Here is a 53,223-nt window from a genome sequence, read left to right as displayed (position 1 = left end):
CGGTTGATGCCGTCGCCTCTGCGTCGGGATCCGCAGGGAGCTTGCCGCTGTTCGTTCCCGCTACTGGCTCAGCTGCAAAACCGCGTCCTCACCGCCGAATAACAGCGGATCCTGACCGCCGCCAACACCGCTAAAAGGAAACATTTTGTAAGCGCGCCGTTGCCGAGGATCTTGCACTGTTTCGCCAGACCAAATGATCGGTCATCTTTCCCCGGTCCGTTCTACAGCAAAGTCGATTCCCTCGAAACACCGAACGAAGCACCGTGGCGAGCGTTCGGTCCAAACCAGCGAACCGGCGAAGGTCGGAACGCGGCAGACATCGAACCAAGCACGCCTACAACCGTTCGGCCGGCAACGGAACGAACTGGACAACTGAGCGTCAATGGTCCTCAATGCATCCCGGGGGCATTTCATGCGCTACTGCCATCGCGACACAGAGCGCATGGCATTCCAGCGTGCCACAGGAGAAGGGGATGGACCCAGACGACATTGCCGCACTCAACGGCTCTCAACGTAGCGCGGCATTCCGCGAACAACACCGCAAGCTCGACCCCATCGACGCGCCCAGAGACCTGGGGCCCAAGCGACGTGCACTGCGCGACCAACGGCACCGAAATAATGTCGCCGACTGCCACGTCGGTCTGCTGAAGACCGGTGGTCAAGGAACTTGCGTTCTCATCTCATGCGGTGGCACTGTCGCGTTTGCCATCGCTCGGACGCCAAAAGGTTTGCTCATCGAGAAACGCGTCTGTCCATCGACCGGTCCGCGAACGTCGCACGCAATGCTCTTCGAAGACAGGACGACGTTCGACCGATGGTGCGACATCGAACCCACTCGCTCTGAGGATCCACTGCTGTGCGACCTTCTTCGTAGCCGCGGCCATGAATTCTTTGCCGGACAAGACTGATCTGCTCGACCAGAAGGCGCCGCCGGCCGTTCCGGACAACGTTCTGCAGGCACTCCGCCTGTTGCCGGAACTCTGCAACGCAGCCAGCGAGCAGGCCGCCCTTGAGTTGTTCTGGCGAGCCGTTCGGCAGGTAGGGGCCGATTCCGGAGTGTTCATCAGCGCGATCAAGGACGATGCCACTCGAACGTCCATACGGTCCCTGCTTGCGTGCGATTCGCGATGGGCCATCGAGTACTCCCGCGTCGACTGGCACGATCATGATCCGTGGCTCCGGCACGCGCTCGATAGCCAGGCACCGATCCGAGGTGAAGAGCTACCCTTGCGGCCAGAAGAGCAGGATTTCATCGGGAGGTCCAGGACCCTCGGCTTCACTTCGACCTTTATTGTCCCCGCCCCTACCTGCTTCGGCGGAGCGCGGTTTGGCGTGTTGGTACTCGGTTCGAGAAAACCGGAACGATTCGATGGCTCCGACTACGAGATGGTTCGCATCGTGGGCCGAGCGCTTGCGATGGAACTTCATGATTGGCTGCTTCGTGCCGTACACGACGACCTCGTAGAAAGGTCGCGCATCACGGCCGAGGAGCTCGAGCTGCTACGTCATGAAGCGGCGGGCCACACCAGCAAGGTCGTCGGAGCCACTTTGGGCATCAAGCCCAGGAGCGTGGACTACCGGTTCTCGCGAGTGAGCGCCAAGCTCGACGCCCCCGACCGCCGAACTGCGATGCGGATTGCACGCCTGTACGGACTCATATGAAACCTATTGAGTCCCATGTGATCATGTTCCCGTTCGCCACTGGGCTTTGTTCAAGGCCAGAGACGTGCTGCGAGAGTTGATCCGAACTCTCAAGGCCGAACAGTCGGTCGTCAAAGGCGCATGAGCCGAGTCCACGCCCGAGCGCGCACCAACCCGGACGCAGCAGGCGCAGCAAGCGGCTGTTGTGTCCTACTTCAACTCCCGCGTGTTCGTGTAGGCCTCGCGAGGCAACTCGTCCATCGTGATGTACTGGAACCCCTCGGCCGTTTCCTTGTCGAAATTCTTGCCAATCACGCTCACTTGCATCTGCGTGCCGGCCGGGACATCCACATCGCTGATGAACTGCGGCTTGTAGGGAAGTCCGAGGTAGACGCGGATCTTCTCGGCGTCGTTGCCCAAGTGGGCGATCTCCTTTTCACGAACCATGAAGCTGCCGCCAGGCCTGTTCTTGTCCGTGTGGACACGAACGAATCGCTCGGTCCTTTGAGAGACGTAGTTGCGGGGACCCGACTTGAGCGAACCCGGGCCTTTCCAGCCCTTCTCAAGCGCTGCCTTGTCCAGATAGGGGATGTTCACCACCGCGGCGTTCACGCGTTGGACATTGCCCATCTGCATTCCATTCGCCCGAGCAACCTTTGCCGATTCGATCCGCTTGCCCGCCGCGGCGTTGAATACCTTGGACAGCCCGGCCCCATTCCCTCCCGCGCCCTCCCCCCCTCGGCCTTTCCCGGAACCGCCTCCGCCGGCGGCGCTGGCCAGCTTTTGCACGTCCGCTCGCACGGCGCTTTGCTTCTGGGCGGACCACGTCGAGGGCGCCGATGTGGGGCCCGTGCCGCGGTCGCTGGTCGCGGGTTGCGACTTGAGACCGATGCGGGAGGCCGGCACCGCGAGGATGCGGTTGTTGACCTTCACCAGTGCCCGGCCATCGAGCGTTTGCTTGCCGGTGTAGCCCTTGGCCAATTGTGCGTTGGTCGGAGGCGCGACGGACTTGCTGACACCGTTGGAGAAGGTGCGCCGGTCGCTGAGGCCTGCGGCGTGAGTGCGCTGAGCCTGGGCGGCATTTTGCTGCGCCTGACGCTGCTGGTTCTGCTGCGCCTGGCGCTGAGCGTCCTGCGCCTGCTGTCTGCTTTGCGAGCTTTGCTGCTGCCGCTGCTGGCGTTGCATTTCCTGTTGCTGCTGGCGGGCCTGCTCGCGTTGCTGTTGCTGCATCTGTTCCCGTTGCTGCTGCTGCATCTGCTGTCGCTGCTGCTGCTGCATCTGCTGGCGCATCTGCTCTTGCTGTTGGCGGCGCATGTCCTCTTGCTGGCGACGCATCTGCTCCTGCTGCTGCTGGCGGGCCGCTTGCTGCTGTTGGGCGCGGGCATCGAACTGGGCGTGAGCGGCGCTGGCCAAGCTGCCCAGCAGCACGATCGCGATGGTGGCAAGGCGGCTCATGGAGATTCCTTCAGGCTCGTAGTTCGTGGCGTGGCACTCAACGCGCGCCGCAGCCGCTGTAGCGACCGGGCTTGGACCGGATCAGCCGCTGGGTGACGGGCCAGTAGTCCTCGTACAGGTCCTTGCGCACCTTCTGGGACTTGGGGTTGATGGTGTTGGCGTTGACCAGGCACTCGCACTGCTGCCGCCCCGCCTGCTCGTGGCCGGCCTTCTTCGCAGACTCCACGCACACCTTGTCGATGCTGGAGGTGAACTGGTATTCGGGGGCCCACTCGTTGGTCACGAAGGACCAGGCGTTCTTCTTGAAGGTATCCAGCGCCGGGCTGCCGCAACCGTGCTTGAGGATCAGGAAGAACCCGTCGTTCATGCCGTCGAGCGGAATATCGTCCGCGAGGATGGCCAGACGCACGTCCTCTTCGCGGTTGGCATCGTCGTCCCCTCGCGCAGCGATGAGCTTCTCCCGGATCGTGAGGTTCTCCTGCAGCACCCTGCTGGCCTGACCCAGACCTCCGCCGAAGGAGGGCATGCTGGGCATCAATCGCCCAGGTAAGCGCTGGATGCGGGCGAAGTCCTGTTTCATGTCCTTCACCTCCTGGGCGGTGAAGTGCGCGCTGCACTCCTCGTAGAGCGTGTCGGCGACCGCGGTCAGGTAGGCCTTGGCGTAGGATTCGTCTGCGGAGATCGCCTCGAACCTGCGCGCCATGATGTTGTCGATGAGCTCGGGCGCCTTCAGCTTGGGCTTGGGCAATTTCGCGGCTTGCGCGGCGCTCAATGCATCGGCCTTGTCTTGCTCCTGTTCTTCGCGCTCAGCCATGGCCACCTGTTCGGTGAAATCGGCGAACTCGGCAAGCACCTTGGCCGCGGGCTCGAACCCGGACTCCAGGGCCCGCTGGTACAGCGCATGCGCGGTGCGCGGGTCAGGCTCAATGCCTGGCGCGCCGTCCAAGTGAATGTCGGCGAGGTAGGCCAGTGACGCGCCGTGACCTTGCTTGGCGGCCGCGATCAGGCGCTCGATCGCGGCCTCCATCCTGTCGGAGGCCAGGTAGCCTCGCGCCAGCTGGAACGCCAGCCGAGGGCTGTTCTTGTCCTGCTTGACGGCCTCTTCGCAGGCGGACACCACGGCGGCAGCATCCAGGTCGGCGTCGGCCACACCCTTGGCGTGGGCCTCAGGGTCATCCGGATGCGCAGCGAGGTGATCACAGCGCGGGATCGGGGGCAGGGAAGCTAGCGAGACGACGGGTTTCTCAGGCTCGGGGGTGACGTCTGCCACCGCCACTGCAGGGCCCGCCTGCAGTGCTGCCTGCGCTTGCGCCGTGACGGGCTCAGCAGGTGGTGGGGGGACGGGCGCGGCAGGTGCTTCTGCCCGTCGCACGGCCGGTCGCTCCCGGGTCTGTATCTGCGCCCAGGCCGATGGCCCCAACGCTGCCGTCAGTGCATCTCCCCAGGTCAACGGGCAACGTTGCAGCGCGACGTCGGCCAACTGCAGTTCCTTCAGTGCATCCACGCTCACGGCGGGTGTGAAGCCCGGGCGCTGGCCGAACCAGAACTTCACTTGGCGTGAAATGACTCGAGGCTCCTCGCCGCTTCGATCCGCCAGCTCATAGCGGCAGTTCAGGTAAGGCGGCATGGCCTCCAGCCCGGGCAGCGGCATTGAGCGCCACTCCTTGCGCAGGCCCCCGACTTCTCGCATCACCGCTAGACGTTCCGGGCGGTCGCTGTTCATCGCGGACAGCCCCATCTCCCGGATCTCGCCGCCTTCGCGCCGGTCGATCAGCGGGGCCAGGTCCAGCTCGTACCGACGCGGTGCGTCGGCGGGCAGTGGTTCCGCCGCTTCGCGTGCGATGCGGCCTCTCGCAGTCACATCCGGAGTTGGCGTGGTGGGACGGGGGGGCGCTTCCGGGGGGCGCAGGAGTTGTCGCAATCGATTGGCGATGCCGCTGGAGCCTGCAAGCGACACCGCGGCCGGCATGGCCTGCGCCAACGGCGCGGCCAGTGGGCCTGGGCCAAGGAGGACCGCCATCCCGAGCGTTGCCGCCGCATGACCAAAGGAGCGAGCCGGTGGAAGGCGCATCGAGAGCGTGCCTGCAATTGCGGACTTTCGAGTCTATGGCCGACTTCGTAAGTACTTGTGACGGCCCCGCCCCCGACTTGCGGGGCCGCGAAGACCCGCAGTTATTCCGAGCGGTTCTGAAGTGAATTCGTATCGCTCAGACGGGGGCGCTGCGTCTTGTGCCGCATCACAACGAGGGCTTTGCGCCGGCCGTGGCAAGCCTGTACGGCTCGGTGGTCATACTGCGTATGGGTGGGCTGGAGCTGAGCGCCAGCCCCTCGGATGTCCCCTCCATCCGCAATGCAGTTGAAAAGATGGTTGGTTCGTTGGGACAACACGATGCAACGCGGCTCGTCGCAGTCCTTGTGGTGGCTGACGCCGCCGCGGCGCGAGATGCTCACGAAGCACTGCATATTGCCCTGTTAAGACGCCGGCCCGCGGCCGGCCTGATTTTCTACAGCGACCGTGGCAGCCAGCACGCAGTGCAGCGGGGACCTCCAGACTGCACTGGCCAAGTCCGGCATGCGCAGCTCAATGAGCCACAAGGGCAACTGCTGGGCAATGCGCCCACCGAAAGCCTATGGGGATCGTTGAAGGTCGGCAGGCTGCACGGGCAACGGCTCGCTACCCGGCATGAGGCAATGGATGAGATCGTCGACTGGCTGACATTCCATAACCACGGGCGGCTTCACTCGTCGCTCGACTGCGTCAGTCCGATGCAATTCGAAAGGGCGTGGCATGCCGCACAGCAAAGACAAGCCGCGTAACGCTCTCAGCTATGTGATCCGGGGAACGCGAGCAAGGTCACTGAGCGGTCCACCCAGGGATCTGTGGGGCAAGCCATGGATCCCTATATGAGCTTCAAGCGGCCCGCCTGCTCTTCGAGCTGGGGACGGAAATCTGGATGCGCGATGCCAATGAGGGCACGCGCCCGTTCACGCATCGACCTACCCCGAAGCTGGGCGACGCCGAACTCTGTCACCACGTGATTGACGTCGTTCTTGCTGGTGCTGACCCAGGTGCCCGGCTCCAACGTCGGCACGATGCGCGAGATGCAGCCGTCCTTCGCGGTGGAGGGCAGGACGATGAATGACTTGCCTCCCACCGAGCGATTGGCGGCACGCACGAAGTCGGACTGCCCACCCGTGCCCGAGTACGGCGTCGGCCCCAGGGATTCGGAGCCGCACTGGCCGAACAGATCGATCTGCAGCGTTGCGTTGATGGACACCAGCCGGTCGTTCTGCCCGGCGACAAGGGGGTCATTGGTGAAGTCGGCCGGGTGCAGCTCGAACGCCGGGTTGCGGTGGATGTAGCGATACAGCTTCGCCGAGCCCAGCGCGAAGGTCGCGATGGACTTGCCGCGCTGAAAGTTCTTGCATCGGTTGGTCACCGCGCCGCACTCGATCAGCGACAGCAGCCCGTCACCCATCATCTCCGAGTGGATGCCCAGGTCGCGCTTGTGCCGCAGCTGCAGGACCACCGCGTCCGGGATGCCGCCATAGCCTATTTGCAGCGTCGACCCGTCCTCGATCATGTCGGCGACGTAGCCGCCGATGGCCTCCTGCACAGGCCCGATCGAGGGCATGCCGACCTCGCGCAGCGGCGCATCGCTCTCGACGAGCGCGGTGACTTGCGAAATGTGCACATGGCAATTGCCGTGCGCGAAAGGCACCGTCGAGTTCACCTCCAGCACCACCGAGCGGGCACGCTCGACGGCAGCCATCGTGTAGTCAGCGCCCAGCGATAGGGCGAAGTAGCCATGCTCGTCCATCGGCGAGGCCAGGCTGAACACCACGTCAGCCGGCGCGAGGCCGCGCCGGATCATCTGCGGCAGCTCCGAGAAGTGGCAGGCCAGTGTGTCGACCCAGCCCTGCTGGGCGCCGGGCCGCGAGGCCGCGCCCAGGAAGTAGCCAAGCGGCCGGATGTGCTCGACGGTCTCGGGGTCGAAATAGCCGAAAGGCGTCAGCGGCAGGATCTGTCCGATGCGCACCCCACGCAGCTCGCGGCGGCGATCGGACAGCGCGCTCAGCAGCGCCGGCGGCTCGGCCGCGCCGGTCGGCACGACGACGGTATCACCGTCGCGCACCTCGCAGACGGCCTCTGCGACGGTGCGACGCTTCTGGTGGTACAGAGGTTGGAACGACATCGATGTCTCCTTGTTGCGGGGCTGGTGCTGCGTCGCAACCGCCCTCTTCTCTCTCTGGTCAGGCTGCAGCGCGGGCCACGCCGGCCGGCGAGGTCATGCCGCCCATGCAAACGTACTTGATCTCCAGGTACTCCTCGATGCCCACCGCCGCGCCCTCCCGGCCCAGGCCGGACTGCTTGATGCCGCCGAACGGCACGTGCTCAGTGGCGATGACACCCGCGTTGACGCCGACCATGCCGCACTGCAGCGCCTCAGCGACGCGGAAGGCACGGCCCAAGTCGCGGCTGTAGAAGTAGGCAGCCAAGCCGAACTCAGTGCGGTTGGCCAGCTCGATGGCCTGTTGCTCGGTCTCGAAGCGGAACACCGGAGCCAGTGGGCCGAATGTCTCCTCGCGGGCACACAGCATCTGGGCCGTCGCGTCGGCCAGCACGGTGGGCGCATAGAACTGGCCCGACAGCCGCCGCCCGCCGACCAGCAGGCGGGCGCCCAGCGCCAGCGCGTCGTCCACATGGGCGTCGACCTTATCCAGCGCGGCCGGCTCGATGAGCGGCCCCTGCACGGAATCGGGCTCAAAGCCGTTGCCCACCTTGAGCGCCGCGACGCGCGCCCCGAACTTGTCGAGGAAGGCCTCGTAGACGGCGGCCTGAACATAGATGCGGTTGGCGCAAACGCAGGTCTGGCCCGCGTTGCGGAACTTGCTTGCGATGGCGCCGTCCACGGCGGCATCGAGGTCGGCATCGTCGAACACGATGAAGGGCGCATTGCCGCCCAGTTCCAGCGCGAGCTTCTTGACGGTCGGCGCGCACTGCGCCATCAGCAGCCGGCCGACCTCGGTGCTGCCGGTGAAGCTCAGATGCCTCACCCGCTCGCTGGCACAGAACTGCTTGCCGATGTCCACACTGCCCGCGCCGTCCGCCGTCACGAGGTTCAGCACGCCTGCGGGCAGACCGGCGCGGCGGGCCAACTCGGCCACGGCCAGCGCGGTCAACGGCGTCTGCTCGGCTGGCTTCAGCACCACAGTGCAGCCCGCCGCCAGCGCCGGTGCCACCTTGCGGGTGATCATGGCCAGCGGGAAGTTCCAGGGCGTGATGGCGGCGCACACGCCGATGGGCTGGCGCAGCACCAGCAGCCGGCGGCTGTTGTCGAACTGCGGCAGCGTCTCGCCGTTGACCCGCTTGGCCTGCTCGGCGTACCACTCGACGAAGCTCGCGCCATAGGCCACCTCCCCGCGCGCCTCGGCCAGCGGCTTGCCCTGCTCGGCCGTCATCAGCCGGGCCAGGTCGTCCTGGTGGGCCATCAGCAGCTGGAACCAGCGCAGCAGCACTGCATGCCGCTGCTTGGCGGTGCTGTCGCGCCAGGCCGGCCAGGCGCGGTGGGCGGCGTCGATGGCCACCTCGGCATCGGCCGCGCCGAGGTTGGCCACCTGCGCCAGCACCTGGCCCGTGGCCGGGTCATGCACAGCGAAGCGGCGCCGCGCACCGACCCACTGCCCGTCGACGAAGGCGTCTGTCTTCAGCAGGTCAGCATCCGCCAGCAGCGCCAAGGGGGATGAGGGCAACGTCATCAAAAGGCACTCCGATAGATCGCCAGCGCATCGGTCTCGGTCAGCTCGCGGGGGTTGTTGACCAGCAGGCGCGTCTGCAGCATGGCGTCGGCGGCCAGCTGCGGCAGCGCGTCGGCGGGAATGCCGTGGTCGCGCAGCCGCAGCGGCAACCCGGTCGCGGCAATCAGGGCGATCAGGTGGCTGATGAAGGCGCCGGCCTTGTCGGCATCGCTGCCAGTGCATCCCGGCAGCAACGCCTCGGCCAGGCCGACATAGGCCTGCGGCGCCGCCTCGGCGTTGAAGCGCAGCACATGCGGCAGCACCAGCGCGTTGCTCAGCCCGTGCGGCAGGTGGAAGCGCCCGCCCAGCGGATAGGCCAGCGCATGCACCGCCGCCACCGGCGCATTGGCGAAGGCTTGGCCGGCCAGCAGCGCGCCCAGCAGCATGGCCTCGCGAGCATCCAGGTCGTCGCCCTGCGTGCAGGCCCGCAGCAGGTGCTGCGCCAGCAGCCGCAGCGCCTGCAGCGCCAGCGCGTCGGACAAGGGGTTCTTCAGCCGCCGGCTCGTGAAGGCCTCGATGGCGTGCACCATCGCATCGATGCCGGTGGCCGCGGTGATGGCCGAGGGCAGGCCGGTCGTGAGCGTTGCATCGAGCACCGCCAGGTCGGCATAAAGCTGGCGCGCGACGATGCCGCTCTTGTGCGTGGCGCCGGTCGTCACGATGGCGATGGGTGTGACCTCCGAGCCCGTGCCGGCTGTCGTCGGCATCTGCACCAGCGGCAGCCGCTCGCCCTGTACCTTGTCAACGCCGTACATACCGGCCAGCGGCTGGCTACCGGCTGCCAGCACCGCGACGAGCTTGGCAACGTCCATCGACGAGCCGCCGCCCAGCCCCAGCACCAATTCAGCGCCGAAGGCCTGCGCACGCGCGCCGGCGGCCTCCACAACGTGGTCGGCCGGGTCGGGCTGCACGTCGTCAATCACCAGCAGCCTGAAGCCGGCTGCGGCCAGCCCCTGCAGCGCCGGCGCCAGGAGGCCGCTGCGGTGCAGAAAGGCGTCGGTGACGACACAGAGCCGGCCCGGCCGCCAGCGCTGCGCCAGCAGCACACCCAGCCGCGCGCCGGCGCCACGTTCAAGCACCAGATGGGGCACGGTTTGGAAGGAGAAGGAGGACACGATGCGCAGGACCCGGCAGAAGAGGCGCCGGCAGTGTGCCCAGGCCCGCAAGGCGAGGGCCAGCAGCGCGCAGGCTTTGTCCACACCGCGAATGCAGCCAGGCCGCAGTGGAAATTCAACTACCTCGCCACCCGCGCCCGCAATGCGGGCAGGCGTTTTGACCCGATGTTTTCGGTTCAGTCGTGGCACTAGGCTTGCAACGTACTGAACACAGTCCCTCAGCCTGGCAGGACGGCGTCAAGGCCTCCAACCCTCACCCCAGCTTCACAGGTGCCCCATGGAAAAGAGCGTTCCCATCCGATCCGTCAGCCGCAGCATCGCCGTGCTGCAGGCCATCAACCGTGGCGAATGGCTGACGGTGATGGAGATCTCGAAGGCGGTCGACCTGCCCTACCCGACCACGTTCCGCATCATCCAGACCCTGATGCACGAGGGCCTGGTCACGTGCGAAGCCGGGTGCAAGCGCTACCGCGTGACGGCGCTGGTGCAGTCGCTGGCGCTGGGCTACGCGGACAACGGCAGCCTCATCGAGGTGGCCCGCCCGCACATGGTGGCGCTGACACAGCAGCACGCCTGGCCCGTCTCGCTGACCACGCATGTGGGCCGCAGCATGATCGTGCGCGACTCGACGCACACGCTCAGCTCGCTGACCTTCTGCAACTACGCGCCCGGCTACAGCCTGCCGCTGCTGGAGTGCGCCTCGGGCCATGCCTTCCTGGCACACATCGGCCATGAGGAAAGGCTGGGCCTGCTGGCAGGGCTGGAGGCCTACGAGCGCCGCACGCCGCTGCTGGACATGTTCAAGTCCGAGCGCCTGGTCCAGATGATCCGCGACAACGGCTACGCCACCTGGGAGCGCAACCCGCACACCCAGTTCCCGGGCAAGACCTCGTCGATCGCCGTGCCGGTGATGAATCAGGGCGAGGTCATCGCGACGCTGACGCTGGTGTTCTTCGCCTCGGCGCTTCCCATGGCCGAAGCCGTGCGGCGCTATGCGGACGACCTGAAGGCTGCAGCGCGCGAGATCTCGGCCGCACTGAATCAGCCGGGCTCGCGCCGGGCGACGATGGCTGTCGAGGCGGTGGCCACCGCCTGAGGCGGCTCAGGCTGCCGGCCTTAGCAGCGATATCAGGCTGCCCACGTCGGCGGCCCGCTCCAGCCCCCAGACCGCCTGCAGGATTTCCCCCGCGCGTCGCGGCCGCACCACGTCGCTCGCCGCGCCACGGAACAGCTCGCTGAGCTGCGAGTCGCTGAGTGGGCCGCGCGGCGACCCCAGGAAAGCTTCGACGCGGCATTCCTCCTGCCCGCCGTCCACGTAAGCGGCCCGCAGCACGCAGGCCTGCACGCCGTCAAGGCGCTCGTCCACCACCCACCGGATGCGCTCACGCAGGTCCACGGTCGCCGGATGCTGGCGGCAGGCCGGCGATGTCTCGGCCACCGTGAACTGGCCCATCAGCCAGGCCGCAGCCACACTGTCGGCCAGACCGTCATCCGCCCGCGACGCCGCCTGGGGCGAGAGCGCCAGTTGAAGGGTCTGCAAGGTCCGGCGGCCCGCCTGCGCGCGCAGCGCCAGCACGGCCTCCACCGGCGCCAGCGCCGCCACCGGTAACGGGCGGCAATGCAGGGCGATGCCCTTCAGGCTGTCGAAGTTGCCCAGCGCTGCCAGCGTCGCCGAACCGGGCATGGCCCGCCAGCCGCCGCTGGCCTCGCCCAGCGCCTGCATGGCCGCACCCCGGTCCAGCCCCTCGAGCGTGCATCGCGCGGCCACGGCACCCAGTTCGAGCGCCAGCGCCTCAAACCGGGGCGCGCCGGCCTGTTCCTCGGAAGCCACGGCGATGGCGACCTCCAGGCCCACCAGCAACGCCGTCAGCAGCCGACCGCCGTCGTGATGCCCGGCCTCGGCCCGCGCCAGCAGGCCGGGCAGCAGCCGCGCCGTGAAGTGTCCCTGCGTGGGCAGATGGGTGTCGCCGAAGTCGAGCAGGCCCAGCAGATGTTCATGGACGGCGATGGCATGCTGCGGCGTGGTCGCGGCGCCCGACCACCACAGCCGCGCCCGCGCGCCCTCGGGCGCTGCGCTGGTGGCCTGCGCCAGCAGGCGCTGCCCAGTCGGCTGCTGGCTGGCTTCGGCCGCGGCCTTCAGCTGGTTCAGCAGCAACCGCTTGGCCTCGTGCAGCAGCAGCTCGCCTGGCGTGGCCTCGCGCCAGGCGGCGACAACTTCGGCCAGCCGGCCGACGGTGGCTTCGGGCACCGAAGTCACGGCGGGTCGGCGCGGCAGCGCCGGCCGGGGGTGGGTGGATTCATCGGTGCGCTCCCTGCGTCTGGCTTTCTGTCGAACACAGACTAGACGGCAGCCACGCATTCCCGAAGCGCGCACTGCGGCACTGTTCACTCTCTGAATTGGTGCGCTGCGCCTTCGGCATGCGCCGGATGTCTTTCAGTGATCTGCCGGGCCAGCAGCTGCAGGCGCGGTGCGTAGACCTCGCGCAGCTTGTCCTTGTTGCGCAGCGTCGACTTGATGTAGCGCATCACAATCCCGCCCACCGGCCGGCCGGCCAGCAGCAGCGGCACGCCCAGGTTGCCTTCGCGGTAGTGGTCGAACTCCAGGTGGCAAAAGCCGTTGACGCGGGCCTCGTCGATCAGCTGCTGGATCTGCGGCCGGTCGAAATGGATAGGCGCGCGCCGCTCATCGCTTTGCAGCGTCGTATTCACGATGGACTCCCGCTCGGCCGGCGTGCAATGCGCCAGGTAGCAGTAGCCGCAGGTGGACAGCAAGATGGGCAGCGAGGCGCCCACGCCGTAGCGGATCAGCGCCAGCGGCGAATCGTGGTCGGTGTTCAGCCGCACCACCATCTCGGTGCCACGCGGCGTGCTCAGCGCGATGGCCCAGCCCAGCTCTTGTTGCGCCTCGGCCAGCAGCGGGCGGGCGATCTCGATCAGCAGGTCCTCGTCGCGAAAACCGACCGCCAGCTGCCGCACCAGGCTGGTCAGGCGGTAGATGTCGCTGTTGGGCAGCTTGTCGACATAGCCGGCGGCGGCCAGCGTCTGCAGCAGGCGGTGGGACGTGGCACGCGGCACGCCGATGCCATTCGCCACCTGGGTGGCGGTCACGTCGCCGTGCTGGTTCATGAAGGTGATGGCACGCAGGGCCTTCTTCAGCGACTTGATCTCGTCCCGCTCTGCCATGGCCCCCAGCTCCCGATCACCTGCTCATCCACTCTCGGCTGTCCCTCGCGGCAGTTTAGTGGCGGCGCGGCGGGCGCTCAGCGCGTTGACCAGGCCTTCGGGTAGCGGCCCAGGCCCAGCAACAGCAGCGGCCCCAGCACCAGCAGCACAGCGGCCACCAGCAGCGCGTCGTGGTAGCTGCCGGTGCGGTCGAAGATCATCGCGAAGGCAATGGGTCCCACGCCCGCAGCCACCGAGAAGTTGACCCACTGCCACGCGTAGATCTGGCCGAAGTTGCGCGTGCCGAAGTAGCGCAGGCACAGGTAGGCGATGAGGTCGAACTCGGCGCCGGCGGCCAGACCGATCATCATGACGGCGGCGCCAGGCCATTGCGGCACGGCCAGCAGCAGGCAGGCCAGCGTGGGCGGCATCAACAGCACCAGCGCCACGGCCGGCCCCCAGAAGCGGTCCAGCAGCCAACCCGCCAGCAGGCGGCCCAGCATCACGTTCAGGCCCAGCAGGCTGGCATAGCCTGCGGCCTCGGTCATGCTCAGCCCGGCGTCGGTCAACATGGGCACCAGGTTCGGGATCAGGCCCGCCACCGCCGCGCAAATGACCCAGAAGGCGGCGATCAGCAGCCAGAAATGGCGCGTGCGCAAGGCCTGCACCAGCGTCATGCCCTCGCCTGCGGGCTGGGCCTGCGCCGTGCCCGGCGCGGCGCGCGGCTTGTCGCGGAACAGCAGCCACACCGCCGGCATCGCCACCAGCACGATGGACAGCGCCACCGTTACGTAGCCGGCGCGCCAGCCATAGGCCGCCACGACCTGGTTGATGACCGGCGGCGCCACCAGCGCCGTCACGCCGGTGCCGCTGAGCGCGATGCCCAGCGCCAGCCCGCGTCGCTTGTCGAACCAGGAGGCGATGCCGCGCGACCAGGTCAGCGGCGTGGTGCCCACCCCCAGCACGGCAAACAGGAACCACGTGGCCTGCCAAACCATGGGCGAACCGTTCTGCAAGGCCAGCCCGACGAAGCCCAGCGCCAGCCCGGCCTGGCTGAACAGCGCGACAGGGCGCACGCCGAAGCGGTCGATGGCCCAGCCGGCCGCCCAGGCGCTGCAGATGACGCCCAGCATCGAGAACGTGAAGCCGCTCTGGATGACCGCGCGCGACCAGCCGAACTCCAGCGCCAGCGGTTTGGCGAAGATCCCGAGCGTGTAGAACGGCAGCGCCGTCAACCCCAGCGCCACGCCTATCCAGGCCGCCAACACGATGCGCCAGGCGTGGTCGCGCCGGAACTCGCCGGCCTCCGGCGCGGCGGCGGAGCCCAGGGCCGAGGGCGATGCGGTGGGAAGGCTCATGGTGAGGATGGGGAAGGCTGTCGAAGCGGCACAGGCTAGGGGACGGCGCCGCAGGGGTCAACGCGCAGCAGCGCCGTGATTCACCTCGCGAACAGGCGCACAGGCGCTACAGCCCCAGGCTGCCCGGGTTCATAAGCCCACGGGGGTCGAGCGCGGCCTTGAGCGCTTGCAGCAGCGCCAGCGCCGCAGGGTCCAGCCGGCCAGCATAGGGGTAGGCGCGTCCGATCTGGAAATGCGCGGCCCCGTGCGCGGCGAACAGCTCGATCAGCTCGCGCTTGACCTCGGCCGCCAATGCAGCAGCGTGCGCATTGGCGGCATGGGCTGGCACGCTGCGCAGGTGTTCATCGCCCAGCAAGTCCTGGTGGTAGGGCGTGGGTGCATCGGGCCAGTACAGCGCGATCTCGTACAGCAGGCCTGTGGAGGAGACAGTCGCGAACATCGTGCCCATCCAGACGCCCAGGCGCGCCATCTCGGCGCCGCGCCGCTTGCGCAGCGCCAGCAGCGCGGCATGGAAGCCAGCCACTGCCGCATGCGGCAGGACGCCGTGCAGCGGCACCCAGCGCTCGCCTGCGGGGCCGAGGATGTTGGTCAGCGGCGCGAAGGGCAGTGCCCGCACGAAGCCGGGCACGCTGTTGGCGATCTCACGGCCTCGCGGCAGCGCCAGCGCGCGCAGCCGCCCAGCCTTGGCCGCCGCGTCGGCCTGGCTGGCGCCCTCGACGATGAAGTGCGCCATGTAGGCGCCGCTGGCCAGCACCGCGTCGCCCGCCGCCGCCATGCGCAGCAACTGCCTCACGCCGGCCAGCACGCCGGGCGACGAGCGGAACACCTCGGCGGCAATGCGCAGCCGCGACGCCAGGCCCTCCTGCTTGCCGATCTGGCCCTGGGACAGCGAACGGTCCAGGCCGAACTGCTCGTCCTCCAGGCCCTCCAGCGCGGCCAGGCGCAACAGCTCGTGGAAGCTCGCAAAGTCGTCAAAGGCAAAGGACAGCGCCTCGAAGCTGGCGTTTGCCGCGATCAGCGGCATGCGGATGGCCACCTTGATCCCCAAGGCGCCGCAGTCGCCCGTGAACAGGCCCGTCAGGTCTGGCCCGAAATGGCGGGTGGCCGAGCTGATGGCCGTACTCAGCAGCTCGCCCGACGCCAGCACCACATCCAGGGACAGCACCGACTGGGCCGAAATCCCGTGCCTGGCGCTGCCGTGGCTCAACGTGTTCTGGCTGACGCTGCCGCCCACCGTGGCCACCAGACCCGAGAACGGCCCCCAGAACGGCGTGCGCAGACCGTGCGCCGCCAAGCGCTCGCGCAGTGCCGCCCAGGTTACGCCGGCGCCCACGGTCACGACCGCATTGACCGTGTCGATCTCGATGCCGTCCAGCGCGCCGGTGTCTAACAGCACATGGCCGCCGGCCGCAAGCAGATAGCCGTCGGTATAGGACGCACCGCCTCCACGCGGCACCATCGCCGTGCCAGCGGCCGCGCACAGTCGCACGGCGGTCTGCAGCGCGGCCACCGTACGAGGCAGCACCGCCGCGAGTGGCCGGCCGCCCTGCGCGTACACGTCGCGCGACAGCAGCCCCAGCCGGCCCTCCTCGGTACTGACGCTATCGGCGCCCAGAGCAGCGATCAGCTGCCGGACAAGGTCTTCGGGGGCGACGGTGGCGTTCATCGGTGGCATGCGGGGCAGATTAAGACGGTCACGCTAGCCGCAACAGGCCGGCCCAGGCTAGCGCGGCACCAGGCCTGTTCATGCAGCGAGGACGGGCGGAACACCTCGAAAAATCGCCTCTTGAACACAAGGCCTCGCCGATTCGCGCCCGACTTCGCTGCGTGCTGTACTGGTTCGAAACGCGGCCTGCGACCTGCTGCCGCCCAGGAGGACCGATGGTTGAACACAAGTTGAATCGACGCACCGTGCTGGCCGCAGGCGCCACGGCGCTGGCCGCCCGCACAGGCCTGGCAGGTGCCACGCAGGCACCGGCCGATGTGCTGATCCTGGGCGCGGGCATCGCAGGCCTGCATGCGGCGCGCATGCTGCAGGGAGTTGGGCTGAAGGTCACGGTGCTGGAAGCCAGCGGCCGTGTCGGCGGCCGCTGCTGGACCGAGACGGGTGTCCCCGGCCGGCCCGAGATGGGCGCAGCCGAGATCGGCTTCGGCTACGGCCGCGTGCGAGGCAACGCGGCCGAGCTGGGCGTCGCGCTGGTGGACCAGCAGCCCGGCGGCCCGTCGGCGCTGGGCGGCGGCTCGGTGGCCATGAGCGTGTACGGCCAGCCGGTCGTCAACCGGCCCTGGGTGGATTCGCCGTTGAACCGGCTGGCGCCCGCCGAGCGCGCCATGCTGCCGCAGCAGCTGTATGGCCACTACATCCGCGCCAACAAGCAGCCACTGGTGGAGCTGTCGGACTGGCTCAAGCCCGAGTTCGCGGCGCTGGATCGCATGTCGCTGCGCCAGTATTTCCTGGCGGTGGGCGCCTCCGAGGAAGCGCTGCGTCTGTTCAACGTCAATGTCGGCGCCCGCAACCTCGACGAGGCCAACGCGCTGGACGCGATCCGCAAGATCCACGGCTACTTGTGGGAAGCCAAGGCCGGCCGCCAGAGCAAGGTACGCGACGGCACCAGCGCGCTGACCGACGCGATGGCCGCCTCGCTGAGCCGGCCGGTGCTGCTGCGCCGCGCCGTTCACCGCATCGAGGCCGGCCCAACGGGTACCGTCGTGCACTGCCAGAACGGCAGCGTGCACCGCGCCCGCGCCTGCATCAGCACCATCCCACTGTCGGTGATGAAGGACATCCGGATCGATGGCGTGCGCGGCATCAGCATCCCGGCGCATCAGCGCGAGGCGTGGCGCCAGATCCGCTACGGCCAGTTGCTGCAGGTCTTCATGGAGATCAAGAAGCCCTTCTGGGAGCAGGACGGCATGTCGCCGGAACTTTGGTCCGACGGTCCCATCGAGCGCGTGCTGCGCCTGCCCTCGCGGGACGGCTCGCCGGGAAACTTGGTGGCCTTCATCAACGGCGAGGCGACCGATGCGCTGGACCGCCTGCCCGTCGACCAGGTCGGCGACGTGGTGACCCGCGAGTTGGCCCGACTACGCCCTTCCACCGCCGGCGCGGTGCGCGTGACGCACGTGCACAACTGGACGACCCAGCCCTTCAACCGCGGCCACGTGGCCAGCTTCGCGCCCGGCGGCATCGGCCGCTACGCCGCGCTGCTGGACCGCCCGGTGGGCTCGTTGTACTTCGCCGGTGAGCACTGCGGCAAGGTGCACGTGGGGCTGGAGTCGGCCTGCGAGGCCGCCGAGGCCGCGGTGATGCGCCTGCTGGAAGACGTGGACAAGGCCTGAACGCGGCCCGCGTGTTCGTCTGGCGGCCAGCAGGCCAGCCCGGCGCGCGCGCCGAGAAGCCCAGTCCTACAGTGATTTTCGAGATAAGGAGTCCACGTGCTCAACACCTTCCAGCAAGCCAGACACCCGATGCTGCCAAGCGCCACGCACGACGAAGCGTCGCGGCAGGAGTTTTCCAAAAGCCTCAAGCAGTTCGTGCAGCAAGGCCTGCTGCCAGGCCTGCAGCCGGTGTTCACCCACCGTGCGACCCAGGCCTTCGAGCGGGCGCACGGCCACGCGCCCAAGGACCGCCGCGACATCCGCAAGGCCATGGAGCCGGACCCGTACTTCCAGCACTACGCGGCGCTGAACCGCATCTCGCAGGAAATGATGTGGAACTCGGTGATCGACTCCGTCGAACGCCAGCTGCCCGATCTCATCGACAACGCCCGCAAGTTCTCGGCGCAGTCCAAAGCCGAACTGCGGCTGGACGCCGACTTCGTGCCGCCGCGCTACGTGACGGCGCTGGACATCCACTGCATGCCCGGCGGCTACGCCAGCGAGGTGACGGCCGATGACGTCAGCGTGGCCGCGCTGTACGACCGCGGCGCCTACCTGTACGGCATGGGCTTCGCCGGCCCGCTGAACGACGACATGGGCCGCTCGGTCTGCAACTACGTCAAGCGCAACCTGCCAGGCTTCAAGCCGCGCCGCATCCTGGACATGGGCTGCACCGTGGGCCACTCCACGCTGCCCTACAAGACGCTGTTCCCCGACGCCGAGGTCTGGGGCATCGATGTGGGCGGCCCGGTCATCCGCTACGCCCACGCGCGTGCGGCGGCGCTGGGCGTGGACGTCAACTTCGCGCAGATGAACGCCGAGAAGACCGACTTCGAGGACGGCCACTTCGACCTCATCGTCAGCCACATCCTGCTGCACGAGACCAGCGGCAAGGCCATGCCGCGCATCGTGCGCGAGTGCCACCGCCTGCTGTCGCCTGGCGGCTACGTGATCCACGCCGACCTGCCGCCCTTCGACCTGATGAGCCCGTTCACACAGTTCATCCTCGACAACGAGACTTGGTACAACAACGAACCGTTCTGGGGCGCGATGAGAGAGCTCGACCAGATCCAGCTGGCGGTGGACGCCGGCTTCCCGCGGGACAGCGTCAAGTTCGCGACCGCGCCGATGGCCATTCTGGAATCCGCGGCCGAAGGCGCGGCCGGCTACACCGGCGACTCCACCAGCGCGGTGGCCGAGCGCGAGTTCACGGCCGGCGAGTTCGCACCCGGCGGCGGCTGGGAAGTGCTGGTCGCACGCAAGGCGGTGCTGGCATGAGCGCCCCGATCAAGCCCCAGCGCCACGCGCGCGGCAAGCGCCCTCAGTTCTATGCCACGCCGGGCATGGACGATGCGATGTCCATGGTGCTCGTGCTGGCCCAGGAGCTGAGCGTGCTGCGCGACCGAGTCGACGCCATCGAGCGCGTCTCGGCCGCCCACGGCATCGACATGGCCAGCGAGATCGACGCGCTGGTGCTGGACCAGGCCGCGCTGGACGCCCGCGAGCTGCGCCGCCAGCAGCTGTTCGAGCGCCTGTACTACCTGGTGCAAAAGCAGGCGCATGAACTGCGGCAGGCCGAGAGCAAGCAGCAGTACGACCAGGTCATCAGCGAGACGGCGCAGGCATGAGCGGCGCCATGACCCACGACCAGCCGGTGCTCATCGCCGGCGGCGGCATCGCCGGGCTGTGCACCGCGCTGGGCCTGCTGCGCGCCGGCGTGCCGGTGCGCGTGCTGGAGCAGGCAGCCGTGCTGCGCGAGGTCGGCGCAGCCGTCTCGCTGGCGCCCAACGCCACCCGCGCGCTGGACAGCCTGGGGGTGGGCGCGGCGCTGCGGGCGGCGTCCAACTGGCCGCAGCGCGCGGCCATGAAGCACTACAAGACCGGCGCCGACATGGTGGCCTACGACATGGGCAAGCCGATGGAGGGACGCTGGGGCAGCCCTTACCTGCAGCTGCTGCGCGCCGACCTGCACAACGTGCTGACCGACGAGCTGCACCGGTGGGACCCGGCCGCGCTGAAGCTCGGCGCCCGCGTGGCGGGCATCTCGCAAGACAGCAACGGCGTCACGGTGGAGACCGCCGCCGGCACGTTCCGCGGCAGCTGCCTGGTGGGTGCCGACGGCGTGCGCTCGGCGGTGCGCGCCGCGCTGTACGGCGATGGCGCCCCCGATTTCACGGGCTACGTCGCCTGGCGCGGCGTGGTGCCGGTCGAGTCGCTGCGCAATCCGGACTTCACGCCCGACACGGCCGTCTTCCTAGGACCGCAGCGCACCCTGCTGCGCTACCGCGTACGCGACCAGTCGGCCGTCAACGTCGTGGCGTTCGCCCGCGTGGACAGCTGGACCGAGGAGGGGTGGTCGCTGCCCGCCGACCCGGCAGAACTGCGCGCCGCCTTCGCCGGCTGGCATGAAGAAGCCGAGGACATGATCGAGGGCCTGTGCAGCAGCGGCGCCTTCAAGTGGGGCCTGTTCGGCCGCGCCGCGCTGCCGCGCTGGCAGCAGGGCCGTGTCAGCCTGATCGGCGATGCCGCCCACCCGCAGTTGCCCTTCCTGGGCCAGGGCGCGGCCATGGCCATTGAGGACGGCGTGCTGATGGCGCGCGCGCTGGCGCGTGGCCCCGATGTCGAAGCGGCGCTCGCCTGCTACGAGCGCCTGCGCTACCCGCGCGCCACCCACGTCGTCCAGCGCGCCGATGCGCACGGCCTGCGCATCCACCAGCACCTGGTTACGGCTTCAGCCGATGACCCGGTGCCACGCGACGACTTCGCCGAGTTCGACTTCGACGCCGCCACCGTGTCCCTCGACGTTCAGGAACGCTCATGAAACTCGCTTCGCTCCTGCCGGTCGTCGCGCTGCTGCTGTCGCTGTCCGCCACGGCGCAGCCGGCCGAGCCGGCCAAGACCAGCCGCGTGCTGAGCCGCGAATCGGTCATCGCCCGCTTTGCCGATGCCCAGTCCAAGTTCGTCGATATCGACGGCGTCAACCTGCACTACAAGGACGAGGGCAGCGGACCGGCCATCCTGCTGATGCAGGGCACCAATGGCGACCTGGCCGACTGGGACGGCTGGGCGGCCGTGCTGGCCAAGCGCTACCGCGTGCTGCGTTTCGACATGCCGGCCTTCGGCTTGAGCGGCCGGCTGCGCAGCGGCAACTACTCGGTCGACCGAATGAACTCGCTCATCGACGCCTTCATGGACCAGATGGGCATCGAGCGCTTCTCGATCGCCGGCACGTCCTACGGCGGCCTGGTGGCGTTCCGCTACGCCGCCACGCGCACCGAGCGTGTCAGCGCGCTGATCCTGGCCAGCTCGGCCGGCGTCGAGTACGGCAAGCCGCCGGCCGCTGCACCGGCCGCATCCGCCGCTTCGGCGCCGCGCACCAGCCTCTTCTACGACGCGGTCATCACGGCGGCCGAGATCGAGAAGAACCTGCGCCATGTGCTGTTCAACCAGGCGCTCGTCACGCCGCTAATGGTGGAGCGCAAGCTCGCGTTTGCCAACATCGTCGGCCGCGGCGAGGAGTCCATCGCCGGCCGCACGTTGTACGAGCGCGGCGACCCACAGCGCGTGCTGGCCCATGTGCGCGCGCCAGCGCTGGTGCTATGGGGCGAGGCCAACAAAGCGCTCAGCCCGAAGACGGCCGATGCCTTCGTGCAGGCGCTGAAGAACGCCTGCGTGGCCGAGCGCGTGATGTACCCCGCGGCCGGCCACCTGCTCATCGTCGACAAGCCGGCGCAGAGCGCGGCCGACGCGATGGCCTTTCTTGACCGATACGTCGGCACGGCCAAGCCAGCCGCGTGCCGCAAGAACTGACTGCCCGGAGACCCGACATGCACTACGACTACGTGCCCCTGCCCGAACGCCTGCCGCTGCGCTGGCCCGGGGACAAGCGCGTTGCCCTGTTCCTGACCATCAACCTCGAAACCTGGGACCTGATCAAGGACACCGACAAGCCCTATTACGCCGGAGGGCCGGCCATCCTGCCCGACACGCTGCCCGGCAACGTGCCCGACTTCCCGAACTACAGCTGGCGCGAGTACGGCCAGCGCGTGGGCGTGTGGCGGCTGTACGAGCTGTTCGACGAGATGGGCATCAAGCCGGCCGTGACGATGAATGCGGTGACCGGCCTGCGCCGCACGGCTATGGTCACCGCGGCGCTCAAGCGTGGCTGCGAGGTCATCGCGCACAACTATGAGCAGGGCGAGCTGCTGACCAACTTCGCCGGCGACGTGGCGGCCGAGCGCGCCGTCATCGAGCGCACGCTGGCCGTCTACGAGCAGGTCTGCGGCCGCAAGGCGCAGGGCTGGCTGTCGTCGTCGCTGCGCGGCACGCTCAACACCGCCGACATCCTGGCCGAGAAGGGCCTGAAGTTCTACTGCGACCTGATGAACGACGACCAGCCCTACCTGGTCCAGACGCCGCACGGCCCCATCGTCTCCACGCCCTACTCCAACGAGATCAACGACTTCACGCTGCTGACCCGGCGCGGCCACACCACGGCCGAGTACCGCGACGTGCTGATCGAGGAGCTGGAGGTGCTGCACAAGGAAGGCGCCACGACCGGCCGCATCATGAATGTGGGCCTTCACCCGCATGTCAGCGGCCGCGCCTACCGCATCAGCGCGCTGCGGGAGTTCCTGGAGTACGCCAAGGCACTGCCGGGCGTGTGGTTCACCACCCGCGAGGAAGTTGCGCGCTGGTACCTCGAACACCACCACGAGCACATCCCTCCCAAGGCCTGAACCCGAAAGGCGCACGCATGACTCTCGACATTCCCGGCCGCCAGGCCAGCCACCAAGCCGCCATCGAGTTCCTTGCCCGAGGCGACCACCCGATGCTGCTGGGCGCCGACTGGGTTCCCGCCCGCTCGGGCAAGTGGATGGAGACCACCGAGCCCGCCACCGGCGCCGTGCTGGGCCGGTTCCCCGATGCCGATGCCTGCGACGCCGACCGCGCGGTGCAGGCAGCGCGCACCGCCTTCGAGCAGGGCAACTGGCCGGCGATGACGCCCAGCCAGCGCGCCAGGATTCTGTGGCGCGCCGCCGAGTTGATCGAGCAGCACCTCGACGAACTGGCCGAGCTGGAAACGCTGGACCAGGGCAAGCCGGTCTGGGTTGGCCGCTATGCCGAGATCCCCGGCGCGGCCGAGCAGTTCCGCTTCTTCGCCGGCCAGGCGCAGCGCATCGAGGGCAACACCGTGCCCACGTCCATCAACTACCAGCCGGCGGGCAAGCAGGTGTTCGCCTACACGCTCAAGCAGCCGGTGGGCGTGGTCGCGGCCATCGTGCCGTGGAACTCACCGCTGGTGCTGACGGCCATGAAGCTGGCGCCGGCGCTGGCCGCCGGCTGCTGCGTGGTGCTCAAGCCGGCCGAGGACACGTCGCTGACCGCGCTGCGCCTGGGCGAGCTGCTGCTGCAGGCAGGCCTGCCGGCGGGCGTGCTGAACATCGTCACCGGCCGCGGCGACGTGGTGGGCGCCGCGCTGGCCGCGCATCCGGGCGTGGACAAGATCTCCTTCACCGGCTCCACGCCCGTGGGCCGCGCCGTGCTGGCCGCTGCGGGCGGCAACCTCAAGCGCGTTACGCTGGAGCTGGGCGGCAAGTCGCCCGTCATCGTCATGCCCGATGCCGACCTGGACGCGGCCATCGCCGGCGCGGCCAACGCGATCTTCTTCAACACCGGCCAGGTCTGCGTGGCGGGCTCGCGGCTGTACGTGCACCGTGAGGTGTTCGACCGCGTCGTCAACGGCATCGCCGACATCGCCCGCGGCCTGAAGCTGGGCCACGGCCTGGACGCCACGACGCAGATCGGCCCGCTGGTCAGCCGCAGGCAGGCCGGGCGCGTGCACCGCTACGTGCAGGATGCCATCGCCGCCGGTGCGCGCGCGCTGGTGGGCGGCGGGCGCCTGGGGCCCAACGACAGCTTCATCGAGCCCACGGTGCTGGTGGACGTGCGGCCCGACATGGCCTGCGTGAAGGAAGAGATCTTCGGCCCCGTACTGGTGGCCACGCCGGTGGATTCGCTGGAGGAAGCGCTGGCGCTGGCCAACGACTCCGACTACGGCCTGGCGGCCAGCGTCTGGACGCGCGACCTCTCCACCGCGCAGCGAACGGCGGCACGGCTCAAGTCCGGCACCGTGTGGATCAACTGCCACCTGATGTTCGACGCCAGCCTGCCCATTGGCGGCGTGAAGCAATCGGGCTGGGGCCGCGAGAGCGGCCAGGCCGCCATCGACAACTACCTCGAACTCAAGACGGTCTGCGCCGTCGTCTGAACGCCCTCTTCCATTCCCGGAGATCGACATCCATGAATCCCGATGAACTGAACCGCCGTGGCGCGCTGCGCCTGGCTGCCGGCGCCGCCCTGGTGAGCGCCACCGCTGGCTGCGCCTCCACGCAGGCGACCGCAGCGGCAAAGCGCCCGCTGGCCTTCAAGGACCCCGTGTGGAACCGAGATATCTCTGCCCGCCTGGAAGCCAACGCCGACCCGAAGAAGTTTGTCTACGGCCTGGCGTCCGGCGTCGTCGCCGGCGTGCGAGACGGCGAAAAGCTGCGTCCGCTGATGCGCTTCGAGGTCTTCAGCACCATCCGCGTGGTACGCCAGGCCGACGACAGCTACCAGCGCCTGTGCCGTGAAGTGGTGTTCTATCGCAACCTCGAGACCGGCCTGCTGATGGACGAATGGGACAACCCCTACACCGGCGAGCGCGTCAAGGTGGTGGACGTCGCCAACGACCCCTACAACTACGTCATCTCCGACCACTTCCCTCAGCCACCCAGCTATGGCGGCCTGAACAAGGAAACGCGGCCCAAGCGACCCTTCATCCGCAACTGGAGCCTGCTGGACGCCGACACGGTGGGTCTGGAGTCTGACATCCATCTCTACTACCCCAGCGCGATGCAGCCCGAGCAGTGGCCGCGCGAATCGCCAGGCAAGATGACTCGCGTCTCGGAGATGTTCCGCTACATCATCCGCCGCAGCGACCTGGAAGACGCCAGCCTGGGCCACATCCCCTACCACGGCGTGTGGAACCGCGTGACGCCCTGGCTGCCCTGGATGCTGATGGACCAGGCGCCCGGCCACATCATCTACACCGGCACGATGGCCTCGCACGAGACGCTGGACTTCCACCCCAAGGACGTCATCGAGCGCGTCAAGGCGCGCTACCCCAAGTACCTGGTGGCGCCCGAGCAGGTCGAGGGGCCCAGCCTCTCCAGCCTGGAGCGTTATGCCCACGACCAGAAGCCGGCCGCGCCGCGCGTCAAGAAGCCCTGAAGATGAAGTCACGCAAGCCCTTGTTGTTGATCGCAGGGCTTGCCCTGCTGGCCGCCGCCGCCACGCAGGCGCAGACCGCGCCGCCACGTGATGCCCGCAACGCGAGCTTCTGGTGGCGGGTGGACAACCCGCCGCCCGACCCCCTGCAGCCGCCCAAGAGCTGGTACCGGCCGCTGGCCAAGCTGGTGGGCGCACCCGGCCCCTTCCTGCCCAGCGCCGCACCGGGCCGTGGCAGCCTGCCGCCGCACGCGCTGGAGGAGGCCGCGCAGTTCGTACAGGCCAGCAACGGCCAGTCGATCATTGTGGTGCACAAGGGCGTGGTGCAGTTGGAGCGCTACTTCGGCGAGGCGGGCGTGGACAAGCAGTTCAGCTCGCACAGCTTCGCCAAGACGCTGGCGGCACTGGCCGTGGGCGCTGCCGTGACCGACGGCAAGATCGCCTCGGTGGACCAGCCTGCCTCGACCTGGCTGACCGAATGGCGCGACCCGGCGCGCCGCGACATCACCGTGCGCCAGCTGCTGTCCATGAGCGGCGGCTTTCGCAACGCCTTCAGCGCGGATCCGGCCAGCCATTTCATGCAGCTGCATTACGGCGCCGACGTCGAGGCTGCCATTGCCGCTGCGCCACTGGCCTATGCGCCGGGCAAGGACTTCTCCTACGACAACGAGAACCTTCAGGCGCTGGGCCTGGTCATCGAGCGGGCCACCGGCCAGCCCTATGTCGACTACGTCGGCAAGCGCCTGTGGCAGCCGCTGGGCGCGGCCGATGGCGAGATGCTGATGGACCGCGAGGGCGGCCGGGCCATGCCGTATTGCTGCATCTGGTCGCTGCCGCGCGACTGGGTGCGACTGGGCCAGATGCTGCTGGACGACGGCGTCTGGCAGGGCCGGCGCCTGCTGGACGAGAGCTTTGTGCAGGCGCTGCACAGCCCGTCGGCGGCCAACCCCAATTTCGGCTTCCAGGTCGCGCTGGGCTCGGCCTGGTACGACGCCCGGCTGCACCGCAACCGCGGCGCGCCGGAAGGCAGCGTGGCCAAGGCCACGGCGCCCGACCTGTACTTCCTCAGCGGTGCCGGCGGCCTGCAGCTGGCCCTGATCCCCAGCGAGCAGTTGCTGATCCTGCGCGTCGGCAAGGGCTCGCCCGTATGGCGCGACCACGCGCTCCCCAACCTGCTCTACGCCGCCCTGCACCCTGAGCTGAAGGCCGACTGGGGCTGGCTCTACGACTGGCGCCTGGCCACCCGCCCCAAGGCCGGCAGCCCTTCACTGCTGGACCTGAACCAGCCCCAGCAATGGCCGGCCGAGCGCGTCGCCGGCGCTGCCAGCGTGCAGGCATTGCCGCGCCGCACGGTAGAGGCGGCCTGCCTGAACGAGCAGAACCTCGCGCCGGCGCTCACCGAGATCCAGCGCGTGAAAAGCTACAGCTTCCTGGTCTGGCGCCAGGGTGCGGTGGAGTTCGAGCACCACGCGCCCGGCTACGGGCCTGACACGCGCGCAGAGCCCGCGTCCATGCACAAGTCGGTGCTGGCGCTGCTGGTGGGCCAGGCGGTGGCGGACGGCGCCATTCCCAGCCTGCAGACGCCCGTGTCGCGCTGGCTCAAGGAATGGGCCGGCGATCCGCGCGGCACGATTACGGTGGAGCAGATGCTGCAGATGGCCAGCGGCCTGGCGCCGCTACCCTTCGACCTCAAGCCCGGCTCGGACTACAGCCGTGCGCTCTACGGGCCCGACAGCACCACCGTACCGCTGGCCGCCGCGCTGAGCGACGCACCGGGCAGCCGCTTTAACTACGCCAGCGGCATCTCGCAGCTGCTGGGGCTGGTCATCGAGCGCGCCACCGGCCAGCGCTATGCCGACTACCTATCGCGTCGGCTCTGGCAGCCGCTCGGCGCGGCCGATGCCTACGTGACGCTGGACCATCCCGGCGGCCTGGCGCGCACGTCCAGCGCGCTGTTCGCCCGCCCCGAGGACTGGCTGCGACTGGGCTTGCTGTTCGCACAGCAAGGCCGCGTCGACGGCCGCCAGGTGGTGGACGCCGCGTGGTTGAAGACCATGTCCACACCAAGCGCCGCCAACCCCAACTACGGCTACCAGCTCTGGCGCGCCAGCCCGCATGCGCCCCAGCGCGGCTACAACACGGCCACGCCGGCCACCGTACCGGCCAAGGCGCCGTTTCTCGCCGAGGACATGGTGTATTTCGACGGCGCCGGTGCGCAGCGCGTCTACGTCTCGCCGGCCGAGCAACTGGTCATCGTGCGGCTGGGCGCTGCGGCGTTCGACTGGGACGACTCGCTGGTGCCCAACCTCGTCACCGCCGCCGCCCGCCAATGCAACCCCGCCCGCTGATGAAGACCGTCCTGCTGCTCGCCACCAGCCTGGCCCTGGCGCCGCTCGCGGCGCTGGCCCAGCCCAAGACCGCGTTCGAGGGCGCGCGCTTCAGCACCGTCGTCGGCTTCGACGGCGTGCCGCTGAACCTCGTGCAAAAGGGCGAGGCCGGGCGGCCCGGCGTGCTGTTCCTGCATGGCTACAAACAGAGCTACCTGAGCTGGTCCGCCCAGTTCGGCGCGGACCTGGCACAACGCTGCCACCTGGTCGCGTACGACCTGCGCGGCCACGGCAACTCTGGCCAGCCCTGGCAGGCCAGCGCCTATGACAACAGCCGCCCCTGGGCCGACGACATGGCGGCCGTCATCCGGGCTAGCGGCCTGGTCAAGCCGTTGGTGGTGGCCTGGTCGTTCGGCGGCAACGTGGCGATGGACTTCCTGCGCCTGCACCCTGAAGTACCGATTGCCGGCATGGTGCTGGTGTCATCCCCGGCCGGCCTGCTGGCAGCGCCGGGCAGCGGGCCCGCCAACGCGCCGCGCCCGCCCAACCTGGACCTGGCGCAAAGCGTGGCCGCGGCGGAGCGCTCGGCACAGTTCGTCTTTGGCAACAGCGTCGAGCCCGGGCTGCGCGCCCAGCTCGCCGCCGCCTCGCTGCGCGTGGGCCCCTATCTCGACAGCGCCATGGCCGTGCGCGGCGCGGGCGCGAATGCTGACCTGCTGCCGGCGCTCCAACAACTGCCACTGACCCTCGCCCTCGGCAGCCGCGACGCCATCATGCTGCCCGCCGTGGCGCAGAAACTGCGCGCGGCCCTGCCGGGTGCGCGGGTGGCCGAGTTCCCTGAAGCCGGGCATGCGATGTTTGTGGAGAACGGCGCGGCGGAGCGGTTCAATGCGTTGCTGGACGAGCTGCAGTGCGCGAGGAAGCCGTGAGAGAGTGAGGCAGTGTTTGCTGGTCAGGAACAGCCTGGGCCAGCAGGGCACCGCTGACCGCTACAGGCTGATTGCTGTCCTTCGTTCCTAGCTGGGCGAATGTCGGCTCCTCACACGGAGCGGACATCAACTACAGCGTTCCGTTGTAGAAGGAGGTCAGCTTGCCCACCGCGACCTCCACGTACTTGGGAACCCAGTACGTTTCAATGTGCGTGGCACCGTCGATCAGGAACAGCTCCTTGGCCTTCGCGCCGGTGGCCTTGGCGAACGCCGCTTCGCTCATGTAGAGGCTGTCGGCCTTGCTGCCGGCCATCATCAAAAGCGGCTGCTCGATCAGCTCGATTTGGTCGGTCGCGTCCCAGCGCATCAGGTCCAGCAAGCTGCTCGTGGTGTACTTGAACGTCGAGCCCGGATGGGCGTGGGTGCGCCAGTAATACTCGTAGCCCTGGCGGTACAGGTCGTATGGCAGCGCGGCGATCTGGGCATCTGTCATGTCCGCATCACCCGAGTACAGGACCTTGCCGCCGGCCATCTGCTCAGCGCGTGCGTCCGAGGCATGCTTCATACGCTGTTGGATCGTGGCGAGCTGCGAGTCGGCGTAGCCGTTGCGGCGGACACGACCGGAATTGAACATGCTGAGCGTTGCGACGGACTTGAACCGCTTGTCCGTCTTCGCCGCGGCCAACGAGTAGCCGCCGCCTCCGCAGATGCCGAGCAGGCCCAGGCGGCTGGCGTCCACACCTGCGTAGGTGCTGATGAAGTCCGCCATGCCGTGGATGTCTTCGATGCGGTTCGAGGGTGTGTCCACCGAGCGCGGCACACCTCCGCTTCCACCCTGGTAGGCCGCATCGGCCGTGATCGCCACGTAGCCTTGCTCCGCCAGGCGCTGAGCGTACAAGCCGGCCGTCTGCTCCTTCACACCGCCGTTCGGATGCGCGACGACCACTGTGGGGTACTTCTTCGTGGGGTCGAAGTTGGCCGGCGTATAGATGTTCGCGACGATGGACAAGCCGTTGAGCTTGTAGGTCACGGGGTGGATGTTGACCTTTCCCGGGACGTTGACGGTGATGGCGTCCCCATACACCAGCGTGAACGGGTTCTTTTTGTAGTCGGCTGCGGTTGCAGCGGTGCTGATGGTCATGGCTGAAACACCCAGGGTTGATGCGGAAAGCGCAAAAGCGGATGTCCTGAGGAACTCGCGGCGCTGGTCGTTGATGGCTTCAATGGTCATGAGGGACTCCGGTCTACTACACGACTGAACCGCGATGGCGTGGCCCCGCCAACGCGTCAGTCGAGCTTCTTCTCGATGAGGAACGCGGACACTAGGTCGGCGATCTGCACGTTGTTCAGGTCGGACATGAGGAAGTGCGTGTTCCCTCGGACGCCAACCTCGGGGAGATGTACGAGGCGCGCGTCGCCCCCGTGCCGGTTGACGGCCGCGACCCACCGGCGCGCCATGGCCAGGCGCACCCGCCAGTTGTCCTGGCCTCGCTCGGACGTGGGCTCCACGGGGAAGTTGTCGCCGTAGTAGATGACGATGGGAACCCGGGTGAGCTTGAGGAAGTCCGCAAGCGATACCGCCTCGGGAGCCAGGGTCCCCGCAGCGCTGGGCATGACAGCCGGCAACTCACCCTGCGGGAAGATGAAGCCGCTGCCGGGCTCGAACGCCACGATGGCCTTGACGTTCGGGCTCTTCATCGCCGTCAGCCAACCCGGGCCGCCGGCCTGCGAGTGGGTGAACAAGATCGCAGGACCGACCTTGTCGAACAGCGCCGAGATCGCGTCTGCAATCACGCCGGCGTCGTAGGGCCCAGTGTTGGGTGTGACCGAGCGCAGGAACTGATTGAGCGTCTCAGGGCGCCGATCAAACTGCACGTTGTCAAAGTAGTTCGGCCACTTACCGATGCGGAACTGGTCGAAGAAGAGCTGGTCGTTGGGTGCTGGTTCAGTCGACGCGGCAACGGTGCTGTTGCCGGCGCGCCCTCGGCGCGGCTGATCGACGAGATAGACAGGGAAGCCGCGGCGCAGGAACAGGGTCTGGAAGCCCTCCCGGCCGTCCGAGGTGGTCTCCCAGCTGCGCGCGGACTGGAACGCGCCGTGCAGCATCACGATAGGCAGCGCCTTGGCGTGCTGAGGCACCTGGTAGGAGGCGTAGAGGTGATCTCCGTGGAAGCTCTGTCCCGCTGATGTCGGCTTGTTGTTGTCGTAAGTTCCAGGTGTGTGCTTGACGACACCGCCGACGGCGAAGCTGCCCTGCGACTCGATGACCAGAGGCCCCAGCGGCCGCGTGGCTTGTGTGGCACAGCCGGCGAGCAACGTGGCCATCGCGACGCCAACGCCATAGAGAATTCGGGTGATGTTCATGCTCAACCTTTCGATGCCGCCAGGGCCTGCGTCAGTGCTTGGTTTGCGCGGGCGGCGACCTCGGCGTTGACCGATTTACCCAGTGCCTGCACGAGTTGCCGCAACTGCGCGGCGGTTAGGCCCACGCGCAGGCTGGCGCGCATGTGCGAGCGCAACTGCGCCTCGGCCCCCGGCGTGGCCGCGAGCGCTCCGACGGTCGCAAGCTCGCGGCTCTGCCAGTCGAGGTTGTCGCGCTCGAAGATGTCGCCGAACAGGTGCGCCTGCAGGAAGCGGTTGATGACGGGTGCGAAGTCGAACACCGCGCCCTGCACCGGCCCGCCGGAAATCTCGGTCTGGTTCGCCGTACCGGCCGCGACGAGGTCGCCACCGGTAGCGACCATGCGACTGGGCTCGCTGCCCTGCTCGTCGTGCAGGCCTCGCTTCTGGCGTGCATCCGCGACCTTCATCAGCTCGCCAAGCGCGTTGAGGCTGCGCGGGAAGCCTGCATAGGCGTAGAGCTGCACCAGCACCTCCTTGGCCTCGCTGACGGTCAGGCCCGCATCCAGCCCCTGATTCAGTGCGGCATTCAGCCGAGGCATGTCGCTGCTCGCCATGAAGGCGGCCATCAGCGGGATGGCGATCTGCTTGGCGGACAGGGTTTCCGACGTCGGGTGGCTGCGGGTCAGGGCCTTGGGCTTGTCGCCGCCGCGCGCTTCGAGGCCGCTGCTGGAGAACGCGACCTGGTAGTCCTGATCGGTCACCTTGTCTTGCCAACTGACCGAGACGCCGTCCACCTTCTCGGCGATGGCAACGTGGGTCATCGGGCCACCCGGGCCGGCGCCGTGCCAGTGGCGCACGTTCGGCGGGATCGTGACGACATCGCCAGGCCGGATGGCACTGGCCGGCTGGCCCTGTTGTTGGACAAGCCCGAGACCCGCCGTCACGACCAGCGTCTGCCCGAGCGGGTGGGTGTGCCATGCGGTCCGGGCACGCGCCTCGAAGGTCACCGTCGCACCGCCCGCCTTGCCAGGAGGCAAGGCCTGGAAGGGCGAACTGATGCGCACGACGCCGGTGAAGTTGCCGGTCGAACCGGTGGCGGCGGGCTGGGCGGATGCCGCGCGAACTTCCACAACCGGTGCGACGGCGGCGGCCGACTCCGCACCAGCGGCGGAAGCAAGGCCGCTGAGGGCAAGGCAAAGCAGTGATTTCACGAGAGCACCTCCTGTTGTTGCGATTGACCACGACGGCGTGGCACGACGATGAGGAACCATGCCGCGAGCGTGGACAGCCCCAGCAGTAGCGCGGCGGTGTCCATCACTGCGGAGATGCGGTGGGCCAGGGCTTCCGTGCCTTGTGCATCGGCGGGCATGGCGCTGGCGAAGACCAGAACCAACAGCCCCAGACCGAGCGCACCGCCCAGTTGGTGCGCCACGTTGACGAGGCCCGACGCGGCGCCGGCGTCCTCGCGAGCAACCCCCGCCACGCCCGCGGCGGTGAGCGGCGCCAGCAGCAGGCCCTGGCCGAGTCCGATGAGCAGCATGGGCGGCGCGACGTTGACCCAGTAGCTGGCGTGTTCACCGGCCTGGCCGAGCCACAACAGGCCGACCACGCCCAACAGCAGACCGGCGATCAGGAGCTTCTCGCTGCCGAAGCGCCGAGTTAGCTTCGGCACTGCCATCGCCGAAGCGAAGTTGGGCAGCGTGACAGACAGGAAGGCGATACCCGCCTGCAAGGGACGCAGGTGCAGCACGCCTTGCAGGAATTGGGTGGAGAAGAACCAGAAGCCGACTGCACCGCCCAGGAAGAGCAGGCGGGCCAGATAGGCGCCTGCCCGCTCACGGCTGGCCAGCAGGCGCAGCGGCAGGATGGGGTGACGAACCTGCCGCTCGATCCACACGAACGCGCCGGTCAGCAACACGCCGACGACCAGGGCGCCCAACGCGAGTTCGTCATGCCAACCGCCCTCGGCCGCGCGAACCGGGCCGTAGACCAGCGCAGTCATGCCGAGCGTCGACGTCAACGCACCGCCAACGTCGAAGTGGCCGGCGTTGCGCGGCGTCTCGGCGATATGGCGCCGGGCAGCGACGATCAGCGCCAGCCCGATGGGCAGGTTGATGAAGAAGCCCGCTCGCCAGGACACGAGGTCGGCGAACAGGCCGCCCAACACCAGACCGAGCGTGGCACCGACGCCGGCCGCCGCCGCGTACAGGGACAGTGCACGGGTGCGCGCCGGGCCCTCGGCGAAATGGGTCGACAGCAAGGCAAGCGTGGAAGGCGCCAGCACTGCCGCGCCGACTCCTTGGATGGCCCGCGCTGCAAGCATCCAGCTCACGGACTGCGAGATGCCAATCGCCACCGACGCCGCAGTGAACAGCGACAGCCCAACGATGAACATGCGCCGCCGGCCGAGGATGTCGCCGGCACGCGCGCCCAGCAGCAGCAGCCCGCCGAACGCCAGCGTGTAGGCGTTGGTCACCCACGAGAGCTGGGCCGAGCTGAAACCCAGGCTGGCCTGGATGCGCGGCAGGCCGGTGATGACGATGGAAATGTCCACCACGATCATCAGGTAGCTGGCGACGATGATGGCCAGCACGGTGTTGGCGCTACGTGGCAGCGACTGGGATTGAGGCCCGGTCATGTGGGCCCTCAGAGGTCCAGCCTGCGTTCGGACATCCATTTGACGATGGCCGGATCGCGATGCGAGAAGAAGCTGCTGGTATTGGTGTCAAGGGCGGCGATGCGAGCCATCTCGGCGTCGTCGAGCTCGAAGTCGAAGACGGCGATGTTTTCGGCCATGCGCTCCTTGCGCACCGACTTCGCCAGCGCCACAACGCCACGCTGCACCAACCAACGCAGCACAACCTGTCCGATGGACTTGCCCGTGCGCGTGGCGATGTCGAGTAGCACCGGGTTCTGGAAGAGGCCGTTGCGCCCCTCGGCAAATGGGGCCCACGCTTCAGCCTGGACACCGAGGTCATGCATGAATGGCACGTTCTCGAGCTGCTGCTGGAAGGGGTTCACCTCGACCTGGTTGACGGCCGGCGCAATCTCGTTGAAAGCCTTGATGTCCATCAGCCGGTCCGGCTGGAAGTTGCTGACGCCGATGGCGCGCAGCTTGCCGTCCTTGTAGGCCTCTTCCATGGCACGCCACGAGCCGTGCACATCGCCGAAGGGCTGGTGGATGAGGTACAGGTCCAGGTAGTCCAGCTGCAGGCGGCGCAGCGACTTGTCGATGGCCTGCTTTGTGCGCTCGTAGCCTGCCTCCTGCACCCACAGCTTGCTCGTGACGAACAGCTGGTCCCGAGCGATGCCGCTGTCCTTGAGGCCCTGGCCGACCGCCTCCTCGTTCATGTAAGACGCGGCGGTGTCGATCAGCCGGTAGCCGACGTCGATGGCGTCCACCACGCTGCGGGCGCATTCCTTGGCGTCTGGGATTTGGAAGACACCGAAGCCCAGTTGGGGCATCTCGACGCCGTTGTTCAGGGTGACGTGTTGCATGGCGGGTCCTTCCGTTCGATAGATCGAACTCTAGGGACCGAACTCGCATCCGAATAGTGACATATAGGTTGTTTTATTGGCATCCAAATGGAGACAATACCGCGCAGGAGAAGCATGAAATGGCTATCAACGAACTGCGTTCCATCACGACGTTCATCAAGGCCGCGGAGCTGGGGAGCCTGCGCAAGGCGGCCCTCGCGCTCAGCATCAGTCCGCAGGCTGCCAGCAAGGCGCTGGCCCAGTTGGAAACCCACCTCAACGCGCGGCTGTTCCATCGCACGACGCGGGTGATGTCGTTGACGGACGCTGGCCAGCGGCTGCTGGAGGATGTGCAGCCGGCGCTGTTGGGCATGCAGCGCGCGCTGCAGAGCGCCCGAACTGCGAAGGACGAGTTCGCGGGGCCGCTGCGCATCACGGGGCCGCGCACGACCTTCCAGCCCGTGCTCTGGCGACTGGTGGACGAGTTCTGCGACCTGTATCCGGACATCCAACCTGACGTGTTGCTGGACGACGGGATCGGCAACTGGGTGGAAGACCGCGTGGACGTCGGGTTCCGGCTTGGACCATCACCCCATGAAGGCGTCATCGCACGACGGCTGTTTCCTGTTCAGTTGCCGATCTGCGGCTCACCCTCGTACTTCGAGCGGTTTGGCATTCCGGCATCCCTGGCCGACCTAGCCGACCATCGTTGCAGTGCCTACCGGCACCCAAGCACAGGGAAGGTCCTGCCGTGGCGGGTGAAGCTCGGCGACCAGCCGGGCGACCAGCCTGTTGTGCCGACGATTTGCAGCAACGACGAGCTGTTCGAACTGCAGGCCGTCCTGGCCGGCAAGGTTTTGGGTCAACTCGCGGGCGTGACGGCGGCGCCCTACATCCGCGCGGGGGAACTGGTGCCAGTGCTCGTGGAACACATGCCCGACTACGCCAGCTACTTCGTCTACTTCGGCAGCAGGACGTCGCAGCCCGCGCGCGCTCGCGCCTTCATTGACCTAGCGGTGCGACGCCTGACGGACAACTCCGACTACGTGCTCAACGACAAGGAGCTGAATCCGCGCGGCCGCAAGCGGGCCTCTGGCTCAAAGCGGGGCTCTCGTCAGGGCTGAGCGCGCACCTCTCCTGCGCTCTTTACACCGAAGTCAGCCAGATTCAGCCTGCCGAGCGACTGAAAGCTGGCCGGAACGGGTAGCTCAGGATTCGACGGCGAGAGACGGCTATCGCTGCAGTACGGCCATTCGCCGGCCCGATACGAATTGCCGCGAGCGATCGGCGCAAGCCCCTCGCTCCTCCCCCCCCCGCGCTGCCTCAGCGCCCCAACGCCTCGTGCAGCGCGCCCGCCAGCCCGGCCATCGCCGCAGCATTCGGGTGATACGGCGCCCCACCGGCAGGCGCCGGGTAGCCCCACATCCACGGCTCGCTTGCGCAGGCGTGGTGCTCGGCGGACAGACGGGAGGCCGGCAGCAACAAGGCGCCGGCCTCGCGGGCCGCCGCTGAGGTCACGGCGAGCAGACGGGCGGCCGTGCGGCGGGCCAGGTCGGCGGCGGGCTCGGGCAAAGGCGCCGCCTCGCACAGGCCGGCGGGCGGCAACACGGTCAGGTAGTCGACAAACACCAGCGTGGCCTTGGGCGCCCGTACGCGCACGGCGGCGGCCAGCTCGCGCAGCGAGCGCGCCAAAGCGGCAAAGTCGGCCTCGGTGGGCTCGGCCGCCGCGCGGCAGCGGCTGGCGGAAACGCGGCCTTGGGCGGCCAGTTTCCCGCAGGAGGCGGCAAGCAGGCCGCCGATGTAGCCTACGTCATTGCCGCCCACGGTGACCGTGACCAGCCGTGTGTCCGTCCCCAACGCGTCGATCTGCGCGGGCATTTCGTTCCAGGGCTCGAGCAGCGCGCGGGTGGTGGCGGCGCTGCAGCTCACGTCGTTCACGCGCAGCCCCCGCAGCGTCGCGAGTTGCTGGGCGTAGTTGGCCAGCGAGCGGGCGCAGCCCGGCGGCGCGTCTGGCGCATAGGGCAGCAGGCCAGGGCCGGCAGCGAAGGAACTGCCCATGGCGACATAGGCCGCCGACGGCTCTGCGGCTTGCGCGAGCACGGCGCTTGACAGCGCCAGCAACGCGGCGAGCACGCGATCAGGCAGATTCATCACGCGTCCTCGGTGCGATGCAGATGCGCGTACTTCAGGCCGAAGTAGACGATGAACAGATAGCAAGCCGCCGGCACCAGAAAGGACGTCTGCACGCCTGCCAGGTCGGCCAGCAGGCCCTGCCCGAACGGCACGATGGCGCCGCCGGCGATGGCCATGCACAGCAGGCCCGAACCAGCGCCGGTGGCCGGCCCCAGCCGGTGCAGGGCCATGCTGAAGATCGTCGGGAACATGATGGAGTTGCACAGGCCCACGGCCAGCAGCGCCCACATGGCCAGCGCGCCCTGAGCCTGCGTGGCGGTCAGGATCAGCAGCACAGAGGCCGCTGCGTTGAAGCCCAGCACACGGCCCGGGCTGATGTGGCGCATGACGGCCGCGCCGATGAAGCGGCCCGCCATCGCGCCGCCCCAGTAGTAGCCGACGTAGGGCGCCGCAGCGGCATGGCTGAGGCCGGCGATGCGGGCCTCGCCCATGAAGTTGATCAGGAAGCTGCCGATGCTGACCTCGGCGCCGACGTAGACGAAGATGCACACCACGCCCAGCAGCAGGTGGCGGTGGCGCAGCGCCTGACCCAGGCCGGCAGGCGCCGCGTCGGCGGCGTGGTCGGCGATGCGTGGCAGCCGCACCCAGGCGAACAGCAGGGCCAGGGCCAGCAGTGCCGCGGCCAGCGCCAGGTAGGGGCCTTGCACCAGCGCGGCCTCCTGGGCGCGGTAGGCCAGTTGCTGCGCCTCGGGCAGGCGGCCCAGTTCGTCAGCCGACAGCACCTTGCCAGGCAGGATGAGCAGGCCGCCGAGCACGGGGGCCACGGTGGTGCCCAGCGCGTTGAAGGCCTGCGTCAGCGTCAGCCGCGACGACGCCGTCTGCGGCGCACCGAGCGCCGTCACATAGGGGTTGGCCGCCACCTGCAGCAGCGTGATGCCGGCGGCCAGCACGAACAGCGCCATCAGGAACAGCGCATAGCCGCTGGCAGCGGCCGGGTAGAAAAGTGCACAGCCGCCCGCCGCCACCACCAGCCCGGCCACCGCCGCGCGCTGATAGCCCAGCCGCCTGACCACCGCGCCCGCCGGCAGCGACACGAGGAAGTAGGCGCCGAAGAAGCAGAACTGCACCAGCATGGCCTGCACGTAGCTGAGCGAGTAGACCGACTTGAGGTGCGGGATCAGCACGTCGTTGAGCGAGGTCAGCAGGCCCCACATGAAGAACAGCAGCGTCACGACGACAAGCGCGTGGCGATGGCGCCCGCCCTGCACGGCGGCGGCGCTGCCGGCCGGTGAAGTGGCGAAGCTCATGCGGCCACCGATGCGAGCAGAGCCAGAGCACGGGCCTCGTCGACCACCTCGGCGTACTTGGCCTGCAGGTCGAACAGGTTGGCCTCCTGCGGCCGCGGATCGCGCTCGCCGCAGGCCTCGCGCACGACGAAGGGCGCGAAGCCGTTCTGCAGCGCGTCCAGCGTCGTCGCGCGTACGCAGCCCGACGTCGAGTAGCCGGTGACCAGAACGGTGTCCACGCCCATCGCCACCAGCGTGGCCGCCAGCGACGTGCCGCAGAAGGCCGACGCGTACTGCTTGCTGACGACCACCTCGTCCGCGCGTGGCTCGATGCCGGCCGGGAAGGCGCCCAGCGGCGATCCCTTCAGAAAGCTGCGCAGCGCCGGCACCTTGCGATAGAACAGCCCGCCGTCGCGGCCCTCGGCGCCATAGACCACATTGGTGAACACCACCGGCACGCCGGCGGCACGCGCCGCTTCGATCAACCGCACATTGGGCGCCAGCGCGTCGACGAAGCCCTGCGCATACAGCGGACTGCCGGGCTGCACATAGGCCTGCACCACGTCGATCACCAGCAGAGCCGGGCGTTGCCCGAAAGGCAGCGTGCCGCCAAAGCCGGCGCGCTGGTAGTCGTCTTGGAGCGAGGCTGTCATAGCCGGCAATTTAGGGCGCGCCGCCTGCCGGGTGGCAGTGGGCTGCGGGCGTGTTCGGCAGGCGAACAGATCCGAACATGCAGGGGATTACCCAGCTGTAGTGCGAAAAACGCTGATCCACATTACGTTTTCGTGACTTGCTGCCGCGCGCCCTGCGCAGCCCCGAAGCGTCACCCAACGCAAACCGAGGACATCATGGAAAGAGGCGTTCCCATCCGCGCGGTCAGCCGCAGCATCGCGGTGCTCCAGTGCATCAACCGGCATGGCTCGCTGTCGCTGATGGAGATCGCGCGCTGGGTGGCGCTGCCCTACCCCACGACCTTTCGCATCATCCAGACGCTGCTGCACGAAGGCCTCGTCGAGTGCGAGCCGACGCGCAAGCACTACCGCGCCACGCAGCTGGTGCAGACGCTGTCGGTGGGCTACCGCGAGAGCGGCAACCTGCTGCTGCGCGCACGCCCGCACATGGTGGCGCTGACGCGCAAGGTGCAGTGGCCGGTGTCGCTGGTGACGCACGTGGGCCAGAGCATGATGGTGCGCGACTCCACGCACAGCGAGACGTCGCTGAGCTTCTGCAACTACGAGCCGGGCTACACGCTGCCGCTGCTGGAATGCGCGTCCGGCCACGCCTTCCTGGCCCATGTGCCGGACAGCGACCGCCTCAGCATGCTGGCCGGCCTGGAGACGCTGGAGCAGCGCAGCCACATGCTGGAGATGTTCAAGGGCGACAAGCTGGTGCAGCGCATCCGCGCGGACGGCTACGCCACCTGCGACCGCAACCCCCATTCCGCCGTGCCGCGCAAGACCTCGTCCATCGGCGTGCCGGTCTTCGAGGGCGATCGCGTGGTGGGTGCGCTGGCGCTGGTGTTCTTCGCCTCGGCCATGCCCACTGCCGAGGCGGTGCGCCGCTACGCGGACGACCTGAAGGCCGCCGCTGCCGCCATCTCCGAGGAACTGACGCACGACCTGATGATGACCGCCGTGCCCGCCGACACGCCGGCGCTGCCACAGCGGCTCGCCCGCGCGCCGCATGCGGCGGCGGCACTGAACTGAGAGTCCACAGGGCGAACAGCCGCGCAGCCCGGCAAGGCGCGCACGCGGGTGACTTGCAAACTGCGTACATGCCCAGCAGCTGCCCGCCCCCATGACACAGACCCTCTACGACAAGCTCTGGACCTCGCATGTCATCAGCGAAGAACGCGACGAACACGGCGATACGACGGCGCTGATCTACATCGACCGCCAGATGCTGCACGAGGTCAGCAGCCCGCAGAGCTTCGAGGGCCTGCGCGCCCGCGGCCTGGCGGTGCGCCGCCGCCAGACGCAGCTGGCCGTGGCCGACCATGCCGTGCCCACCCGCCACCGCGACCAGCCCATCGCCGACCCGCTGGCCCGCGAGCAGGTGGCGCTGCTGGAGCGCAACACCACCGCCGCCGGCGTGCGCTACATCCCGCTGACCGACGGCCGCCACGGCATCGTGCACGTCATCGGCCCCGAGCAGGGCTTCACGCTGCCCGGCATCACGCTGGTCTGCGGCGACTCGCACACCTCCACGCACGGCGCCTTCGGGGCGCTGGCATTCGGCATCGGCGCCAGCGAGGTGGAATGCGTGCTGGCCACGCAGACGCTGCGCCAGCGCCGCGCCCGCAACCTGCGCGTGCGCGTGAGCGGCGCGCTGCCGGCGAGCGTTGCTGCCAAGGACGTGGTGCTGGCCATCATCGGCCGCCTGGGCGCCTCGGGCGCGGTGGGCCACACCATCGAGTTCTGCGGCAGCACCATCGAGGCCATGTCCATGGCCGAGCGCATGACGGTGTGCAACATGAGCATCGAGGCGGGCGCCCGCAGCGGCCTGATCGCGCCGGACGACCGCACCTATGCCTGGCTGGAAGGCCGACCCATGGCCCCACGCGGCGCGCAATGGGAGCAGGCGCTGGACCACTGGCGCACGCTGCACAGCGACGACGGCGCCCACTTCGATCGCAGCGTCGACATCGACGCCGCCACACTGGCCCCACAGGTGACCTGGGGCACCAGCCCCGACCAGGTGCTGCCCATCGACGGCCGCGTGCCCGACCCGGCGCAGGCCGGCAGCGAGGCCTCTGCACGCAAGATCGCCCGCGCGCTGGACTACATGGGCCTGCGCCCCGGCACCGCGCTGCAGGACGTGGCGCTGGACCATGTCTTCATCGGCTCCTGCACCAACAGCCGCATCGAGGACTTGCGTGCCGCCGCCGCGCAGCTGCGCGGCCGCCGCAAGGCCGCGCATGTGAAAGCCATCGTCGTGCCGGGCTCGGCCGCCGTGGCCCGCCAGGCAGAAGGAGAAGGGCTGGACAAGCTGTTCACCGCCGCCGGCTTCGAGTGGCGTGCGCCGGCCTGCTCGCTGTGCGTGGCGATGAACGACGACCGGCTGCTGCCCGGCGAGCGCTGCGCCAGCACCAGCAACCGCAACTTCGAGGGCCGCCAGGGCGTGGGTGCGCGCACCCACCTCGTCAGCCCCGCCACCGCCGCAGCGAGCGCCATCGCCGGCCACCTGGCCGACCCGCGCCGCCTGGACCCCGCCTGATGCAAGCCTTCACCACCCTGCGCTCCGTCGCGGCGCCCATGCCCGACGCCGACATCGACACCGACATCATCTTCCCTGGCCGCTTCCTCGTGCTGACGCAGAAGGCCGGCCTTGGCCCCTACGCCTTCTACGAAAAGCGCTTCGACGAGACCGGCCGCGAGCGGCCCGACTTCGTGCTGAACCGCCCGCGCTGGCGCGGCGCGCAGATCCTCGTGGCCGGCCCCAACTTCGGCTGCGGCTCCAGCCGCGAGCAGGCGCCGTGGGCGCTGGCGGACCTGGGCCTGCGCTGCATCATCGCGCCGGGCTTCGGCGAGATCTTCCAGGCCAACTGCCTGAACAACGGCATGCTGCCCATTCGGCTGGGCGCGGACGACCATGCCCGCGCGATGGCCGCAGCCGAGGCCGGCCAGCCGCTGACGGTGGACCTGGCCGCCAGCACCATCACGCTGGCCAGCGGCGAGTCCATCCGCTTCGAGATCGCCGAACGCGCACGCCAGGCGCTGCTGGAAGGCCGCGACGAGATCGAGCGCATCCGCCAGGACGCCGGCACGCTGATCACCGCCTTCGAGGCGCAGCAGCGGCTGCGCCAGCCCTGGCTCTACGCCGGCAACGACTGACCCCTCTTTCTCAGGAACCCACCGACATGGCCAATCCCGTTTTCCGCCAGATGCTCGATGCCGGCGACTTCTTCGTCGTTCCCGGCATGCAGGACATGATCGCCACCGCCGTGGCCAACAAGGTGGGCTTCCCCATCGTCTACGGCAGCGGCTACTGGCTGACGGCCTCCAGCCTGGGCCTGCCCGACGCCGGCATCGCCAGCTACACGCAGATGCTGGACCGCATGGCCACGCTGGTGCAGACCAGCAACGCTGCCGTCATCGCCGACGGCGACACGGGCTACGGCGGCCTGCTGAACGTCGCGCACACGGTGCGCGGCTACGAGAAGGCCGGCGTCACCGCCATCCAGATCGAGGACCAGGAGTTCCCGAAGAAGTGCGGCCACACGCCGTTCAAGCGCTGCGTGCCGCTGGAGGACATGGTCGAGAAGATCAAGGTCGCCGCCGCGACGCGCGAGGACAAGAAGAACTTCCTCATCATCGCCCGCACCGACGCTCGTGCCGGCTTCGGCGTCGACGACGCGATGCGCCGGCTGGAGGCCTATGCCAGGGCCGGCGCCGACGTGCTGTTCTTCGAGGCGCCGCAGTCCGAGGACGAGATGCGCCTCGCCTGCGAGGCCTTCGACCTGCCGATGATGGCCAACATGGCCGATGGCGGCAAGACGCCCATCTTGCCCGCAGCCACGCTGAAGCAGATCGGCTACGCGTTCGCGATCTACCCGTCGATGACCAGCCTGGTGGCCGCCGCCGCGATGGAGACGGCGCTGCGCCAACTCAAGGACCACGGCCTGAGCCAGTCGCCCGATCTGCCCATGTTCGACTTCACGGAGTTCTGCAAGCTGATCGGCTTCCAGGAGGTGTGGGACTTCGAGAAGAAGTGGGCCCGCTGAAGGGAGAGCCGTTCATGAAGACCCGCAACTTCTCTCTGCTGCTGGGCGCCTGCGGCCTGGCGAGTTCCGCCGTGGCGGCCGGCCCAACTTGCGATGCCAGCTCGGCCCAGCGGTGGGTGATGTTCTACGACTCGGTCACGGTGCAGGCCGACCGGCGCGTGAGCTTCCGGCTGTGCGCACCCACGGCAGCGGCCGTGAAGCTCAGCAGCACCGAGATCAACGGTGTGCCCACCGGCTTCGACGGCAAGCCGCCCGGCCTGCCGATGGCCAGGGACGAGCAAGGCTTCTGGGCCGCGACGACGCCACAACCGCTGCCGGGCGGCGCCTACCGCTATGCCTTCAACGTCGACGGCGTCGACATGCCCGACCCGCAGGGCACGGCCTTCTCGCTGACCTACCGCGGCGCCCGCTCGGTGCTGGCGGTGCCCGGCCCGGAGTCGGCCTTCCACAGCCTGCAGCCCGGCGTGCCGCAGGGGCTGGTGTCGGTGCTGAGCTACGACTCGTCCACGCTGGGCACGCGACGCCGCGCCCATGTCTACACGCCGCCGGGCTACGAGGGCAACGCGAATCGGCGCTACCCGGTGCTCTACCTCGTGCATGGCGCGGGCGACAGCGACGACAGCTGGACCTCCATCGGCCAGGCCCATCACATCCTGGACAACCTCATCGCCGCCGGCAAGGCGAAACCGATGATCGTAGTCATGCCCTTCGGCCACACGCCGGACCGGCCGGGCGTGGACCGCTTCAACAACACTGACTTCGGCGACGACCTTGTCAAGGACCTGATGCCCGAGGTGGAGCGGCGCTTCCGCACCGAACCGACAACGGCACGACGTGCGATGGCGGGGCTGTCCATGGGCGGTGCGCACACGCTGAACTTCGGCCTGCCGCGCCCGGACCTGTTCGGCGCCGTGGGCGTCTTCAGCATCGGCCTGCAGGCGGGCGACAACGCCAGCGCCTATACCGCCCGCCATGCCGACGCGCTCAAGCGCCGCGCCGCCGCCAAGAGTGTCGTGTTCTACGCCTTCGGCAAGGAGGACTTCCTCTTCGCGATGGCCGAGCCGACGCGCCGCATGTTGGATGAGCACGGCATCGCCTACACCTACCGCGAAACCGGCGGCGGCCACACCTGGGTGAACTGGCGTGTCTACCTGAACGAGTTCCTGCCGCTGCTGTTTCGCTAACCCCTGCCGAAGAGGTTCTCAATGCCCTTGAACAATCCACCGATGGACCGCCGCCGCTGGCTGCAATGCGCCGCTGCGGTGGCCGCCGGCAGCACGCCGCTGCTGGCCGGCGCCGCTACGGCGGCAGCGCCCACCGGCCGCCTGCGCGACTACCTGCTGATGCGCGGCGCGCTCGACGACCGCCTCGTCGTGGCCGCGCTGACGGGCCAGTACTACGGCGTCATCGACAGCGAGCTGATCCCGATGTTCGGCGTGCTGGCGGTCACGTTCACGCGCTGGCGCCCGCTGGGCGACGGCCGCTGGCTGAGCACCAGCTTCGAGAACGCCTACTACACCGACGCGGACAGCGGCGAGGTGATGACGCAGTGGCGCAACCCCATCACGGGCCAGAGCGTGCCCGTGCTGGTGCACACCTCACGCCCCACCAGCCTGGTGCTGCATGAAGACCTCAGCCGCCACCACGTCAAGCCACTGCCGCCCGGGGCCGTGGCGGAGGACCGCGTCAGCAGCATGGAGGAGCTGGGCGGCGAGCTGGTGGCGAACCAGCGCGTGCGCACCGCGCTGGTTCGCCCGGCGCCGGCCGCGCCCTACCGCTACAGCGAGCTGGTGACCGTGCGCGCACCGCTGGCCGCGCTGCGCGACCCGGCAGCGCGGCAGGTGCCGGCCAACATGTCCTTCACCAACGTCAGCGGCTGGCGCCCCTGGCAGCAGATGCCGGCCGGGCAGCCGGGGCACATGATGGCCCATGGCGCCGGCCGCTACGGCCTGACGCTGGACGCGCTGCCCGCCCGCTGGCTGGCCGAGACACGCCGCAGCAAGCCGGGCTGGTGGGCCGACCCCGCCTCCCATCTGGAGGCGGTGTTCCGCGCCTGAGCTGCACCGCTGCAGGCACCATGACAAAGGCGCTCCTCGGAGCGCCTTTGTCGTTGCCGGGGCCCGCAGGCCCCCGTGGCTTCAAAAGCCGTAGCGCAGACGCACGCCCACGTTGCGCGCCTCCTGCACGGTGGCGATGAGCGCCTGCTGCGAGAAGTTCACCAGAGGCGTGATGCCCAGGTCCACCGTGCGGCCCACGCTGACCCAGCCGCGGTCGTCGGTGAGGTTGCGCACGAAGACTTCCACCGAGGTGTTGCCCTTCTCGAAGCCCCAGCGCGCGTCCAGCCGCGAGTAGGCCTTGGACTGGGCGAAGTTGAAGTCCGTCTCCCACTGCTTGCCGACATGGGTCAGGTCGCCGCGCAGGAAGCTGCTCCAGCCGCCGCTCAACCCGAAGCGGTAGGTGGTGTTGGCCGACAGCGTGAGCTTGGGCACGCGGCCGAGCGTGTTGCCGTCGAAGGAGACGGCCGTGCCGGTCAGCGCCAGCGCGCGGTTGGCGCCGTAGACGGATTGGCCGGCGGAGTTGTACTTGTCCCAGGTGGCGCGCTTCAGGTCCAGGTAGGCACCGGCTGTCCACTGGCTGGCGAGCTGGGCGTCCACCTGCAGCTCCAGGCCGCGGATGCTGGCGTCGTTGCTGAAGGTCACGCCGGCACCCGTCGCGGTGAAGGGGCATTCGGCCGTCCCGGTGGTCGCGCCGCAGGACGCCGGGTTGAAGATCGCGCTGGACGTCAGGCGGTTCTTCCACTTCTGCTCGTAGACGGCTGCCGAGTACTGCAGCCACTCCGTCACGCGCTGCTTGGCGCCCAGCTCCAGCGACTTGAGCTTGGGCTGCGGCGTGAAGTCGCCCAGCGTCGGGTAGATGCTGCGCATGTAGGCCTGACCGGCGGGCGAGGCGTTCACGTAGCCGGTGTTCACCGTCAGCGGCTGCACGCCGCGCGCCACGTTGACGTAGAAGGACAAGTCCTCGCTGGGCTTGAAACGCAAGGTCGTGCGCGGCAGCCAGTTGTCGACGGCGTTCGAGTAGACCGCGCCGCCGAAGGTCGTCGCCGCGATCTTGTCGCGCTGGCGGCGCGTCTCGAACGAGGCGGTGATGCGCCGGGTGATGTCGTACTCCACCGAGCCGTAGACGGCCGGCACCTTGGAGTCGAGGTTCAGGTAGTTGCCCGAGTCCCGCACGGCCGCTGTCGCACCTAAGGCCGAGTTCAGGTTGAGCTGGGACAGCTGGTAGGTGGACTTGAAGTAGCTGACGCCCACCACGCCGCGCAGCGCCGCCTTGGGGTTGGTGGACAGCCGCGCGTCGGCGGTGAGGTCGCGCGTGACGTTGGTCTGCAGCGCGTAGAAAGCCTGGGTCCGGGTGCGGTCCAGGTCGAAGATACTGGCCGAGTTGGCCTGGTTGTAGCCGACGTTGAAGGCGGCCTCCATGCCCAGGGGCAGCGAATAGCCGGCCTGCAGCGAGGCGCGCTTGATTTCGCGCGCCATGCCGGCGTGGTCCAGCAGCGGCGTCTTGGCCAGGAAGGGATCGGCCAGGCTGTTGTTGACGAAGGCGTCGTAGGCGCCGGCCGGGATGGCCGTGTTGGCATTGATGACGCCGCTGCCCACGTCCTCGAACGTTGGCAGGCTGCCGCAGAAGTAGGCGGTGCCCGGCGTGTACTGCACCGGGCTGCCATCGCGCCCGATGCCGGTGTAGGTGGCGCCAGTGCAGCTGGTGTTGCCGGCGGCGCGGATGAAGGCCGAGGCGGGCGTGGAGTCCTCGTCCTTCTGGTAGTGGCCGCGCAGCCGCAGCCACAGGTCGTCGGTGGGCGAGAAGTGCAGCGTGCCGGCGATGAACTTGGTGTTCTCGGCGCCCAGGTCGCCGCCGTCGGTGGCGCGGTATAGCGCGGCCTTGTGGCGGGAGCCGAAGGACAGGCGGCCGTTCAGCACATCGGTGAGCAGCGGCCCCTCGATGGTCACATCCACATCGTTGGAGCCACGCTGGCTCAACGACGCGTTGATCGTGCCGCGCAGCTCACCGGCCGGCTGCTTGGTGATGAAGTTCACCGCGCCGCCGAAGGTGCTGCGGCCGAAGAAGGCGTTCTGCGGGCCCTTGAGCACTTCCACGCGCGCCACGTCGTTCATGCCGATGCTGGAGACGCCGCCGGAGATGAAGATGCCGTCGATGAAGACGCCACCGGAGTTCTCCCAGGGGAAGTTCAACTCGCCCTGCAGCCCGCGGAAGGTCGTCACGCCAAAGGCGCGGCCCTGTGCGCCGGAGCCCTGGGCCGAGGTGAAGTTGAAGCCGGACTGGGTGGTGAGGTCCTTGATGTCGGTAGTGCCGCTGGCGCGCAGGTCCTTGTCGGAGAACGACTGGATGGACATCGGCACTTCCAGCATCTTCTCGCTGCGCTTGCGCGCCGTCACGGTGACGGTGGGCAGCGCGTTCGTCGACGCCTCTGCGCCAGCCGCGGGCTCAGTGGGTGCGGTCTGCGCGAGGGCAGTGCCGCCCGTCAACAGAGCGCAGGCCAGCGCCACGCCAGTGGGCACGAGCCTGACATGCTGGCGCGATGCGCCACGGGGCCATGGGTTCGGGTGCATTCGAATTTCTCCGTGATGGAAGTTGGGCAGCTTGTCTAGACAGCCTGAGGACTGCGGGCGTATCCAGGCCCGGTCGGTGACTCGTGGTCTGGGTTGAGGCTCAATGTATGCAGCGCGGCGCGGTCATGCCGGCCGGCTTTCGGCATCACTCGTCAGGTGGATAACCGCCGGTAATCCTGCGCTGTCGTGGTGTCGCGTTCACCCGTGCAGGGTGCCGGATGCCCCATACCGGCCGCCGCGCTGTCTGCCAGGTGGACAGCAGCCATCGGGCGCTTGGCGACGTCCGCACCCGGCGCCTAGCGTGGCCCGATGCTCAACCTGCCCGACCGGGCCCTTCCGCCATGCCGTTCAAGTACCAACTCCATGCCCTGATGAGCGCCGCACTGCTGGCGCTCACCTGCGCCCCGGCGCTGTCGCAGCCCGCGCCGCCCGACGCCACCCCGGCCTGCGGGCCGGCGGTGTGCGTGCTGCCGGCGCGGCCGGTCTGGGCGGCCGGGCCGCCGGCGCTGGCCCAGTGGTTCGGCGCAGCGCCTCAGACCGGACCCGACGAGGTGGTCGACGGCGGCGCCAAGGTCCGCAACGTCAGCCAGCCCAGCTACCAGCCCTTTCTGCCGGCGGCCGGGCGGGCAACCGGCGCTGCCGTGGTGGTAGCGCCGGGCGGCGGCTTCCGCGAGCTGTCCATCCGCAGCGAGGGCACGGACGTGGCCCGCTGGCTGGCCGAGCGCGGCATCGCCGCCTTCGTGCTGCGCTATCGCACCATCTACCAGTCGCCTGCCGAGAGCGCAGAGAGCTACCGCCAACGCGTCTTCACGGCGATGACCAGCGGCCCGACGGGGCAGATCGGCGAGGCCGCTGCGGTGGATGGCCTGCAGGCGCTGCGCGAGATCCGGGCGCATGCCAAGGACTTCGGCATCGACCCGCGGCGTGTGGGCGCGGTGGGCTTCTCGGCAGGCGGCCATGTCGTGGGCATGATGGCGCTGACCCCCGAGCCGGCCGACCGGCCGAACTTCGCCGGGCTGATCTACGGCCCGCCCATGGTGGTGCCGCCGACGCTGCCGCCGGCCCACCTGCCCTACCCGCCGGGCACGCCCAAGGAGCCCTGGCTGCGCCCCGCGCCCACACCGGCACCGGGCGCGCTGCCGCCGTTCTTCATCGCGATGGCGCAGGACGATGTGTTCGTCGGCAGCGGCGTGCGCGACTTCTATGACCGGCTCTTCGCGGCGGACTACCGCCCCGAGCTGCACCTGTACAGCCACGGCGGCCATGGCTTCGGCATGACACCGCGAGGCGCCACCGCCGACCGCTGGGCCGAGGCCTTCCACGCCTGGATCGAGGCGCTGGGCTTCAAGAAGGCCGCGCCGTAAGGCCCGGCGCACAAAAGACACAAGGCGCTCCACGGAGCGCCTTGTGTCTTTGCGGGCCGGCGCAAGCCGGCCGGGACCCATGCCTGGTCGTCAGAAGCTGTAGCGCAGTCGCGCGCCGATGCTGCGCGGATCCTGCAATGTCACCTGTACGGCCTGGTTGTTGAAGTTGGTCAGCGGCTGGGCCGTCAGGTCGAAGTAGCGCGACACCGTCCCCCAGTTCTGGGCATTGAACACATTGCGGACAAACAGCTCGACCAGCAAGTCCTTCTTCTCGAAGCCCAGGCGCCAGTCGAAGCGCTTGTAGCCATTGTCCCGCGTGAAGTTGAAGTCGGTCTCCCAGCGCTTGCCGACCCACGTGAAGTCGCCCCGCGTGTAGCCGCTCCAGCCGTCGCTCAGGCCGAACCGGTAGGTGGTGTTGGCTGACACGGTGAACTTGGGCAGGCGGGCCAGGTGGTTGCCATGGAAGGCCACGGCCGGCGCGGTCAGCACGGCGGCATTGGCGGCGTCGAACTTGGTCCAGGTGGCGTCCTTGTAGTCCAGGTAGCCGCCGGCGGACCAGGACGGCGTGATCTGCCCGTCCACCGTCAGCTCCAGGCCGCGGATGCGGGCCTCATTGGAGATCGTCACACCCGTGCCCGATGTGGCGAACGGGCATTCCGGCGTGTTGACCGTCGTGCCGCAGCTGGCGGGGTTGAAGACGGTCGTGCCGGACAGCCGGTTCTTCCACTTCTGGTCGTAAACGGCCAGGGCGTACTGGAAGCTGCGGCTCACCTGCTGCTTGACACCCAGCTCGGCCGATTCCAGCTTGGGCTGCGGCGTGAAGGCCGTGATGCCGGGGAACAGGTTCTCCAGGTAGGCCTTGCCGGCCGCGTTCGCATTGGCATAGCCGCCGTTGACGGTCAGCGGCTGCACGCCGCGCGCCAAGTTCACATAGGCGGACAGCGTCGCCATGGGCTTGTAGCGCAGCGTCACGCGCGGCAGCCAGCTTTTGATGGTGTTGCTGGTCTCGGTGCCGTCCAGCGACACGTAGGCGCTCTTGTCCTTCTGGTAGCGCGTCTCGGCGGAGACGGTCCACTGGTCATTGATGTCGTACTCGACCGCGCCGTACACGGCCGGCACATGGGCACGCAGGTCCAGGTAGGCGCCGGTGCTGCGGGTGGGGCTGACCTGCCCGAACGCCGAGCTGAGGTCGATCTGCGACAGCTGGAAGGTGGACACGAAGTAACTCGCGCCCACCAGGCCACGCAACGGGTTGGACGGGCTGGTGGACAGCCGCGCATCCATCGTCAGGTCGCGCGTCGGGTTGGTCTGCAGCGCCAGGAAGGCGTTGACCTTGCTGCGGTCCAGGTCGTGGATGCTGGTGGAGTTGGACTCGTTGTAGCCGACGTTCACCGCCAGGTCCATGTCGTGGGGCAGCAGCACCGCCCCTTGCGCCGACAGGCGCAGCGTCTCGCGCTTCATGCCCATGTGCGTCAGCCGCGGCGACTTGGCCAGGAAGGGGTCGCCAAGGCTGTTGTCGACGAAGGCGGCGTACACGCTGGCCGGCAGGGCCGTGTTCGCGTCGAAGACCTTGGAGCCGACTTCCTTGTACGACGGGATGCCGTCGCAGAAGTAGGCGACGCTGGGCGTGTAGGTCACCGGGGCACCGTTGGCGTCCTTGCCGGTGTAGGTCTTGCCGGTGCAGCTGGTGTTGCCGGTCGCCGAGACCATGCCGGTGGCGGGCGCGGAGTCCTCGTCCTGCTGGTACAGCCCGCGCAGGCGCACCCACACCGAGTCGCTGGGCTTGAAGTACAGCGTGCCACTGACGTACCGGGAGCCTTCGGCGCCGAGGTCGCCGCCGTCCGTGGCGTGGAACAGCGCTGCCTTGGTCTTACTGCCGAACGAGATGCGACCGCTCAAGGTGTCGCCCAGCAATGGTCCGGAGATGCTCGCGTCCACATCGTTGCTGCCGTCGTTGCTGACGGTGGCGTTGACCGTGCCGGCGAGCGTGGTGCCCGGATTCTTGGTGACGAAGTTCACCGCGCCACCAAAGGTGCTGCGGCCGAAGAAGGCGTTCTGCGGGCCCTTCAGCACTTCCACGCGGGCCACATCGCCCAGGCCCAGGCCCGAGACACCGCCGGAGATGAAGATGCCGTCGACGAAGATGCCGCCCGAGTTCTCCCAGGGAAAGTTCAGCTCGCCCTGCAGGCCACGGAAGGTCACGGTGCCGAAGGAGCGGCCCTGGGCGCCGGTGCCCTGCGCCGACGAGAAGCTGAAGCCAGTCTGCTCACCCAGGTCCTTGACATCGCTGATACCCGAGGCACGGAGCTCCCGCTCGGACAGTGCCTGGATGGAGATGGGCACGTCCAGCATCACCTCGGCGCGCTTGCGTGCGGTCACGGTGACCGTAGGCAGCGCATTGGTCTCCTGCTTGGCCTGCGCGCCGGCCTCGGACGCCGGCTCAGTCTGCGCCTGCGCTGCGCCGCCGATCAACAGCGCGCAGGCGAGTGCCACGCCGGTCGGCGCCAGCCATGGCTGCAGCGATCGGCACGGGGATGAGCAGGGCTTGAGCTTGGATTTCAATTGGGATTCTCCTGATCGTTGACTGAAGGAAAGCATTGATGTTGTCTAGACAGGCCTGAACATGAACTTCCAGCAGGCCCGGCCGGCGATCCATTGACGTCGGTCGAGGCGAATGTAGGCAGCCTCATGTCAAACGTCGCCTCCGTCTGGACGTCACTCGCCAGGCGGATACTCGACCGGCCAGCGCGGGTCGATCTGCCGTTTCGCGGTGCCCGATTCACAGCTCCAGTGCGGCTCGCCCCGCGTTGGAACAGGCCGATCAGGCGATGGCGGCCGCCTGTTCGAGGCTGGTGAACATCGATTGCTTGAGCAGGTAGGTGCGCCGCGCCGCAGCGTCGTTCATCAGCTTGTTCATCGCCTCGCTTCGCTGCGCGCGCGCATTGGCCCAGCCGTCGCGCATCAGCCTCGTGTTCTCGATGGTCTGGGCCTGAACGAATTCATGCGTGACCGTCTTGCGCTGGCGCTCGTACAGCGCAATCTGCTGCGCGGCGTCGGCGCCGTGGCGCAGCACGCGCACCAGCTTCTCGCTGGCGTTCATCGCGTCGTGGATGCCGCTGTTCATGCCGAAGCCGCCCATGGGGCTGTTCAGGTGGGCCGAGTCGCCGACGAGCAGGATGTTGCCCACCGCGAAGCGCTCGCAGACGCGCTGGTGGGCGCGGTAGATGGTGCGGTGGCGCGTGACGATGTCGCGGTCGTGGCCCAGCATGCGGCGGAACACGCCGTTCTTGTAGTCGTCCGACACCAGCTGCTCATCGGTCAGGTCGGTCGGCGCCGGCACGAGGATGCGCCACAACCCCGGCACGCGCAACACCACCATCCACTCCTGCGGATCGGAGATGTAGTTGACGTAGCTGAGGTCGTCGAAGGCCTGCTCGATGGGGTACTCGGTGGAGAAGCAGACGAACTTCTCGTCGTAGGTGAAGCCCGGGAACTGCAGGCCCAGCACCTTGCGCACGACGCTGCTGGCACCATCCGCCGCCACCAGATGCTTGGCGCGCCAGCGCTCCACCGCGTTGGCGCTCTCCACATAGGCGGTCACGCCGTCGGCGTCCTGCTCGACGAACAGCACGCGCTGGCCCTGCAGCACGGTGGCGCTGGGCTGCAGCTTGAGCTGCGCGACGATGTTGGCCGTCACGCGGTGCTGCTCGCACTGGATGCGGAACGGGAAGCGCGTGCGGTCGGCGATCTCGGCCATGTCGAACGAGAACACCTCGCCAGTCTGGCGGTCGCGGTACTGGTAGATGGGCGCCTTCAGGCCCTGGCTGAACAAGGTCTCGGCCGCGCCCAGGTCGTCGAGGATTTCCAGCGTCGGGGCGTGATACGTGGAGGCGCGCAGGTCGGTGGCGGAGCTGGACAGTGGCTCGATGGCAGCGACGGCGATGCCCTGGCGGGCCAGCGAAAGTGCAGCGGTGGCGCCGACTGGCCCGAGACCGGCAACCAGCACCTCGGTGTCGTGAGTGATCATGGGGAGAGATGCCTTCCAGGCTGGAGCAGAGATGCCCCATCGTGGCGTGCCATGGCGGCCGGGTCTCGCCTGGACGCGCGACCGTCCATCAGGCGGATAGGCCGGGCCGCCGCAGCTCTGGCATTGCCGCAGCGTGAACAACGCGACAGGCCATGCCCGGCCCTCGCGCAACGCACGCCTAGCATCGGCAACGATTTGCGTTCCCGGACTCCTCCAAAGGTATGGACATGCTGCTGAAGACCTTGTGCCCCGCCCCGTTGGGCGCCATCTTGTTGTTCGCGCTGCTTGGCACGGGCGCCGCCGTCGCACAGCCGGCTGCCGATGCCGCCAGCATCACCAAAGGCAAGCGCCTGTACATGCGCTGCGCCGCCTGCCATGACACAGGCGACACCGGCCCCGCCCGCATCGGCCCGCACCTGAAGGGTCTGGTCGGCCGGCCGATGGGCAGCGTACCGGGCTACAACTACTCCGCCGCGATGAAGGCCAAGTCGCTGGTGTGGAACGAGGCCCAGCTGAACGCCTGGCTGGTCAAGCCGACAGCCGTGGTGCCCGGAACCACGATGGCCTTCGCCGGCATGCCCGATGCGGCCGAGCGCAAGGCATTGATCGACTACCTGCGCAGTCTCAAGTGATGGCAGCGGCGGCCAGCGCAGACGGCGACTTCCGCATCGACGGCTTCAAGGAGGCCGTGCTGATCGTCCGCGACGAGCGGCTTCACCTGGACTGCTGGGTCGGCAACGGCGGCTGGATCGTGCGCCACCAGGGCGATGTGGACCCGCGCCTGCTGGCCGCCTGGGGTTGCGCCGGCGCCT

Annotated in this window: 43 protein-coding genes and 1 pseudogene (1 of these 44 only partly in view); 24 read left to right on the top strand and 20 right to left on the bottom strand. The window is 68.6% G+C overall.

Annotated elements, in window-relative coordinates; translation table 11 throughout:
• Positions 1-473 precede the first annotated feature (473 nt).
• A complete protein-coding gene (locus ACG02S_RS14340; protein ID WP_394471136.1) occupies positions 474-908 on the top strand; it encodes a hypothetical protein in 435 nt (144 codons plus the stop codon).
• Entirely contained in the window at positions 883-1,662 is a 780-nt protein-coding gene (locus ACG02S_RS14335) for a helix-turn-helix transcriptional regulator (RefSeq protein WP_394471135.1), read from the top strand. Before ACG02S_RS14340 ends, ACG02S_RS14335 begins: the two co-directional genes overlap by 26 nt.
• A 189-nt stretch (positions 1,663-1,851) precedes the next feature.
• Here ACG02S_RS14335 and ACG02S_RS14330 read toward each other — a convergent pair whose 3' ends face one another.
• The gene (locus tag ACG02S_RS14330) at positions 1,852-3,096 is read right to left on the bottom strand and encodes a hypothetical protein (protein ID WP_394471134.1); all 1,245 of its coding nucleotides are present in this window, start codon (positions 3,094-3,096) and stop codon (positions 1,852-1,854) included.
• Between the two features lie 37 nt (positions 3,097-3,133).
• Positions 3,134-5,116 (bottom strand): SEL1-like repeat protein, encoded by a 1,983-nt coding sequence (locus ACG02S_RS14325; protein WP_394471133.1) that lies wholly within the window; start codon positions 5,114-5,116, stop codon positions 3,134-3,136.
• Between the two features lie 431 nt (positions 5,117-5,547).
• Between ACG02S_RS14325 and ACG02S_RS14320 the strand changes: the two are divergent.
• Positions 5,548-5,913: pseudogene (locus ACG02S_RS14320) on the top strand (transposase); the annotation flags it as partial.
• 83 nt (positions 5,914-5,996) lie between these two features.
• Here the strand turns inward: ACG02S_RS14320 and ACG02S_RS14315 are convergent.
• The 3 genes from ACG02S_RS14315 to ACG02S_RS14305 are packed head-to-tail and all read right to left on the bottom strand — an operon-like array spanning position 5,997 to position 10,010.
• Positions 5,997-7,292, bottom strand: coding sequence for an acetyl-CoA hydrolase/transferase family protein (locus ACG02S_RS14315; protein WP_394471132.1), 1,296 nt, complete (start codon positions 7,290-7,292; stop codon positions 5,997-5,999).
• A gap of 58 nt (positions 7,293-7,350) precedes the next feature.
• Positions 7,351-8,856, bottom strand: a complete 1,506-nt coding sequence (locus tag ACG02S_RS14310; protein WP_394471131.1) for an NAD-dependent succinate-semialdehyde dehydrogenase — start codon at positions 8,854-8,856, stop codon at positions 7,351-7,353.
• A complete protein-coding gene (locus tag ACG02S_RS14305; protein WP_394471130.1) occupies positions 8,856-10,010 on the bottom strand; it encodes an iron-containing alcohol dehydrogenase in 1,155 nt (384 codons plus the stop codon). The genes ACG02S_RS14310 and ACG02S_RS14305 overlap by 1 nt, the downstream gene beginning before the upstream one ends.
• Before the next feature lie 277 nt (positions 10,011-10,287).
• Between ACG02S_RS14305 and ACG02S_RS14300 the strand changes: the two genes are divergently transcribed.
• Positions 10,288-11,106 (top strand): IclR family transcriptional regulator domain-containing protein, encoded by an 819-nt coding sequence (locus tag ACG02S_RS14300; protein ID WP_394471129.1) that lies wholly within the window; start codon positions 10,288-10,290, stop codon positions 11,104-11,106.
• Between the two features lie 6 nt (positions 11,107-11,112).
• On the opposite strand, the gene ACG02S_RS14295 is transcribed toward ACG02S_RS14300, so the two are convergent.
• From ACG02S_RS14295 to ACG02S_RS14280, 4 genes are all read right to left on the bottom strand, one after another.
• Positions 11,113-12,267 (bottom strand): MmgE/PrpD family protein, encoded by a 1,155-nt coding sequence (locus tag ACG02S_RS14295; RefSeq protein WP_394471128.1) that lies wholly within the window; start codon positions 12,265-12,267, stop codon positions 11,113-11,115.
• Between the two features lie 128 nt (positions 12,268-12,395).
• Positions 12,396-13,193 carry a helix-turn-helix domain-containing protein gene (locus ACG02S_RS14290; protein WP_394471127.1) on the bottom strand — a complete coding sequence of 266 codons (798 nt, stop codon included), beginning with the start codon at positions 13,191-13,193 and terminating at the stop codon, positions 12,396-12,398.
• A gap of 77 nt (positions 13,194-13,270) precedes the next feature.
• Positions 13,271-14,530 carry an MFS transporter gene (locus ACG02S_RS14285; RefSeq protein ID WP_394471126.1) on the bottom strand — a complete coding sequence of 420 codons (1,260 nt, stop codon included), beginning with the start codon at positions 14,528-14,530 and terminating at the stop codon, positions 13,271-13,273.
• A 106-nt stretch (positions 14,531-14,636) separates the two neighbouring features.
• Positions 14,637-16,196, bottom strand: coding sequence for an FAD-binding oxidoreductase (locus ACG02S_RS14280; protein ID WP_394471125.1), 1,560 nt, complete (start codon positions 16,194-16,196; stop codon positions 14,637-14,639).
• Between the two features lie 215 nt (positions 16,197-16,411).
• Between ACG02S_RS14280 and ACG02S_RS14275 the strand changes: the two genes are divergently transcribed.
• From ACG02S_RS14275 to ACG02S_RS14230, 10 genes are all read left to right on the top strand, one after another.
• Positions 16,412-17,869: a flavin monoamine oxidase family protein gene (locus ACG02S_RS14275; RefSeq protein ID WP_394471124.1), complete on the top strand. Its 1,458-nt coding sequence runs from the start codon at positions 16,412-16,414 to the stop codon at positions 17,867-17,869.
• Between the two features lie 96 nt (positions 17,870-17,965).
• Positions 17,966-19,186, top strand: a complete 1,221-nt coding sequence (locus ACG02S_RS14270) for a class I SAM-dependent methyltransferase (protein WP_394471123.1) — start codon at positions 17,966-17,968, stop codon at positions 19,184-19,186.
• Positions 19,183-19,536: a hypothetical protein gene (locus ACG02S_RS14265; RefSeq protein ID WP_394471122.1), complete on the top strand. Its 354-nt coding sequence runs from the start codon at positions 19,183-19,185 to the stop codon at positions 19,534-19,536. Before ACG02S_RS14270 ends, ACG02S_RS14265 begins: the two co-directional genes overlap by 4 nt.
• Before the next feature lie 8 nt (positions 19,537-19,544).
• Positions 19,545-20,729 (top strand): FAD-dependent monooxygenase, encoded by a 1,185-nt coding sequence (locus tag ACG02S_RS14260; RefSeq protein WP_394471121.1) that lies wholly within the window; start codon positions 19,545-19,547, stop codon positions 20,727-20,729.
• A complete protein-coding gene (locus tag ACG02S_RS14255; RefSeq protein WP_394471120.1) occupies positions 20,726-21,718 on the top strand; it encodes an alpha/beta fold hydrolase in 993 nt (330 codons plus the stop codon). The genes ACG02S_RS14260 and ACG02S_RS14255 overlap by 4 nt, the downstream gene beginning before the upstream one ends.
• 17 nt (positions 21,719-21,735) lie before the next feature.
• Positions 21,736-22,647, top strand: coding sequence for a polysaccharide deacetylase family protein (locus tag ACG02S_RS14250; RefSeq protein WP_394471119.1), 912 nt, complete (start codon positions 21,736-21,738; stop codon positions 22,645-22,647).
• Between the two features lie 17 nt (positions 22,648-22,664).
• Complete coding sequence (locus tag ACG02S_RS14245; RefSeq protein WP_394471118.1) at positions 22,665-24,179, top strand: aldehyde dehydrogenase family protein; 1,515 nt, start codon at positions 22,665-22,667, stop codon at positions 24,177-24,179.
• A 32-nt stretch (positions 24,180-24,211) separates the two neighbouring features.
• Positions 24,212-25,180, top strand: coding sequence for a DUF1838 family protein (locus ACG02S_RS14240; protein WP_394471117.1), 969 nt, complete (start codon positions 24,212-24,214; stop codon positions 25,178-25,180).
• Positions 25,181-25,182: 2 nt separating this feature from the next.
• Positions 25,183-27,525, top strand: a complete 2,343-nt coding sequence (locus ACG02S_RS14235; RefSeq protein WP_394471116.1) for a serine hydrolase domain-containing protein — start codon at positions 25,183-25,185, stop codon at positions 27,523-27,525.
• Entirely contained in the window at positions 27,525-28,433 is a 909-nt protein-coding gene (locus tag ACG02S_RS14230; RefSeq protein ID WP_394471115.1) for an alpha/beta fold hydrolase, read from the top strand. The genes ACG02S_RS14235 and ACG02S_RS14230 overlap by 1 nt, the downstream gene beginning before the upstream one ends.
• A gap of 130 nt (positions 28,434-28,563) precedes the next feature.
• Here the strand turns inward: ACG02S_RS14230 and ACG02S_RS14225 are convergent, their stop codons facing one another.
• From ACG02S_RS14225 to ACG02S_RS14205, 5 genes are read right to left on the bottom strand one after another with little or no spacing between them, the layout of a single operon-like run.
• Entirely contained in the window at positions 28,564-29,664 is a 1,101-nt protein-coding gene (locus tag ACG02S_RS14225; RefSeq protein ID WP_394471114.1) for an alpha/beta hydrolase, read from the bottom strand.
• A gap of 56 nt (positions 29,665-29,720) precedes the next feature.
• The gene (locus ACG02S_RS14220; protein ID WP_394471113.1) at positions 29,721-30,797 is read right to left on the bottom strand and encodes an alpha/beta hydrolase; all 1,077 of its coding nucleotides are present in this window, start codon (positions 30,795-30,797) and stop codon (positions 29,721-29,723) included.
• A gap of 2 nt (positions 30,798-30,799) precedes the next feature.
• On the bottom strand, positions 30,800-31,987 hold the full coding sequence (locus ACG02S_RS14215) for a (R)-mandelonitrile lyase (protein WP_394471112.1): 1,188 nt from the start codon (positions 31,985-31,987) through the stop codon (positions 30,800-30,802).
• Positions 31,984-33,414: an MFS transporter gene (locus tag ACG02S_RS14210; RefSeq protein ID WP_394471111.1), complete on the bottom strand. Its 1,431-nt coding sequence runs from the start codon at positions 33,412-33,414 to the stop codon at positions 31,984-31,986. The genes ACG02S_RS14215 and ACG02S_RS14210 overlap by 4 nt, the downstream gene beginning before the upstream one ends.
• A gap of 8 nt (positions 33,415-33,422) precedes the next feature.
• Positions 33,423-34,274: an aldo/keto reductase gene (locus tag ACG02S_RS14205; protein WP_394471110.1), complete on the bottom strand. Its 852-nt coding sequence runs from the start codon at positions 34,272-34,274 to the stop codon at positions 33,423-33,425.
• A 119-nt stretch (positions 34,275-34,393) separates the two neighbouring features.
• On the opposite strand from ACG02S_RS14205, the gene ACG02S_RS14200 reads away from it, so the two are divergent.
• Entirely contained in the window at positions 34,394-35,377 is a 984-nt protein-coding gene (locus ACG02S_RS14200; protein ID WP_394471109.1) for a LysR family transcriptional regulator, read from the top strand.
• Positions 35,378-35,576: 199 nt separating this feature from the next.
• Here the strand turns inward: ACG02S_RS14200 and ACG02S_RS14195 are convergent, their stop codons facing one another.
• From ACG02S_RS14195 to ACG02S_RS14185, 3 genes are read right to left on the bottom strand one after another with little or no spacing between them, the layout of a single operon-like run.
• Positions 35,577-36,404 (bottom strand): SGNH/GDSL hydrolase family protein, encoded by an 828-nt coding sequence (locus ACG02S_RS14195; RefSeq protein ID WP_394471108.1) that lies wholly within the window; start codon positions 36,402-36,404, stop codon positions 35,577-35,579.
• On the bottom strand, positions 36,404-37,693 hold the full coding sequence (locus ACG02S_RS14190; protein ID WP_394471107.1) for a sugar MFS transporter: 1,290 nt from the start codon (positions 37,691-37,693) through the stop codon (positions 36,404-36,406). Before ACG02S_RS14190 ends, ACG02S_RS14195 begins: the two co-directional genes overlap by 1 nt.
• Positions 37,690-38,325: an isochorismatase family protein gene (locus tag ACG02S_RS14185; RefSeq protein WP_394471106.1), complete on the bottom strand. Its 636-nt coding sequence runs from the start codon at positions 38,323-38,325 to the stop codon at positions 37,690-37,692. The genes ACG02S_RS14190 and ACG02S_RS14185 overlap by 4 nt, the downstream gene beginning before the upstream one ends.
• A 195-nt stretch (positions 38,326-38,520) precedes the next feature.
• Between ACG02S_RS14185 and ACG02S_RS14180 the strand changes: the two genes are divergently transcribed.
• The 6 genes from ACG02S_RS14180 to ACG02S_RS14155 all read left to right on the top strand — a co-directional run bounded on the left by ACG02S_RS14180 (position 38,521) and on the right by ACG02S_RS14155 (position 44,452).
• Positions 38,521-39,378 (top strand): IclR family transcriptional regulator domain-containing protein, encoded by an 858-nt coding sequence (locus ACG02S_RS14180; protein ID WP_394471105.1) that lies wholly within the window; start codon positions 38,521-38,523, stop codon positions 39,376-39,378.
• Between the two features lie 91 nt (positions 39,379-39,469).
• Positions 39,470-40,888 (top strand): 3-isopropylmalate dehydratase large subunit, encoded by a 1,419-nt coding sequence (gene leuC / locus ACG02S_RS14175; RefSeq protein ID WP_394471104.1) that lies wholly within the window; start codon positions 39,470-39,472, stop codon positions 40,886-40,888.
• Complete coding sequence (gene leuD, locus ACG02S_RS14170) at positions 40,888-41,505, top strand: 3-isopropylmalate dehydratase small subunit (RefSeq protein ID WP_394471103.1); 618 nt, start codon at positions 40,888-40,890, stop codon at positions 41,503-41,505. The genes leuC and leuD overlap by 1 nt, the downstream gene beginning before the upstream one ends.
• Positions 41,506-41,531: 26 nt before the next feature.
• Positions 41,532-42,395, top strand: coding sequence for an isocitrate lyase/PEP mutase family protein (locus tag ACG02S_RS14165; RefSeq protein ID WP_394471102.1), 864 nt, complete (start codon positions 41,532-41,534; stop codon positions 42,393-42,395).
• A 14-nt stretch (positions 42,396-42,409) separates the two neighbouring features.
• A complete protein-coding gene (locus ACG02S_RS14160; protein ID WP_394471101.1) occupies positions 42,410-43,579 on the top strand; it encodes an alpha/beta hydrolase-fold protein in 1,170 nt (389 codons plus the stop codon).
• 21 nt (positions 43,580-43,600) lie between these two features.
• Positions 43,601-44,452 carry a DUF1838 family protein gene (locus ACG02S_RS14155; protein WP_394471100.1) on the top strand — a complete coding sequence of 284 codons (852 nt, stop codon included), beginning with the start codon at positions 43,601-43,603 and terminating at the stop codon, positions 44,450-44,452.
• Between the two features lie 81 nt (positions 44,453-44,533).
• On the opposite strand, the gene ACG02S_RS14150 is transcribed toward ACG02S_RS14155, so the two are convergent.
• Positions 44,534-47,020 (bottom strand): TonB-dependent receptor, encoded by a 2,487-nt coding sequence (locus tag ACG02S_RS14150; RefSeq protein ID WP_394471099.1) that lies wholly within the window; start codon positions 47,018-47,020, stop codon positions 44,534-44,536.
• A gap of 371 nt (positions 47,021-47,391) precedes the next feature.
• On the opposite strand from ACG02S_RS14150, the gene ACG02S_RS14145 reads away from it, so the two are divergent.
• Positions 47,392-48,384: an alpha/beta hydrolase gene (locus ACG02S_RS14145; protein WP_394471098.1), complete on the top strand. Its 993-nt coding sequence runs from the start codon at positions 47,392-47,394 to the stop codon at positions 48,382-48,384.
• Between the two features lie 90 nt (positions 48,385-48,474).
• Here the strand turns inward: ACG02S_RS14145 and ACG02S_RS14140 are convergent, their stop codons facing one another.
• Together ACG02S_RS14140 and ACG02S_RS14135 are read right to left on the bottom strand one after the other, a co-directional pair.
• A complete protein-coding gene (locus tag ACG02S_RS14140; protein WP_394471097.1) occupies positions 48,475-50,946 on the bottom strand; it encodes a TonB-dependent receptor in 2,472 nt (823 codons plus the stop codon).
• Between the two features lie 259 nt (positions 50,947-51,205).
• Entirely contained in the window at positions 51,206-52,411 is a 1,206-nt protein-coding gene (locus ACG02S_RS14135; RefSeq protein ID WP_394471096.1) for an FAD-dependent oxidoreductase, read from the bottom strand.
• 227 nt (positions 52,412-52,638) lie between these two features.
• Between ACG02S_RS14135 and ACG02S_RS14130 the strand changes: the two genes are divergently transcribed.
• The gene (locus ACG02S_RS14130; protein ID WP_394471095.1) at positions 52,639-53,043 is read left to right on the top strand and encodes a c-type cytochrome; all 405 of its coding nucleotides are present in this window, start codon (positions 52,639-52,641) and stop codon (positions 53,041-53,043) included.
• On the top strand, positions 53,043-53,223 hold the 5' end (the start) of the coding sequence (locus ACG02S_RS14125; protein WP_394471094.1) for a VOC family protein. Its footprint extends 818 nt past the window's final position; only the first 181 of its 999 coding nucleotides appear in the window; the start codon lies at positions 53,043-53,045; its stop codon lies off the right edge, out of view. Before ACG02S_RS14130 ends, ACG02S_RS14125 begins: the two co-directional genes overlap by 1 nt.

Source organism: Pelomonas dachongensis (assembly GCF_043555865.1).
Lineage (GTDB): Bacteria > Pseudomonadota > Gammaproteobacteria > Burkholderiales > Burkholderiaceae_C > Pelomonas > Pelomonas dachongensis.
This window is presented reverse-complemented; position numbering and strand designations above follow the sequence as displayed.

What these genes read in the sequence shown, in the direction of transcription:
- ACG02S_RS14160 (WP_394471101.1), top strand. Translation starts at nt 42,410, where the DNA reads ATGAAGACCCGCAACTTCTCTCTGCTGCTGGGCGCCTGCGGCCTGGCG.
- ACG02S_RS14235 (WP_394471116.1), top strand. Translation starts at nt 25,183, where the DNA reads ATGAAGTCACGCAAGCCCTTGTTGTTGATCGCAGGGCTTGCCCTGCTG.
- ACG02S_RS14240 (WP_394471117.1), top strand. Translation starts at nt 24,212, where the DNA reads ATGAATCCCGATGAACTGAACCGCCGTGGCGCGCTGCGCCTGGCTGCC.
- ACG02S_RS14195 (WP_394471108.1), bottom strand. Translation starts at nt 36,404, where the DNA reads ATGAATCTGCCTGATCGCGTGCTCGCCGCGTTGCTGGCGCTGTCAAGC.
- ACG02S_RS14315 (WP_394471132.1), bottom strand. Translation starts at nt 7,292, where the DNA reads ATGTCGTTCCAACCTCTGTACCACCAGAAGCGTCGCACCGTCGCAGAG.
- leuC (WP_394471104.1), top strand. Translation starts at nt 39,470, where the DNA reads ATGACACAGACCCTCTACGACAAGCTCTGGACCTCGCATGTCATCAGC.
- ACG02S_RS14265 (WP_394471122.1), top strand. Translation starts at nt 19,183, where the DNA reads ATGAGCGCCCCGATCAAGCCCCAGCGCCACGCGCGCGGCAAGCGCCCT.
- ACG02S_RS14135 (WP_394471096.1), bottom strand. Translation starts at nt 52,411, where the DNA reads ATGATCACTCACGACACCGAGGTGCTGGTTGCCGGTCTCGGGCCAGTC.
- ACG02S_RS14340 (WP_394471136.1), top strand. Translation starts at nt 474, where the DNA reads ATGGACCCAGACGACATTGCCGCACTCAACGGCTCTCAACGTAGCGCG.
- ACG02S_RS14200 (WP_394471109.1), top strand. Translation starts at nt 34,394, where the DNA reads ATGGCTATCAACGAACTGCGTTCCATCACGACGTTCATCAAGGCCGCG.
- ACG02S_RS14210 (WP_394471111.1), bottom strand. Translation starts at nt 33,414, where the DNA reads ATGACCGGGCCTCAATCCCAGTCGCTGCCACGTAGCGCCAACACCGTG.
- ACG02S_RS14205 (WP_394471110.1), bottom strand. Translation starts at nt 34,274, where the DNA reads ATGCAACACGTCACCCTGAACAACGGCGTCGAGATGCCCCAACTGGGC.
- ACG02S_RS14290 (WP_394471127.1), bottom strand. Translation starts at nt 13,193, where the DNA reads ATGGCAGAGCGGGACGAGATCAAGTCGCTGAAGAAGGCCCTGCGTGCC.
- ACG02S_RS14145 (WP_394471098.1), top strand. Translation starts at nt 47,392, where the DNA reads ATGAGCGCCGCACTGCTGGCGCTCACCTGCGCCCCGGCGCTGTCGCAG.
- ACG02S_RS14275 (WP_394471124.1), top strand. Translation starts at nt 16,412, where the DNA reads ATGGTTGAACACAAGTTGAATCGACGCACCGTGCTGGCCGCAGGCGCC.
- ACG02S_RS14245 (WP_394471118.1), top strand. Translation starts at nt 22,665, where the DNA reads ATGACTCTCGACATTCCCGGCCGCCAGGCCAGCCACCAAGCCGCCATC.
- ACG02S_RS14230 (WP_394471115.1), top strand. Translation starts at nt 27,525, where the DNA reads ATGAAGACCGTCCTGCTGCTCGCCACCAGCCTGGCCCTGGCGCCGCTC.
- ACG02S_RS14325 (WP_394471133.1), bottom strand. Translation starts at nt 5,116, where the DNA reads ATGGCGGTCCTCCTTGGCCCAGGCCCACTGGCCGCGCCGTTGGCGCAG.
- ACG02S_RS14260 (WP_394471121.1), top strand. Translation starts at nt 19,545, where the DNA reads ATGACCCACGACCAGCCGGTGCTCATCGCCGGCGGCGGCATCGCCGGG.
- ACG02S_RS14280 (WP_394471125.1), bottom strand. Translation starts at nt 16,196, where the DNA reads ATGAACGCCACCGTCGCCCCCGAAGACCTTGTCCGGCAGCTGATCGCT.
- ACG02S_RS14300 (WP_394471129.1), top strand. Translation starts at nt 10,288, where the DNA reads ATGGAAAAGAGCGTTCCCATCCGATCCGTCAGCCGCAGCATCGCCGTG.
- ACG02S_RS14155 (WP_394471100.1), top strand. Translation starts at nt 43,601, where the DNA reads ATGCCCTTGAACAATCCACCGATGGACCGCCGCCGCTGGCTGCAATGC.
- ACG02S_RS14165 (WP_394471102.1), top strand. Translation starts at nt 41,532, where the DNA reads ATGGCCAATCCCGTTTTCCGCCAGATGCTCGATGCCGGCGACTTCTTC.
- ACG02S_RS14285 (WP_394471126.1), bottom strand. Translation starts at nt 14,530, where the DNA reads ATGAGCCTTCCCACCGCATCGCCCTCGGCCCTGGGCTCCGCCGCCGCG.
- ACG02S_RS14180 (WP_394471105.1), top strand. Translation starts at nt 38,521, where the DNA reads ATGGAAAGAGGCGTTCCCATCCGCGCGGTCAGCCGCAGCATCGCGGTG.
- ACG02S_RS14225 (WP_394471114.1), bottom strand. Translation starts at nt 29,664, where the DNA reads ATGACCATTGAAGCCATCAACGACCAGCGCCGCGAGTTCCTCAGGACA.
- ACG02S_RS14185 (WP_394471106.1), bottom strand. Translation starts at nt 38,325, where the DNA reads ATGACAGCCTCGCTCCAAGACGACTACCAGCGCGCCGGCTTTGGCGGC.
- ACG02S_RS14310 (WP_394471131.1), bottom strand. Translation starts at nt 8,856, where the DNA reads ATGACGTTGCCCTCATCCCCCTTGGCGCTGCTGGCGGATGCTGACCTG.
- ACG02S_RS14335 (WP_394471135.1), top strand. Translation starts at nt 883, where the DNA reads ATGAATTCTTTGCCGGACAAGACTGATCTGCTCGACCAGAAGGCGCCG.
- leuD (WP_394471103.1), top strand. Translation starts at nt 40,888, where the DNA reads ATGCAAGCCTTCACCACCCTGCGCTCCGTCGCGGCGCCCATGCCCGAC.
- ACG02S_RS14130 (WP_394471095.1), top strand. Translation starts at nt 52,639, where the DNA reads ATGCTGCTGAAGACCTTGTGCCCCGCCCCGTTGGGCGCCATCTTGTTG.
- ACG02S_RS14190 (WP_394471107.1), bottom strand. Translation starts at nt 37,693, where the DNA reads ATGAGCTTCGCCACTTCACCGGCCGGCAGCGCCGCCGCCGTGCAGGGC.
- ACG02S_RS14150 (WP_394471099.1), bottom strand. Translation starts at nt 47,020, where the DNA reads ATGCACCCGAACCCATGGCCCCGTGGCGCATCGCGCCAGCATGTCAGG.
- ACG02S_RS14250 (WP_394471119.1), top strand. Translation starts at nt 21,736, where the DNA reads ATGCACTACGACTACGTGCCCCTGCCCGAACGCCTGCCGCTGCGCTGG.
- ACG02S_RS14220 (WP_394471113.1), bottom strand. Translation starts at nt 30,797, where the DNA reads ATGAACATCACCCGAATTCTCTATGGCGTTGGCGTCGCGATGGCCACG.
- ACG02S_RS14330 (WP_394471134.1), bottom strand. Translation starts at nt 3,096, where the DNA reads ATGAGCCGCCTTGCCACCATCGCGATCGTGCTGCTGGGCAGCTTGGCC.
- ACG02S_RS14255 (WP_394471120.1), top strand. Translation starts at nt 20,726, where the DNA reads ATGAAACTCGCTTCGCTCCTGCCGGTCGTCGCGCTGCTGCTGTCGCTG.